This window comes from Phenylobacterium sp. RIFCSPHIGHO2_01_FULL_69_31 (genome assembly GCF_001824475.1).
Lineage (GTDB): Bacteria > Pseudomonadota > Alphaproteobacteria > Caulobacterales > Caulobacteraceae > Phenylobacterium.
The window spans coordinates 407,546-461,949 of the sequence record NZ_MHXN01000014.1 but is presented as its reverse complement, the minus strand read 5'-3'; the positions used below and the strand labels follow the sequence as shown (position 1 = coordinate 461,949).

45 protein-coding genes, 1 tRNA gene and 2 pseudogenes (1 of these 48 cut by a window edge) are annotated in these 54,404 nt (G+C 67.9%); 19 read left to right on the top strand and 29 right to left on the bottom strand.

Going from position 1 to position 54,404, the window contains the following annotated elements:
- Positions 1-773 precede the first annotated feature (773 nt).
- Together A2790_RS11480 and A2790_RS11475 are read right to left on the bottom strand one after the other, a co-directional pair.
- Complete coding sequence (locus A2790_RS11480) at positions 774-3,503, bottom strand: TonB-dependent receptor (protein WP_293391412.1); 2,730 nt, start codon at positions 3,501-3,503, stop codon at positions 774-776.
- Positions 3,504-3,625: 122 nt separating this feature from the next.
- On the bottom strand, positions 3,626-6,751 hold the full coding sequence (locus A2790_RS11475; protein ID WP_293391410.1) for a TonB-dependent receptor: 3,126 nt from the start codon (positions 6,749-6,751) through the stop codon (positions 3,626-3,628).
- 927 nt (positions 6,752-7,678) lie between these two features.
- Here A2790_RS11475 and A2790_RS11470 point away from each other — a divergent pair.
- The 4 genes from A2790_RS11470 to A2790_RS11455 all read left to right on the top strand — a co-directional run bounded on the left by A2790_RS11470 (position 7,679) and on the right by A2790_RS11455 (position 11,641).
- Positions 7,679-7,909, top strand: coding sequence for a hypothetical protein (locus A2790_RS11470; protein WP_293391408.1), 231 nt, complete (start codon positions 7,679-7,681; stop codon positions 7,907-7,909).
- Between the two features lie 535 nt (positions 7,910-8,444).
- Positions 8,445-8,957, top strand: coding sequence for a MarR family transcriptional regulator (locus A2790_RS11465; protein ID WP_293351784.1), 513 nt, complete (start codon positions 8,445-8,447; stop codon positions 8,955-8,957).
- 273 nt (positions 8,958-9,230) lie between these two features.
- Positions 9,231-10,463: a hypothetical protein gene (locus A2790_RS11460; RefSeq protein ID WP_293391406.1), complete on the top strand. Its 1,233-nt coding sequence runs from the start codon at positions 9,231-9,233 to the stop codon at positions 10,461-10,463.
- Between the two features lie 236 nt (positions 10,464-10,699).
- Entirely contained in the window at positions 10,700-11,641 is a 942-nt protein-coding gene (locus tag A2790_RS11455; RefSeq protein WP_293391404.1) for a tetratricopeptide repeat protein, read from the top strand.
- Here the strand turns inward: A2790_RS11455 and A2790_RS11450 are convergent.
- The 5 genes and pseudogenes from A2790_RS11450 to A2790_RS11435 all read right to left on the bottom strand — a co-directional run bounded on the left by A2790_RS11450 (position 11,553) and on the right by A2790_RS11435 (position 14,721).
- Positions 11,553-12,245 (bottom strand): hypothetical protein, encoded by a 693-nt coding sequence (locus tag A2790_RS11450; protein ID WP_293391402.1) that lies wholly within the window; start codon positions 12,243-12,245, stop codon positions 11,553-11,555. The genes A2790_RS11455 and A2790_RS11450 overlap by 89 nt on opposite strands.
- 17 nt (positions 12,246-12,262) lie before the next feature.
- Positions 12,263-12,742, bottom strand: a complete 480-nt coding sequence (locus tag A2790_RS11445; protein ID WP_293351776.1) for a MarR family transcriptional regulator — start codon at positions 12,740-12,742, stop codon at positions 12,263-12,265.
- Between the two features lie 461 nt (positions 12,743-13,203).
- Positions 13,204-13,446: pseudogene (locus A2790_RS24440) on the bottom strand (TetR family transcriptional regulator C-terminal domain-containing protein); the annotation flags it as partial.
- 24 nt (positions 13,447-13,470) lie between these two features.
- Complete coding sequence (locus tag A2790_RS11440; protein WP_293391400.1) at positions 13,471-13,800, bottom strand: helix-turn-helix domain-containing protein; 330 nt, start codon at positions 13,798-13,800, stop codon at positions 13,471-13,473.
- A 282-nt stretch (positions 13,801-14,082) separates the two neighbouring features.
- Positions 14,083-14,721, bottom strand: a complete 639-nt coding sequence (locus tag A2790_RS11435; RefSeq protein WP_293391398.1) for a TetR/AcrR family transcriptional regulator — start codon at positions 14,719-14,721, stop codon at positions 14,083-14,085.
- Positions 14,722-15,065: 344 nt separating this feature from the next.
- On the opposite strand from A2790_RS11435, the gene A2790_RS11430 reads away from it, so the two are divergent.
- Positions 15,066-15,980, top strand: a complete 915-nt coding sequence (locus A2790_RS11430; RefSeq protein WP_293391396.1) for a DHA2 family efflux MFS transporter permease subunit — start codon at positions 15,066-15,068, stop codon at positions 15,978-15,980.
- Here the strand turns inward: A2790_RS11430 and A2790_RS11425 are convergent.
- The 4 genes and pseudogenes from A2790_RS11425 to A2790_RS11410 form a co-directional block, all read right to left on the bottom strand.
- Positions 15,979-16,356 (bottom strand): annotated as a pseudogene (locus A2790_RS11425) (helix-turn-helix domain-containing protein); the annotation flags it as partial. The gene A2790_RS11430 and the pseudogene A2790_RS11425 sit on opposite strands and share 2 nt — an antisense overlap.
- 382 nt (positions 16,357-16,738) lie before the next feature.
- Complete coding sequence (locus A2790_RS11420; protein WP_293351768.1) at positions 16,739-17,008, bottom strand: response regulator; 270 nt, start codon at positions 17,006-17,008, stop codon at positions 16,739-16,741.
- Positions 16,995-19,442 carry a PAS domain-containing protein gene (locus A2790_RS11415; RefSeq protein WP_293391395.1) on the bottom strand — a complete coding sequence of 816 codons (2,448 nt, stop codon included), beginning with the start codon at positions 19,440-19,442 and terminating at the stop codon, positions 16,995-16,997. The genes A2790_RS11420 and A2790_RS11415 overlap by 14 nt, the downstream gene beginning before the upstream one ends.
- 1,193 nt (positions 19,443-20,635) lie before the next feature.
- The gene (locus A2790_RS11410; RefSeq protein ID WP_293391393.1) at positions 20,636-22,069 is read right to left on the bottom strand and encodes a site-specific integrase; all 1,434 of its coding nucleotides are present in this window, start codon (positions 22,067-22,069) and stop codon (positions 20,636-20,638) included.
- 266 nt (positions 22,070-22,335) lie between these two features.
- Here A2790_RS11410 and A2790_RS11405 point away from each other — a divergent pair, with 266 nt between their 5' ends.
- The 5 genes from A2790_RS11405 (at position 22,336) to bla (ending at position 27,227) form a co-directional block, all read left to right on the top strand.
- Complete coding sequence (locus A2790_RS11405; protein ID WP_293391391.1) at positions 22,336-22,749, top strand: four-helix bundle copper-binding protein; 414 nt, start codon at positions 22,336-22,338, stop codon at positions 22,747-22,749.
- Between the two features lie 124 nt (positions 22,750-22,873).
- Positions 22,874-23,716: an AraC family transcriptional regulator gene (locus A2790_RS11400; RefSeq protein WP_293391389.1), complete on the top strand. Its 843-nt coding sequence runs from the start codon at positions 22,874-22,876 to the stop codon at positions 23,714-23,716.
- A gap of 40 nt (positions 23,717-23,756) precedes the next feature.
- Positions 23,757-25,406 carry a M20/M25/M40 family metallo-hydrolase gene (locus A2790_RS11395; protein ID WP_293391387.1) on the top strand — a complete coding sequence of 550 codons (1,650 nt, stop codon included), beginning with the start codon at positions 23,757-23,759 and terminating at the stop codon, positions 25,404-25,406.
- A 23-nt stretch (positions 25,407-25,429) separates the two neighbouring features.
- Positions 25,430-26,260 (top strand): alpha/beta hydrolase-fold protein, encoded by an 831-nt coding sequence (locus tag A2790_RS11390; RefSeq protein WP_293391386.1) that lies wholly within the window; start codon positions 25,430-25,432, stop codon positions 26,258-26,260.
- A gap of 94 nt (positions 26,261-26,354) precedes the next feature.
- The gene (bla, locus tag A2790_RS11385; protein WP_293391384.1) at positions 26,355-27,227 is read left to right on the top strand and encodes a class A beta-lactamase; all 873 of its coding nucleotides are present in this window, start codon (positions 26,355-26,357) and stop codon (positions 27,225-27,227) included.
- Between the two features lie 7 nt (positions 27,228-27,234).
- On the opposite strand, the gene A2790_RS11380 is transcribed toward bla, so the two are convergent.
- From A2790_RS11380 to A2790_RS11370, 3 genes are all read right to left on the bottom strand, one after another.
- Positions 27,235-29,316 (bottom strand): CRTAC1 family protein, encoded by a 2,082-nt coding sequence (locus A2790_RS11380; protein WP_293391382.1) that lies wholly within the window; start codon positions 29,314-29,316, stop codon positions 27,235-27,237.
- Positions 29,313-30,359, bottom strand: coding sequence for a serine hydrolase domain-containing protein (locus A2790_RS11375; protein ID WP_293391380.1), 1,047 nt, complete (start codon positions 30,357-30,359; stop codon positions 29,313-29,315). The genes A2790_RS11380 and A2790_RS11375 overlap by 4 nt, the downstream gene beginning before the upstream one ends.
- A 239-nt stretch (positions 30,360-30,598) precedes the next feature.
- Positions 30,599-32,740 (bottom strand): ATP-binding protein, encoded by a 2,142-nt coding sequence (locus tag A2790_RS11370; protein WP_293391378.1) that lies wholly within the window; start codon positions 32,738-32,740, stop codon positions 30,599-30,601.
- Positions 32,741-32,894: 154 nt separating this feature from the next.
- On the opposite strand from A2790_RS11370, the gene A2790_RS11365 reads away from it, so the two are divergent.
- From A2790_RS11365 to A2790_RS11355, 3 genes are all read left to right on the top strand, one after another.
- On the top strand, positions 32,895-33,413 hold the full coding sequence (locus A2790_RS11365; protein ID WP_293391376.1) for a hypothetical protein: 519 nt from the start codon (positions 32,895-32,897) through the stop codon (positions 33,411-33,413).
- Positions 33,414-33,543: 130 nt separating this feature from the next.
- Positions 33,544-33,969, top strand: coding sequence for an Hsp20 family protein (locus A2790_RS11360; protein ID WP_293391374.1), 426 nt, complete (start codon positions 33,544-33,546; stop codon positions 33,967-33,969).
- 97 nt (positions 33,970-34,066) lie between these two features.
- Complete coding sequence (locus tag A2790_RS11355; protein WP_293391372.1) at positions 34,067-34,336, top strand: DUF1150 domain-containing protein; 270 nt, start codon at positions 34,067-34,069, stop codon at positions 34,334-34,336.
- Between the two features lie 62 nt (positions 34,337-34,398).
- Here the strand turns inward: A2790_RS11355 and ptsN are convergent, their stop codons facing one another.
- The 5 genes from ptsN to A2790_RS11330 all read right to left on the bottom strand — a co-directional run bounded on the left by ptsN (position 34,399) and on the right by A2790_RS11330 (position 38,598).
- Positions 34,399-34,866 carry a PTS IIA-like nitrogen regulatory protein PtsN gene (gene ptsN, locus A2790_RS11350; protein ID WP_293391370.1) on the bottom strand — a complete coding sequence of 156 codons (468 nt, stop codon included), beginning with the start codon at positions 34,864-34,866 and terminating at the stop codon, positions 34,399-34,401.
- Between the two features lie 70 nt (positions 34,867-34,936).
- On the bottom strand, positions 34,937-35,569 hold the full coding sequence (gene raiA / locus A2790_RS11345; RefSeq protein ID WP_293391368.1) for a ribosome-associated translation inhibitor RaiA: 633 nt from the start codon (positions 35,567-35,569) through the stop codon (positions 34,937-34,939).
- Positions 35,570-35,600: 31 nt separating this feature from the next.
- Positions 35,601-36,242 carry an exopolysaccharide biosynthesis protein gene (locus tag A2790_RS11340; protein ID WP_293391364.1) on the bottom strand — a complete coding sequence of 214 codons (642 nt, stop codon included), beginning with the start codon at positions 36,240-36,242 and terminating at the stop codon, positions 35,601-35,603.
- 59 nt (positions 36,243-36,301) lie between these two features.
- Positions 36,302-37,792, bottom strand: coding sequence for an RNA polymerase factor sigma-54 (gene rpoN / locus A2790_RS11335; protein ID WP_293391362.1), 1,491 nt, complete (start codon positions 37,790-37,792; stop codon positions 36,302-36,304).
- Between the two features lie 74 nt (positions 37,793-37,866).
- Positions 37,867-38,598, bottom strand: a complete 732-nt coding sequence (locus tag A2790_RS11330; protein ID WP_293391360.1) for a glutathione S-transferase family protein — start codon at positions 38,596-38,598, stop codon at positions 37,867-37,869.
- A 78-nt stretch (positions 38,599-38,676) separates the two neighbouring features.
- Here A2790_RS11330 and A2790_RS11325 point away from each other — a divergent pair, with 78 nt between their 5' ends.
- Positions 38,677-39,414: a YafY family protein gene (locus tag A2790_RS11325; protein ID WP_293391357.1), complete on the top strand. Its 738-nt coding sequence runs from the start codon at positions 38,677-38,679 to the stop codon at positions 39,412-39,414.
- Here A2790_RS11325 and A2790_RS11320 read toward each other — a convergent pair.
- Genes A2790_RS11320 through A2790_RS11310 form a run of 3 tightly spaced genes read right to left on the bottom strand, consistent with a single transcriptional unit; the run spans position 39,411 to position 39,864 of the window.
- Entirely contained in the window at positions 39,411-39,551 is a 141-nt protein-coding gene (locus A2790_RS11320) for a hypothetical protein (protein ID WP_293391355.1), read from the bottom strand. The genes A2790_RS11325 and A2790_RS11320 overlap by 4 nt on opposite strands.
- A complete protein-coding gene (locus tag A2790_RS11315) occupies positions 39,548-39,748 on the bottom strand; it encodes a hypothetical protein (protein ID WP_293391352.1) in 201 nt (66 codons plus the stop codon). The genes A2790_RS11320 and A2790_RS11315 overlap by 4 nt, the downstream gene beginning before the upstream one ends.
- The gene (locus A2790_RS11310; RefSeq protein WP_231733331.1) at positions 39,748-39,864 is read right to left on the bottom strand and encodes a hypothetical protein; all 117 of its coding nucleotides are present in this window, start codon (positions 39,862-39,864) and stop codon (positions 39,748-39,750) included. Before A2790_RS11310 ends, A2790_RS11315 begins: the two co-directional genes overlap by 1 nt.
- A gap of 299 nt (positions 39,865-40,163) precedes the next feature.
- Between A2790_RS11310 and A2790_RS11305 the strand changes: the two genes are divergently transcribed.
- Together A2790_RS11305 and A2790_RS11300 are read left to right on the top strand one after the other, a co-directional pair.
- Entirely contained in the window at positions 40,164-40,394 is a 231-nt protein-coding gene (locus A2790_RS11305; protein WP_293391347.1) for a hypothetical protein, read from the top strand.
- A gap of 102 nt (positions 40,395-40,496) precedes the next feature.
- Entirely contained in the window at positions 40,497-42,347 is a 1,851-nt protein-coding gene (locus tag A2790_RS11300; RefSeq protein WP_293391344.1) for a M3 family oligoendopeptidase, read from the top strand.
- 18 nt (positions 42,348-42,365) lie between these two features.
- Here A2790_RS11300 and lptB read toward each other — a convergent pair whose 3' ends face one another.
- The 5 genes from lptB to A2790_RS11275 all read right to left on the bottom strand — a co-directional run bounded on the left by lptB (position 42,366) and on the right by A2790_RS11275 (position 45,089).
- On the bottom strand, positions 42,366-43,091 hold the full coding sequence (lptB, locus tag A2790_RS11295) for an LPS export ABC transporter ATP-binding protein (protein ID WP_293391457.1): 726 nt from the start codon (positions 43,089-43,091) through the stop codon (positions 42,366-42,368).
- Positions 43,092-43,123: 32 nt separating this feature from the next.
- Positions 43,124-43,675, bottom strand: a complete 552-nt coding sequence (locus tag A2790_RS11290; protein WP_293391341.1) for an LptA/OstA family protein — start codon at positions 43,673-43,675, stop codon at positions 43,124-43,126.
- Between the two features lie 20 nt (positions 43,676-43,695).
- A complete protein-coding gene (gene lptC / locus A2790_RS11285) occupies positions 43,696-44,331 on the bottom strand; it encodes an LPS export ABC transporter periplasmic protein LptC (RefSeq protein WP_293391338.1) in 636 nt (211 codons plus the stop codon).
- A 9-nt stretch (positions 44,332-44,340) separates the two neighbouring features.
- Positions 44,341-44,958, bottom strand: coding sequence for a ribonuclease D (locus A2790_RS11280; RefSeq protein WP_293391335.1), 618 nt, complete (start codon positions 44,956-44,958; stop codon positions 44,341-44,343).
- A gap of 44 nt (positions 44,959-45,002) precedes the next feature.
- Positions 45,003-45,089: transfer RNA gene (locus A2790_RS11275), tRNA-Leu, on the bottom strand.
- A 141-nt stretch (positions 45,090-45,230) separates the two neighbouring features.
- On the opposite strand from A2790_RS11275, the gene A2790_RS11270 reads away from it, so the two are divergent.
- Positions 45,231-46,208 carry a complex I NDUFA9 subunit family protein gene (locus tag A2790_RS11270; protein ID WP_293391332.1) on the top strand — a complete coding sequence of 326 codons (978 nt, stop codon included), beginning with the start codon at positions 45,231-45,233 and terminating at the stop codon, positions 46,206-46,208.
- Between the two features lie 6 nt (positions 46,209-46,214).
- Here the strand turns inward: A2790_RS11270 and A2790_RS11265 are convergent, their stop codons facing one another.
- Positions 46,215-47,015, bottom strand: coding sequence for an undecaprenyl-diphosphate phosphatase (locus tag A2790_RS11265; protein ID WP_293391454.1), 801 nt, complete (start codon positions 47,013-47,015; stop codon positions 46,215-46,217).
- 217 nt (positions 47,016-47,232) lie between these two features.
- On the opposite strand from A2790_RS11265, the gene A2790_RS11260 reads away from it, so the two are divergent.
- Positions 47,233-48,681 carry an NAD(P)-dependent oxidoreductase gene (locus tag A2790_RS11260; protein ID WP_293391331.1) on the top strand — a complete coding sequence of 483 codons (1,449 nt, stop codon included), beginning with the start codon at positions 47,233-47,235 and terminating at the stop codon, positions 48,679-48,681.
- Between the two features lie 5 nt (positions 48,682-48,686).
- Complete coding sequence (gene gltB / locus A2790_RS11255; RefSeq protein WP_293391328.1) at positions 48,687-53,231, top strand: glutamate synthase large subunit; 4,545 nt, start codon at positions 48,687-48,689, stop codon at positions 53,229-53,231.
- A gap of 132 nt (positions 53,232-53,363) precedes the next feature.
- Here gltB and A2790_RS11250 read toward each other — a convergent pair whose 3' ends face one another.
- Positions 53,364-54,404, bottom strand: the 3' portion of a protein-coding gene (locus A2790_RS11250; RefSeq protein ID WP_293391325.1) for a citrate synthase. The gene runs 129 nt beyond the window's last position; 1,041 of the gene's 1,170 nt are visible here — the last part of the coding sequence; the start codon falls outside the window, past its right edge — the gene reads right to left on this strand; its stop codon occupies positions 53,364-53,366.

Genomic DNA, 54,404 nt, shown 5'->3' with positions numbered 1-54,404 from the left:
CCCGGGCGAGGCCCGTCACCGGATCGATCACGTCGATGGTGTCGCCGGCGAAGTCGACGAACACCTTCTCGCCGGCGGCATGGTGCTGACGCACTGTCTTCCGATTGAGGCCGTACCTGGCGGCTAGCTCTTTGAGCGGAGCCTTCGATCGCTGTATTGCCGCTCGGATGGCGTGAGTGGTGTGGCGCTGCCGTGGAGTACCTGGCCCATGGCTCCTCCCGGTGTGAGCACTCAGCAAACTGAGTCCCCCACACACCGGGGACCACACACCTAGGCCGCAGGAAGAAGCGGCCATGCGAGGCGGTCGCAAGGGCCACCATAGCCAGAGGCGCCAGCCGGTCCGCCCTATGCGCCGCGGCGCGCAAGGTGGCTTCCCAGTCGCTGCGCGCGCCCATTTCAAGCTGACATTCTGACATTTTTCGAGCTCGAGCAGGGTCAGGCCGGGCACCGGCCGTTGGCGCTCGATGGCCATATGCAGGAGCCCTAGGGCGATCTCCACATACCGAGTGGACCGCCTGAACCTGCCGACGATCTTGCGGGTGAAGAGGTCGAGCACTGCGGCCAGGTGCAGCCAGCCCATCGCCGGTGGGGATGAGGCGGGGTCGGCGAGCCAGACCTGCCTCGGAGCCTGGGCAAGCCGGCCCCTTCGGCAGCTGGCGTCGTTGGAGGCTCCGACGCAGGCGTGCCGTGGGTTCACACCAACTCTTGCGACCCAGGGCGCGCCGCCATGCGGCGGAGCGCCCCAAGATTCGCTGTGGTAAGATGAGCGTGTACTAAAACCGGTATTGTAGCTCAAGGCCGTAGAGACGAGGCGGGGTGAGCTCCAGGTTCTGGGCGCCCGTGGCGAAGCGATCCGACGGAACGGTGGGACTGTTGTTGCGGTTGGAGCCCTCAAGCGCAGCTTGGTAGCCTTCGGTGTCAAACACGTTCTTGACATAGGCGATCACGGTGTACTTGCCGCCCGTCGGCGCCCAGTAGGCGCGGAGATCCACCTGTTCCCAAGATGGGGCCTTATTATACTCTCTGGTGAACACGTTGGCGTAGGCTTCGGATCGGTACAGATAGGTCGCGCCCAGGGTGAGCGCGCCGGGATCCATCTCGAAAGTGTAGGACCCGTTTAGCGCTAGCTTGTGCTTCGGCGCCTGCGGCAGGCGGTTTCCGACCACGCTGACGGGGCCGGTGTTGATGTTATCGTTGGTATCCACGAGCGTTACGCTCTTCCGGATCTTCGTCGGGTTGTAACCGTAGTCCATCGTCAGACGCACTGGCCGGATCGGCTGCCAGATCGTACCGAACTCCAGGCCGCTGGACCGCGACTTGGCGATGTTCACGAACTGGCCGACGTTGGTCGGACCAACCCGCACGGTGACCGGCGCCTGCAGGTTCCGGTAATCCAGATAAAATAGTGCAGCGTTCACCTGCAGCGTGGAGCCCACGTTCTTCTTTAGGCCGACCTCATAAGCGTTGACGGTCTCTTCGTCCGCCTTGGGATCGGCCAGGAACCCTCCAGCCGAAAACCCGAACGCCTTGTAGCCGCGGCTATAGCGAGCATAGGCCATCGTATCGTCGTCGGGCTCCCACTGGAGTCCGAAGGTCCCCGTCCAGGCGTCCGAGGTATCGCCAAGCTTGCGGCTGGCGATGCCGTTGGCGCCGATCGTGTATTGGCGGCACACGCCCCCCGTGCAGACGGAAGGACTGGTGACCCCTTCGATCAGGCCGGCCGTGCTCTTTGGGGCGAGCGTGTCGGTCAGATCCATGGCGCCGTTGCCGAGACCGCCGAGGGGCGCGAGCGCGTTGCCGAGCCCCAGCGCCTGGCCGACTGCCGGCAGCGCGTTGAGATTGCCTAGGAGGCTGCCCCAGTTCGCCGCTGTGCCGGGACCGAAAGCGCCAAGACCGAGGGCCGGATATAGGCCTGGATAGCAGGCGTCCGAGTTGCAGACGATTCGCCGGAACTCCGTTCCGGACTTCTCGTCCTTGGTGTAGCGCAGGCCCGCGGTCACCTTCAGGGTCTCCGTCGCCTGCCAGTCCACCTGCCCGAACACGGCTTTGCTCTCGGTCGTCAGGTCGTAGTCGCCCAGCGACCAGAGGCCTTGCGGATTGGGCGCTGCGCCAAGGATCGGAGTGCGGAGGCTGGAGGGGCCGTTGAGGAAGAAGTCGGCGGTGGCGCCGGTCCCACTGTATTTCTCGTTGTAGTAGTACGCGCCCACAATCCATTGGAGGGGGCCGTCATCCGTCGACGAAATGTTGATCTCGTGGCTGTACCATTTTGGATATTCAAAATAGTGGAACGTATTGTCCGCATTTACGGTCAAAGGAGTGCAGTTGACCGCGGAGCGTCCGGCCGCAAACAGGGCGCCAACGGTTCCACAGATCGATCCTGGAGCAAGTGGTATCTGGAAGGACTGGACGTTTGTGGCGTCGGTGTCGCCGTACAGGTCGTACTTGTACTCTTGGATGCCGCCCACGTAGCGGATGTCGATGCTGGGCAGGTGGTAGACGAAGTTGGTCGTCAGCGAGTTGACGTCGCGCAGCCGGACGCGCTCAGCGTTGTTCGTATTGAACTCGTGTGAGTCCGCCAAAGCCGGATTGACCGTGATATTCGTGTTGCCGAACTGCCGTAGGCTGCCCGGCACAATCCCATTGACCCCCGTCTCCGGTGAATAGCCATGGGCGGAGTTGTAGACGATCGAGAAATTCGGATCGAGGCGCCCGGTCTCGTAGGGGGCGTTGCGATAGTCCGCCCGTGCGCCGGGGCCGCCCCGATTGTGCCACACCAGCGTCTTGTACGAGACCCACAACTCGGCGTTCTCGCCGAGGTCTGCTTCAAGCTGGAATTGGGCTTGGTACTCGTCCCGCTTGCTACCTTCCGACGGACCGCCGGCCAAGTTCTTGAAGTAGCCCTTCCGCTGGTCGAACTTATAGCCTGAGACGCGGAACCTCAGATTGTCCGTGATGGGACCGGAAACGGCGGCCTGGAAGTTGGTGACCCCGTAATTCTCTGCGATGGCACGAACCTCTGCATAGAAGTCCTTGGTCGGGCGCATCGAGATGATGTTGACCGTGCCGCCGATGGCGTTCCGGCCGTATAGCGTGCCTTGCGGACCGCGCAGGATTTCAACCCGGTCGACGTCCAAGGGGGGGCCGCCCGCCAGCACCGCCGAGGTTGTAAAGAGCCCATCAATGTAGATCGAAACGGCGCCGTCGACGGCGTGGATGTTGGTCAGGCGGCCGATGCCGCGCATGCTGGCCCGGTCGTTGCCGGACTGATAGGTGAAGCCTGGTGTGAAGTTGGTGAGATCCTGGACCGAGTTCACACCCACCAGGTCGCGCTGCTTGCTGGTGAACGCCGAAATGGCCACCGGCACGTCCTGGAGGCTCTGCTCCCGCTTTTCGGCGGTGACGACCAGCTCCTCAATGACATTGACGGGCTGAGCGTTGGCCGATCCGGTGACAGCCGTGAGGGCGAGAGCGCTCGTTATCAGGAGATTGTGTCTGGAAGTCATGTTGCCGGCCTCCCCAGCCGATCTGATGAATTTGTTGCGTTTCCCGGCATGAGCCGGTGCGGCGCCTCTGGTGGCCCGAGTCGACCGCGACCGGTCACGCCGCCATGATCATGGAGGCCTGGCTAGAACCGCTTCTTGAAGCCAACCTCGAACACCCGGCCGAGCGGATTGCCATTCGTGTAATCGTAGTTGTACTGGCTCGCCACGTAGGGTGGATCGGTGTCGAACACGTTCTGCACGCTGGCCGTGATCGTCGTGTCCCAGGGCGCCTCCCAGCGGGCGACGAGGTCGTGCTGCCAGAAGTCCTTTGACTTTCCGACGGGAACCAGGTCGCGACCAGAGGGCGCGCTGGGATTGGGGACGGTCACGAACAACGGCGCTCCGAAGGCCGGCGACGTGCCTTCTGCGTACCGGGTCTGCCAGCGGACGGACAGTGGCCCCCGATTGAAGGCAAGGAACCCATTGGCCCGTAATTGAGAGTAGGAGAAGAACTCATTCACCAACTCGCTGAGTCCGGCGCGGTCCTCGGCCGGGGAGATGGCGATGTCGGTCCCGAGCAGTGACGTGGCCCCTCGCTTGTACTCGATCAGATAGGTGGCCTCGCCGCCGACGGCCCAACGGCCTTCAAACCAGCCGTCCCAATCGTATTGGGCGCGGAACTCAAGACCCGATGTCTTGGTGTTTGGCCCGTTGATTGTGAAGCTGCGCAGACGCGCCACGTTGGCCGCGCCGCAGGCGCCCGCAAAGGTGAACCTGGCCTGGAGTTCGGCGAAGGCCGGGTTCCCGCAGTTCGCGTTAGAGCCGCCGGGGAACATGGTGGCATAGAGCCGACCGCCGCTCTCTTCGGTGATCTCGTCTTTGAACTTGAAGTTGAAATAGTCGAGTGTCGCCGTGAAGCCGCCGATCTCCAAGATGGCCCCCACATTGAAGGTGTCGGCCTTCTCGGGCTTTAGGTCGGGGTTCCCGCAGCTCTGGAAGGCGCGATAGGCGCTACCCAGGACACGCACGCCATTGTTGCAGCCGGTGCTGACGAGGCCGGGGGCCGGCGCGCGGAACGTCGTACTGGCGCTGCCGCGCAGAGCCAGGAAATCGGTCACCTGCCATTTTGCGGCGACCTTCGGATTGGTGGTTGATCCGATTCTGCCCTGGTAATCTTCGTGGCGGATCGCGAAGTTCAGGTTGAGGTTCTCGAGCACGGGAACTTGGACTTCCGCGAAGATCGCCTTGACGTTTGCGTCGTCGTCGCGGTCCACGGCGGAGCCGAAGAATTGCAGGGGGCCGCTTTCGTCGGCGCAGGCCGGCCGGTCGGGGCACGGCGTTTCAGCGGAATTGAAGAACTCGCCGTACTTGCGGATTTCCTGCGTGTAGCGGTACTGGGCTCCCAAGGCCCAGGCGACAGGGCCCCCCGCAAGTTCGATACCTGTCTCGCCGGAGAAGACCGTCTCGGCGACCAGGAGCTTGTTGGTTAGGACATTCGTGTAGTTGCCGTACAGCCAGGCAACGACCTGAGGATCGTTGGCGACAGCCGGATTGTAGAAGGGATTGGCGGCGCCGTTCACGGCGCTGGTTTGCACGCCGTTGGTGAAGGGATTGAAGTAGTGGCACCCCAGGGCCGCATTGCCGGCGCCGGTGGTGAAATTGTTGGTCTCCGCAGCCGTGCAGCCGCCAGGGTCGCTCGCCTGCGCGCCGAAGCCACGTAGGGCCAGCTGGATGCGCGACACCAGCAGGTCATTGGTGTTCGAGGTGTTCTTCTGCTCCATGTAGGTGAGCGCGGTGTCGAACTTGATGCCGGCAAAGAGCTCCCCCTTGAAGCCGCCCGAGATGCGGAAGGCGTCATTCACCACCTCCTGGTGGTCGGCCTTGTCCGCGTTGAGCGGGTGCCCTGCGAAGGCGATCGCCCGCCAGCCGAGCTGGACGATGTCGACGCCCCGGGCGCCGAGCGGCGCGCCAGGCTGGGCCCCCACCGAGCTATTGGCGGAGCCCCGGACGGCGGCGCACTGAGCGGCGGTGAGCGGCGCCCGGCAGTCGTTGAGAAGGGCCACGAGACCCGGGTGATTGGCCGGGATGTTGTAGGGAACGGCGAAGTTGGGACCATTGGGCGCGGTGGGGGAGAAGGAGGTTCCACCGATGGCGACAGGCGAGGGGTATTGGGCCGTCAGGTTGGCCGGTGAGAGTCGCTGCATCGGCGTATCGTTCTTGGTCCACGCCGCTTCGCCGTGGAAGGACAACTTTTCCGACAGGTCAAAGTTGACTTCGGCGTAGAGTTGATAGTGATCCTCGCGGTTAACCAAGTCGTTGAAGTTGGAGAACTGGAAGCGGCAGAGCGAACCAGCGGTCGCCGGACTCTGCGCGCTGACCGGCACAGCCACGGTCGCCGACGCACCTTGGCCGAGGGTGCCGCTAAGAGGGTTTGGATAGGTGACGTTGTTGGTGAGCGTGCCGCCCAGTTCCGCGCAGCCATTGTCGCGGAACAGGTTTGCGCCCCCCAGGAACAGGCCAGGGTTAGAGGCCCCAGTCCAGCCACCGGCGCCCGCATAGCCGCCGAAATCGAAGGATCGGAGGGCCCAGTCGCGGTCATGGATGTCGAGGCGGGACCGGTGCCGGTAGCCGGCGGTCAGCAGGACGTTGCCGTTGTCGAACTGCTTTCCCCAGGCGACGTTGCCCTGATAGTCGCCATTGGAGCCGTCGATGAGGGCATATTCTCCGTCCAACTCCAGTCCGTCCAGGTCCCGCCGGGTAAGGAAGTTGACCACGCCGCCGATCGCGTCCGAACCATAGGTCGCGGCGGCCCCATCCTTAAGGACCTCAATGCGGCCGACCGCTGCGGTCGGAATGAAGTTGAGGTTTGCTCCCCCACCCTGAAAGGCCGCGGCGGGACTGTCCGCCAACCGGCGACCGTTCATCAGGGTCAGCGTGCGGGCGGCGCCGAAACCCCGCAGGTTGATCGTGGCGGTTCCCGCGCCGCCGTTATAGCGATTGCTCTCGCCAAGCGACGATTGCGAGGAAGTGATCGTCTTGACAAGCTGCACGACGGAGGGACTGCCCTGCGCTTCGAGGTCCTTACTCGAAAGCACATCGACCGGCATGGCGGCGTCTTCCGGCGTCCCCGCAATGAAGGAGCCCGTGACGATGACCTCCTCGACCTCGGTGGGCCTGTCGGCGGTCTGTGCCGATGCGGTTCCTGCCAGGCCCAGTGCGAACACGACGGCCAGCATCGAGCTTCCGCAGAAATAGCGATGGTTCATCATCCTGTTTTCTCCCCTTTGTCCGACCCGCATCGTTATCGTGCGGAATCTAGGACGCCTTCATGCCGACGAGTTTCTGCATCGGCAGGAAATCTCGGTCATCTTGTCTGGGCCTGAGTTCGCCCCGAACCCGCTAGCACCCTTCCGCTCCCGAGGATGCGGCGGCGCATCGTCATCCATTTCATAACGTAACGCACAATAGTAGTTGTGCAAGCCCATGGTCGCTCAGGGCAGCGACGCAAGCGGCCCAGACGCTTGCAGAGGGATTTCGACCGGCCACCGCGCGAACCGCATCCTTCGGCGTTGGAGGCGAGGGTGTCCATGTGGGGCATCGGGGATGCAAATCCGGCAGGCCAAGCGCGGCCGTTGGCGACGCGGGGCCGGGTTTGGCCGGTCGGCCAGTTGAAGACGGCCTTTCCTCGCGCCTTCGACCGACCTCCCCGTGACAGTCCGCGAAATCAAGCGCGCTGGAAGCGGCCCTGCCCGCATCTCGGCTCAATTGTCAGCAGCGGCCCTGTTGATCTGCGCGTCCCGGCCGATCGTTCCTCGGCCGAGGTCCGTTCGGTCACCAGTCCTGCTGAGGGATAGGGCCGATCGCCCTCCAGGGCCGCCACGGCCTCAACCTCGTCGGCCGCCAATCCAACCAATCGGTCAGGCGGAGTTGCGGCAATGGCGCCGCCTCACGTGCGCCCCTGCACCTGCGGACGCCCAACGTCGGCGGGAGTCGCTGGAGTCTCACCAGACAATATTCGGATGATGGAATAATGTGGATAGGATACAAACTCGACCGTGGCGACCCATGTACCGACTGGGCGCCGTCAGACGGCGCACACTTGAATCGGAGGTCTCATGAGACTCGCTACAGCGCTCGCCACGGCCCTCATGCTGGCGACGCTCACAGGCGGAAGCGCGTCCGGGGCGGAACCCGTCGTGGCCAAACTTCGCGCTGCGATCGAGAAGAAGGTGAAGTTCGTTGCCGGCGGCACAATCTTCCAATGCGAAGGGACCCAGTGCGTGGCCGCCCTTCCCAACTCCCGCACGATCACGCTTGAGGCCTGTAAGCAGCTCTCGAGGCGATTCGGCGCCATCGAGAGCCTGGGGGACGCGCGACGCTCGCTTAGCGCGGAAAAGCTCGCGACCTGCAACGGAAGCCGGGCCTAGCGAGACAGTCATTGTAGGCATCGGCCCAATGGAATGGCGGGTGGTCTCGCATCCAAATATCCGCGCGGAGCCTGCCTTGCGCCTTTCGGACGGCTGCGCGAACGGCTGACGGCGCGGTGGCCAATTGGCGTTTGCGAGGCTGCGCGCCAATCTGAGCGCCGAACCCGAATGCTGAGGGCGTGTCGAACAGGCCAGGAGAATTGAGCTAGGCGGGTTCAAAGGCGCGCCGCGCACCATCTGCTGGCGCGCGGCGCGAGTGATGCTCTGGGAAGGAATTAGAGTCCAAAAGCACTTGTATGCTACAATAATAGTTGCTCAACGCAAGCCCCTCACGTGCTGCGGGGGACGATGTCCATTTTCCGGATGGCACCCCAAACGTGGCGTCAGCGACCGCCATGCGCCAACATTCAACCTGGATCACCTCTCGGGACTGGCCGGTGGTGCGGGGGAACCGCTCGATGGGCGCTCAGCTGCGGCTTCGAGACACTTGCGCGGCCGCACGGATATCTAGACTACTCTCGTCGTGGCACGAAAAATGACCAACACGCGATCCGCGGCGGAAGAGAACGAGGGACGCAAACCCACGGCCGGCCATGAAACCGCGTCGGTCGCCGCCGCCCGAATTGAGAACGTTGGTTTTCTTGTTGCCGATGTGACGCGATTGATGCGGAAAGGCTTTGACCGCCGCGTTAGGTCCCTGGGGCTGACGCGCCCACAGTGGCGCGTTCTCGTCTACGTCATGCAGAACGAGGGCCTCTCCCAGTCCATGCTGGCGCGGGCAATGGACATCGAGCGCGCTCCGGTTGGCCAGCTGTTGCGGGCGCTGGAGGCCCTGCGCCTCGTCCGGCGGGTGCGCTCTTCGGCCGACCAGCGAGAATGGCTCATCTACGGGGGCGAGGGTTCGCGAGACATGATGCCCCAACTCGTCGAGGCGGCCAGCTGGCTGCGGGGCGTCTATTTTCAGGGGCTGACACGAAGCGAGGAGCAGATGCTGCACCGGATTCTTGAACGGATGCGCTCGAACCTCAGCTACGAACTCGAACGCTGACTCCACGGCGCACGGCGTATCCGCTAGCAACTCGGCAAAGAGCGCCACGCGGTTGGCGGCGCCGGAGGCGCTCCTGGGGGCTTGTATCGATGCGGTAGTATTGTATGGTACAAACTGCCACGCACCTGCGAGATCGAAGTCCGATACTGGCCTTAAAAGCGCTGTGGGGAAGGGGTGAGGACGCTGCGCGTCCTCCTGCGCGCTTTCCCCGCGCCGACAGGCTTCGCACCTTTCGGGAGCCACCGCAGCGGGCGCGGAGCAGAGAGGGACCGGGTGCGACCGCCGTCGGCAGAAACCTCGCCTCGCGACCGCACGCTCGATCACGCGGCCCAGCGCTTCAACGCCCAGGGGGTGGAACTCTCGACCCTCGCGGAGTTCGCCGAGCAACTCAGCGGGGTGAGACCTGCCCTCTGCGGCCTGACGGAAGAGCGCAAGGACCTGCTGTTCCAGGTCTACCAGCGGTCCTTCCAGGTGCTGGCCTGGCACCTTCGCGGAGCCACGCGCCGGCAAGAGCACCCGTTGAAGGTCGTCCAGTCTCTCGTCGCGACGGTCCTGAACCCCGCTCGCCCGGAAATCGCAGGACCGAGCGAAATCTATCTCCTTTCGGCCGCCCGAGGCGTGAAGCTGCGGAGCCTTCACGACGCACTCGTCGAAGAACTGGCGGCCGTGCTCGCGGCGGGCGCTCGGGCGGGCCAGGTTCGCGATTGCGACTTCCCAGTCGCTGCGCAAGCCATCCTCGGGCTTATCCTATGGACGCCGGTCGCATCGCACAGGATGCCGCCCGCAAAGCTCTTCAATCGTCGTCGCGTCATCGAAGCGCTTCAAGACCTCCTTACCTATGGCCGGGCAGGAGACCGGTCGGTCGGGGTGGAGGCGCCGCGCCTAGACCTTGCGCCGCCGGCGTCACGCTTCGCGGCAAGCGTCGGCTTCCCTGGCCCTCAGGGCCTGAGCCGCGAGAGGGTGCTCGTGAACGCCTCGTACCTGCTCAACCGCTGCGGTGGATGGCTCGCTCCGCTGGAAGAGGTCTCGAAGCGCCTCGGCTGCGATTCACGCCCCCTCAGGGACCTCGCTGGCGACAAGGCGGGTCTGGTGCGAGCCTGCCAGGCTAGGACGATCGACGTCTTCTATCGGATACAGGAGGAGGCCTTCGCAAGTGGGCGTGCCACAGCCGCCGCCGCGCTCGCCTTCACTCAAGCTTTGGCGGAGGCCTACCTTCGCGAAGATGTCCAGCCTCTGCGTCCATTCGTGGGGCTTGAGGCGCTTTCACCCGACGACCTCCGGGCCCTGCGTATTCGGTGGCGCGTCTTGTGGGGGAACCTGCGTGGCCGCCAAGTAGACGCGGTGGCAAATCACCAACTCCGGGAACGCTACTATGATCTGGCGCCGCTCATCTGGACTGCGCTCTGCGGCTGGCTCGCCTCAGGGCTCCTGGATGGCGGCGGCCGCGCGGACGACCATTCGCGCGAGGTCGCGCAACTCATGCGCCTGGGGCTCGCTCCGGTCTGAAAACGGGATTCGGGGCCTCAAGCTCGCGCGCTGTGACGTTCCGGAACGAACGCTGGCGCAACGACGGCGCGCTTCCGCGGCAGGATCCTGAAGGCGCCGGGCCGGAGCCTTGAACGTCGGTGCGCGGACCGCGCCGGCGCGCCCACCGCACCGCTGTCGGCGCGTTCGGCCACATCTCCGATTCTGGCGGCGCTGAAGCCTTCGGCCAGCTCATTCTTGTTCTAGTGTGGAGATCGATGCCGAAGCGCCCACCGCCAAGCCCCCAGCGGCCGAACGTCGTCAATCCGGCGTTGGAACACGCCGTGATCTCGCTGCGAGCGCAACGCCCCGATGACGCCGAGCGACTCGCGTCTGTGGTGCTCAAGGCTGACCGGGGTAATGTGATGGCCGCGCAGATTCTGGCCGAAGCCTTTATGCTGCAGGACCGGGTCCAGGAGGCTATAGATCTGTTGCAGCGAACGGTGCGGCGCAGCCAAGAGCCGGGGACTGAAACCCTGCTGGCCATGGCGTTGAACGCCGCCGGTCGAGCCGACGAGGCGCTCGAGCAGTTGCGCCGGGCGACGATGGGGAGGCCCGTGTTCCCGTTGGCTTTTCTCAAACTGGGAGAGCAACTCGGCGAGATCGGCCGTTTCGACGAGGCCATCGCTGTGCTCGAAGGCGGGCTTGCGCTCGTGCCTGATGGGGTCGGGCTGCGTGTCGGACTTGGATTTATCCACCTTGGACGCAATGAACGCGACGTGGCGCGACGTCTGTTTCTGCAGGTGCTCGCGACGGCGCCTGAGCGGCACGACGCGACGGTCGGACTGGCCCGGGTGATGGTCTTGGATGGCGAATACGCCGCCGCCGATCTCCTTCGGCGCGCGCTTGCCCTGCGGCCTGAAGACGTGGCGACCCTGCTTGAGCTCGGAAAATGTCAGTTGGAAATGGGCGCGCGCAGCGCCGAGAAGCCACCTTGCGCGCCGCGGCGCATAGGGCGGATCGGCTGGCGCCGCTGGCTATCGTGGCGCTTGCGACCGCCTCGCATGGCCGCTTCTTCCTGCGGCCTAGCGCTGCGGCGGCATTCCTGGTGGCGCAGCAAATTGATCCCGTTCAGACCCGATAGTGGCGGCGGTAGACGCCCTTCTCGCGGCGGATCCGCTCGCTCAAATCGCGGTTCGCCATCGCCTCCTCCGCGATAAAGACTGCTGTCTCGGCGGTCCAGGCCTCCCGCTTGATCGGGATGCATTGCGCGACGGGCGTGCCCTTCGACAGCACGCCGTTGAAGGCCGCGTTGTGCCAGTGCGCCGGGAAGTGGATCCTGGTGTCGTGGTATCGGTCGCAGTCCACCACACCGGTCAGGGTGGTGAACGGCAAGTCGAATCTATTGGCCGGATGCGTGAAAAGCAGCGAATAGCCAGCGGGCACCTCTATCGTCCAGAGGTTGTGGAATTTGATGAGGAGCCGATCCTGGTCGAACAGCGGCGAGCCGATAACCTGGCTGGCGGGATGGAAGCCGATTGGCGAGCGCTCGAACGCCACGCCTCTGGCCGGCGGGAGGTCGTTGTCCCAGGTGAATTCGCCACTCTCGACCCTTACGTCACAAATCAGCGGGATCAGGAATCCGGCGGTCATGGCGTCTATGAACGGGGGGCACCGCTTGACTGTGTCGTCCTCAATGGAAACAGTCGGGTTGAGCGCCTGTCGCGGCATGGTCTTGAACCAGTCGGGCAGGCCGCGCGTCGCCGGGATGGGTAGGGGCAGCAGTCCGTCCAGTTCCTGCGGGCACCGGAACTTCAGCGTCATGGGATCGGGTTGGGACTTCACGTCTGAACGCAGTCTTCTGTGAGCTCCCCCGGCCGCGACTGGTCGCGGTCCAGGCGGAGGTTCAGGATTCTCAGAATGGTCAGGCAAGTCTCCAGGGCCTCGCCAGAAAGATCTCCGAGCAGATCGCGCTGGAGGGCTGCGACGATCGCGTCGATCCGTGCCATCAGCGGCTTCGACCTAGCGGTCAGCCGCACGCAATGGGCGCGCCGGTCGCCTGCCCGGGGATAGCGTTCGATGAGGCCCAGGCGTTCCAACTCCTCCAGATGACGCCCGATCGTGGGCCCGCCGACGGCCAGCTGGTCGGCGAGCTCCCGTTGGTGGACCCCGTCTTCGACCCTCGACAGGGTCAGCAACACCTGCCAGCGGGCGTTCGTGAGCCCGCTGGCCCGCAGATGATCATCTATCAGCCCGCGCCATCGCCGCCCAAGGAGTGTTGCCTCGACTCCAATCTCGGCCGCCCGAATGTAATGTGCCATACCGACATCTTACGACAGCGCTCTCGGACCGCCAACGAGCCGATTTCCCCTCGAAAAAGCGCGGCGTGGAGCTGCATCTGGCCTGGCTCGAAGCGAGATCGCCACGGCCGATGCGCGGCGCACGCACCACGTGGGGCGGACGGCGCTTCTGCGCCAGGTGCTCTATGGCCACGCTGAGCGGCGTCCGGCACAAACCCCGTAAGGCCCCACCCACGACCGCATGCGTCAGGCCGGCAAGCCGCGCTCGCCCTCGTCCCCTGCATGCGTGGGCTGATCCTCACCTTCAACGCCACGCTCCACGTCCGCCAGCGCTCGGCCAAGCCCCAGACCATGGATGCTTGACAATAATGTATGATACAATTATTGCTAGAATTCTCATCGGCAGTTTTTCTGTCATTTCGGGCGCGCCTTTTGGCGCGTCCGTTTTTCTTTTCCGGCTGACGGGCCCTCCATGGGGCCGGCTAGTCCGAAATGTTCTGCCCTAGCCCGTCTGCCGCAGAATATTCAGCCAATCGCGGCCGCGTGGCCAGGCGACTGCCATCCCGAAGCATGCCAATGGCGACCCCGTCCAGCATCGCCGCAAGCCCCCGAGCCACGAGCGCCGGGTCAGCGCAGGCTGCCACGTCGCCTTCAGACTGCGCGCGGCCTACGAGTTTGGTGAGCTGCTGGTGCCAGTCAGCGTAGTCAGAGCGGAGAATGCGGGCGACATCCGCATCGCTTGACCTAGCCTAGAAGCTGATCCAGACGCGCCAGTGCACCCGCATCTCGGGGGTTAGCGGCAGCGCATAGCGCATCGTTCTCTGAATCGCGACCAGCGCCGGCTGCGCCGCCTCGGCGCGTTTGATGCGTGCGCGGACTTGGCTCGCTAACAGTTCTGAAGCCGCCGCGAGGAGGTCGCTCTTGAACGGGAAGTGGTGCGTGATTGCGCCGGTGCTCGCGCCGGCCTCTGCTGCGATGGCGCGTACTTTTAGCCCGTCAAGGCCCTGACGCTGCATCACGCGCAGCGCGGCGGCGGCGATGGCATTCCGTCGCGCCCCCACATCGGCCGCACTTTGCACTTGGGGAAATCCTCGCTCAGGCTAGAGCACTCAGCCGTAAAGCCTATAATGTATATTACATTCGCGCGATGCTCTGTGACTCTGTGGCTCGGAGGCCTCGCATGGCATGTAGGGGAGGTCCAGACGTGAGGCTGCCCGACCAACGCCTATCGCTCACCCCCCGCTGTCCGTTGATGATCGCCACCTTGCACCACTGTCCGGACCTCAAGGTCGCCTCGGTGGCCGCCGAGGCAAGCGAAAGCTTCGAGCTGGTGCAAAGCCGATGGAGGGGTTGCGATCGCGCTAGTCCGGAGCGAACGCGCGCATGAAGCGATGCGCAGCCTCGCAGGCGGTGGCTTCGATTTCCTCGTGGGAGATGTCCGTGCCAGCGTTCAGTAGAAGGGCGGACTGGAGGCTCCCGATCACCATCCCCGCGTACATCTCTGCGGCCTGACTGGGATTGGGGATGCTGAGCCGTCCTGCCGAGGCCTCGACGACGAGGTAGTCGGCGAGACTGGTTCGACTCGTGCGGATCCCCGAATGATAGATCGCCCGCGCCAGTTCGGGCGACGTCGCGGCGCTGCCGATGGCGAAGCGCATGAAGCCGATGCTGCGGGCCGCGAGGAGCGCTTGCAGCAATGCGACGCCGTACGCAGCGAGGGTCCGCTCGGGATGCTGGGCGGCATCCAGTCCAGCCAAGGGGGCCGCGATCGAGGCGGCGCGCCGAGCGGCGAGGGCGCGCACCACGTCGTTCTTCGAACCATAGTGGTTATAGATGGTCTGTTTGGCGACACCCGCGCGGCGCGCAATGTCTTCCAGGGACGCCTCCACGCCACGCTCCACCAACAGTTCGATAGCGGCGTCCAGTATGGCTTCGTTCTTCGCCAGGTCGATCTGGCCTGTGCTTCTGGACATGTTCGACGCGTCGCCCCCCAAAAGCATCAATGACCAACCATGTGCACGTCATCAAGCTCGGCGGTGTCGCCTTCGCGGCGTTGCGTGGGCGACGACACTTGCCGAACGTAGGGTATGGTTGAATAGATGTGTCCACGAGTAGCCCGCGCCGGCTGGGACGCGGTGGGCCGTGCAGTGGGGCGGCCCCGGCCGTGTTGAGCTGGCGACGCTGATGTACACGCTCGATTCCACGATCGCGAACGTGGCGCTGCCGCACATGCAGGGCAGTCTCTCGGCCTCTCAGGACGAGATCACCTGGGTGCTGACCTCGTACATCCTGGCGACCGCGGTGGCGACGCCGCTGGCCGGCGCAGAAGATCGGCTGCAAGACCATGCTCCTGGGGTCGATCATCGGCTTCACCATCGCCTCCATGCTGTGCGGCCTCGCCCGGAACGTGCCCGAGATGGTCGCCTTCCGGGTCCTGCAGGGGCTGGCGAGCGCGGGGCTGATGCCGCTCTCGCAATCGGTCATGCTGGACATCTTCCCGATGACCATGATCCCGCGAGTGATGAGCATCTGGAGCGCCGCGGTGATCCTGGGCCCCATCGCCGGCCCCACGCTCGGCGGCTGGATCACCGAGGAGCTCGATTGGCGCTGGGTCTTCTATATCAACCTGCCGATCGGAATCCTGGCGACGCTGGGGGTGCTGCGGTTCATGGCCCACGACCCGGGAGGGCGGGCCAGGCCCTTCGACTTCGTCGGCTTCGGCGGGTTGATCGCCTTCATCGTGGGCCTCCAGGCGATGCTCGATCGCGGCCCCGGTCGGGACTGGTTCGACTCGAAGGAGATCTGGGTCGAGACCGCGATCGCGCTGGCGGGCCTATGGGTCTTCATCGTTCAGACGGCGACCGCCAAGCATCCCTTCTTCCACCGCGACCTCGCCAAGGACCGCAACTTCATCGGCACTACCCTGTTCGGGTTCTTCGTGGGCGTGCTTCTGTTCTCGACGACGGCGCTGCTGCCCTCGTTCATGCAGAATCTGATGGGCTACTCGGCCACGCAGGCCGGGGTCGCCAGCGTGACGCGCGGCCTGGGATCGCTGGTCTCGTTCCTGCTCGTGCCGATGGCCATGACGCGTCTGGGCCCCCGCATGTGCCTCTTCCTGGGCCTCGTCCTCTGCGTCTGCGGCCTGTGGATGATGGGCGGCTTCGCCCTCGAGATGACCTCCGGGCCGATCCTGGCCAGCGGGTTCGTCCAGGGCTTCGGAGTGGGCCTGCTGTTCTCGCCGCTCAGCACGCTGGCCTGACCGGCAGGCGCGCTTCCCAGCTGCGGTAGAGCTCGCAGAACCGGCTGTAGCGATAGCCGTCCGGATGCCCCTCGATGTACTCGTCCCACAGGATCTGCAGGGTGACGTGCTTGCGCCTCAGCTCCCGGTTTAGCGCCGCCCAGTCCGGCTCGGCGCGCCGGCGGTGGCCTTGCTTGGTCCCGGCCTCGCCGCAGAGCCGCGCCTCCAGTTCGGCGTCGGCCAGGTCCAGCGGCAACGGCCACGTCAGCCCGGACGTCTCAAAGCGGCGGAACATCTCCCGCAGCGTCGAGGGCGCCACCCCGGTCCGCCTCGCCACCTCGCGGGTCGCCAGGCCGGCGTCCCGGCTCAATCTCAGCATCTCGCGCACGCGGCGCATGGCGATCCTCTCCGTCGGCATCGGCCCCTCCCAAAAGGAGGAACCCTAGAGCCAACGAAGACCCTCACGGCCCGCGCCCTGGGCGGCATCATCTCGGAATGCCGCGCGGGGATTAATCGGAACGGTGGGCGGCATCAGATCGGAATGGTGGGCGGCATCATTTCGGAATGACGGGCGCGATCAGCCCGGAATCCGCAATGTAGAGCCGCAGCATATCGGCTGGATGGTATCCAGGACGGCCCGTAGCTGCGCGCGGCCGAAACCCAGCTCAGCTAGGTTCAAGCTGGGGACGAACGCATCGACGACGCGGGCCAATGCATTACTAGCAACATAGTCGTCGATGCAGGGGGGAAGCAGGTTGATCTGGTCCCGAGCAGATCCCTCAACAAAGCTCAAGGGTCGCGATCGACCGGATCGAACCGGTAATCTTCATGTGCTTCAGGACGCCAAAGCCGTCGAGCCCGGGCATGTTGATGTCCAAGACCATGGCGACAGGCCTGACTTCCCGAATCCGTTCGACGGCGGCCAATCCATCGCGGGCGCTGTAGGTTGTGCACCCGGCCAGTGAGAGCCGGGTCGTCACGATATCAGGCACCATGGGGTCGTCATCCACCACCAGGATGCGCGGCCGGTCTCGTTCAAAGTGCAACACGAGCCGCCTCCTCGAAGTCCCCAACGATTGCCGCATGGATAGCTGCGACGGCGTCGGCCGGAATCATGGGCTTGGCGACTAGCCCATCGAAGCCGTCGACGACATGTGTCGAGAATTCCTCCGCTTCCGCCGTAAACGCCAGGACCGGAACGGACTGGTTGGGGCCTTCGCCAGCCCTCAGGCATGCTAGGACTTCCGGCCCGTCCATTTCTGGCATTCGCATATCCAACAATATGACGTCGACTGGCATCTCGGACGCGATGGCGAGGCCATCGCGGCTCGACGCCGCCTCGCTTATCTCGGCCCCGAAAGGCGAAAGGATCGCGCGGGCGAGTTCGCGGTTGATGGGATTGTCGTCGATGACAAGCACGCGAATTCCGTCGAGCACATCGCGTCCAGCTGCTTCTGTGGTTTCGAAATCGTCAGCGACTTCCGCGGCGACGGCCGCAATCCGGAGATGGAAAGTCGAACCTCGGCCCAGCCCGCTCGCCACGTCGATGTCCCCGCCCATAGCTTCGGCGAGGCCACGGCTGATCGCCAGTCCCAAACCTGTTCCACCATGGCGGCGCGTCGACGACCCGTCGACCTGCGAGAATCTCTGGAAGAGCTTGTGGGTCTGTTCCTGGGTCATGCCCGGGCCGGTGTCCTCAACCCAAACATCGAACTGGCCGTTGGCAGCGTCATAGCTGGCCGTCAGGCGCACGTGCCCCCGGTCGGTGAACTTCACTGCATTGCCAATCAGATTGAGCAGGATCTGGCGCGTCTTGTCAGGATCGACCAGCAACGCGCCCGGCAGTTCGCCAACGGTTGCGAAATCGAGTTCGATGCCCTTTGCATCGGCCTGCGGCGCAAACATCAGCAACGTCTCGCGAAGCAAATTGGAGGGCTGCGTTGGCTTCGGCGAAATGACGACCTGCCCGGCCTCAAGTTTCGAGAAATCAAGAATGTCGTTGACGATCGCCAGCAAGGCCTGACCGGCATTACCAAGGCGCGAAACGTAAGTACGCGCCTCAAGGTGTAGCTCCGGTCGTTCCGAAAGCAGGGTCGTGTAGCCCAGGATCGCGGTCAGCGGAGTGCGGATCTCATGGCTCATGTTGGCCATGAAGTCGGTCTTCACCTGAGCGGCCGCCTCGGCCGTATCACGGGCCGCCTCAAGGGCGCGTGCGGTTTCGCGCTGGACGGTCACGTCCCTCAGGACGTTGACGATCTCGAGGACCTGGCCGTCCGCGCCCCTGATCAGGGTCGGGTTGCCCTGAACACATATCCAGCTTCCGTCCTTGTGGCGGATGCGGTGTTCACGGGTGCTTCCCGGCGGGGCCGGGAGACCCGCGAACCGCGCGGCACGCACCGCTTCAACATTCGCCAGATCATCAGGATGGACGAGCTCGAGAGCAAAGGTTCCGACGAGATCTTCCGGCTCATATCCGTAGAGGCGGCAACTCGGGGAAACCCAGGTGATGCCCCGGCCAGGCTCAACGCGAATGATCAGGTCCGCCGACTGATCCATCAGGAACTTGAGGCGCGCCTCATTGGCGCGAAGGTTTTCATCCGCGAGCTTAAGGTCGGTAACGTCGACGAAGGTGCCGACCAGCGAACGCACGGCGCCCGTTTCGTCGCGATCGCAGGTCCCGCGCGCCGACACATGCCGGGTTTCGCCATCCGGCCGGATGATCCGTGCATTCAGCGAGTAGGGTTCGCCCTGGGACACGGCGCGTTCGACGAGGCTGGCCAGGGTCGCGGCGTCGTCAGGATGATATAGTGCCAGGACTCCAGCAAGGTCAGGCGGCGGCAGCGCGGGGTCATACCCATGGATGCGGTAAACGGCGGGAGACCAGAACGTCACGCCGGTCGTTGCATCCCAGGACCAATGACCGACTCCCGCCATCTCTTCGGCTTGCGCCAAGAGAGCGCGATCCTTGGCCCGATCTCGCTCCAGCGATATGAAGTTGGAGATGTCACGCCGCATGATCATCGCGTCGGTGACCGCGTTAGCCATCGCCGCCAGTTGGGCGCGCTGGACTTCGTCAAAGGACGCGCGTGGATGCTGGTCGATGATGCACAGCGTACCCAGCCTGTGCCCCAACGACGTCATCAGCGGCGCGCCGGCGTAGAATCGGATCCCAAGCTCGCCGGTGACCAGGGGATTGCCGGCGAAACGGGAATCTTGCGTGGCGTCGAGCACTACCATGACGCCCGGCTGCCGAATGGCGTGATCACAGAAGGCCACGTCCCGAGAGGTCTCGCGGACATCCAGGCCCACGCAGGACTTGAACCATTGCCGGTCGGTGTCGACCAAGGAGACCAGGGCGATCGGCGTCTGAAACGTCAGCGCCGCAAGCCGGGTCATACTGTCGAACATGGCTTCCGGCGGGGTGTCGAGGACGTCCAAGCCGTGCAGGGCCGCGAGGCGCTCGGTTTCGTATCTCGAAGTCACCCGTCGCCCCTAAGCCTGCTTCTGGCCTTCGAGATGACGGGTGAATAGGGAAGGCACGGTTAACATTGCGCTGTCGAACGCCGCCAGCACTGCGACATTCGGGCTCACTTACGCTCAGAGCCCGTGCTCCTGGCAGCCTGTCGTCGAGCACCCTGGAGGCCTAGCTGATGATGCCGCGAGCCGGGTCTTCTCGTGCTGACTACGGCGTGGTGATCGTACCCGACGACCTTCCGGAGTTTTTGCACAGCCTGCCCCGCAACGCCCCCATCGGGTTCGGACAGCGCCCGTCGGTCGCGCGCAGCCCGCCGCTCAAACAGCGGCTCTTGCGGTGCGCCGGCGTGGCCGCCCCTTTGGGGCCGGCGGCGGTTTGGCGGCGCGCCCCGCCGTCATCGCCTGACGGTGCGCGGACTCTCTCCAGGATCAGATGGGGTTCCCGCGTCAAGTCTTGCTTCGCGCGCAAGACGTGACGCTTTCAAGCGCCCGATTGGATAGCTACGGTTTGCGTCGATGTAGCTTGGCTGTGTCCGAAGCTTGGAGGTTCCGCGCCTCTGCCTGCAAGTTCATGCAATACGTCGCGCTCGGACTCGACGGTCGTCAGTTGGGCCCGCCCGGCAGGTCGATGTCCGTCACCAGCGCGCGGAAAGACGCGCTGGACTGCTCGAGCTCACGAATAGCGTCGACGCCCGATTGGACGGGCTCAACCCGGAACCCGCGTCTTCCAGGGCCACGACGCCGAGTTTGAGGACTGCGGGATCATCCTCGACATAGAGAACCAACCGGGCGTTCGGATCGGTCAAGGGGCCCCCTGAGCCATCGTCGGATAGGTTCAACGGGGCGCCCGTCGCGCCGGTTTCGCCCGCGCACGAACGCGACTGCCCGCCAAGTCCCGCAGGTTAGCCGGCCCAGCGTCTGGATCAGCACGCCCCCGGTCCGGCGTTGCTGGACGCGCAGGACTGGCTGGACGTGTCGGCGGGACTGAGTGGCGGCGAGGCCGCCGCGCTGCTCGCCGAATCCGGGTTCCCCCTACCCAAAGTGTTGTCGGCGCCATGCGCGGCGCTCGCGAGGGCCTGCTCGGACGCGTTCGGCCGCCCACCTCTGCTCGAGGCATAGACGCTCGGACGACCCAACAGGTGCGAATGGGCCGGTTGTGTCCCATGATCACGGTCCACCGTGGGGTCGTGAAGTCCGCCCGTCTATCCGCCCATTGCGGCCGCCACGCGGGACGCGGTGCGGTTCGCGACCTGTTTGATCGGATCGTCGCTCAGGTGGGCGTAGATTTCGGTCGTGCGCGACTGCTTGTGGCCGAGCACCTTGCCGACCATGAAGAGCGACGCGCCGTCGGCGATGGCAAAGCTTGCGAAGCTGTGCCGCAGGTCGTGCAGGCGGACATTGGTCAGCGGCGCGACATCATCGGGGTGATCGCCGGCCTCCTGCGCCCGCTTGCGCGAGACCTGGTTCGCCCGGACGCGGACCATTTCCCAGTGATGGCCGAGACCGACATAGCAGCCGTCGCCTTTCACGGCGGGCAGCACGAAGGGCGAGCGACGCTTCGGCTCCGGACGTTCGCCGGAATTGTGCCCGCGCATGTCCGGCTCGGCGCGGTTCGCCTCCCATCTTCGCTTCAGGATCGAGACGGCGGCGTCTGCGAGCGGAACGACCTTCGCGCCGGTCTTCGAGTCCGGCAGCCGCAGGCAGCTCTTGGTCCAGTCGACCCAGGCCCATTCGAGGGTGAGGATCTCGCTCTTCCGGCAGCCCGTCAGCATCAGTAGCCGCACGGCGTCCGCCATCACCGCCATGTGCGGCTGTTCGCGTTCGATGTCCGCGATCGCCTCGCTGAAGCAGGCGACCTCTCTCTCGGAGAGATATCGCTCGCGGCGCGTCGTCTTGAACCCTTTGACGCCGCGCGCCGGATTGTGGGTCACCCGGCCGGTCTCGATACCCCATTGGTAGCACGCAGCCAGTACGACGACGGCCATGGAGGCGATGCGCTTGCCGCCCTTCACGTTGGAGCGGCGCCGGTGACCAGTCTTCTCCGACCTGGCGGTCTTCCCCTTCGAGATGTCGAGCTGCATCATCGCCACGTCGTTCTTGGTGACCTCGCGGGCGAGGATCCGGCCGATCAGCGGCTTGACGTGGTTCTTGAAGATCCCGCGATCGGTGTCCCAGCTGCTCGCCTTCTTCTCGGGCTTCAGCGCGGGACCGTCCTCCAGGTAGGCGTCGGCGAGTTCGGAGACGCTGATCGCCCCGCGTTCCTCGGCCTTGGCGTCCTGTGGGTCGACGCCGCTGCGCAAGCCGTGCAGCAGATCGCCGGCGCGGTCGCGGGCTTCCTTCACGCCATAGTCCGCCCGCAGCGGACCCATGGTGTGCTTCCGTTTCTTGCCGCCCCGCCGGTAGACCAGGATGAAGCTTTTTGAGCCGGTGGGCCGGACCCGCACGCCCAGGCCGGTCACCTCGGTGTCCCAAACGACGTACTCCGCGGCCTGCGGAGCCAGTGCGGCGACCAGCTTTTCAGTCAGTTTCGGCATCGCAGGAGGCCCTTTTCTGGGTACCGCATGGGTACCAACAGGCAAAATTGGCACCCAGGTTTCACCCGCTCCCAGTTTTGCCCAAGTCCTCCATTTCTTCAACTCCTACAATGCATTAGAAACGAAATGACATCGCCTGAAACAGGCCGAAAATGGCCTCCGGGGCCCATGGCATTCAAGAGGTCAGCGGTTCGACTCCGCTTAGCTCCACCATAAACCCCTCGCCGCAACACGGCGGGGGGTTTTCCTTATTCGGTCGTCTTCGCCGCCGCCCGGAATCGTGAAGGGCGGCGCCGGCGATCGCCTGGAACACCTGTCATCCCAGCCTGTTTCCCCCTGACCCCCACAACCTGTCAGAGGAGGCGAACATGCACGCCCAACAGATCATCGCGACGCATCCCCATGTCCGCGGCAGCACGAACGACGCCCTGATCCGGTGCATCGAGGAATGCTACGACTGCTCGCAGACCTGCACCTCGTGCGCAGACGCCTGTCTGGGCGAGGAGATGGTCCAGCAGATGACGCAGTGCGTCCGCACATGCCTCGACTGCGCAGACGTCTGCCTCACCACCGGCCAGATCAGCACGCGCCGCACCGGCTCCAACGAGCGGCTGATCGCCAGCATGCTGGAGACCTGCGAGGAAGCCTGCCGCCTCTGCGCGGAGGAATGCGAGCAACACGCGAGCCAGATGGAACACTGCCGCATCTGCGCCGAAGCCTGCCGCCGGTGCGAACGCGCCTGCCAGGAGGCGCGCCGGACGTTCGGCCAGACGATGCAGTAGGTCGGCGGGAGTCTGGGCCGGCGCCCTGAGCACGATCCGATGACGGCAAGCCTCGGGACCGCCGCAGACAGTTGACTGCGGCAAGTAATTCGCGGTGCTCTTCGGTCGGAGTTCAGTGCCGCTTATGACCCGTTTCGCCGCCGTCGACGATGCTCGCCTTCACTGCCGCGCGAGCCGCGAATGGGGAGGGATCTCTGCAAACCGCATCCACGCCACGGCGGGCCGGCACGCCGCCGACCCCCGGCCCGACCATCGCCTGGTGTTTTACGAGACCGGTGGCGTGGCGGCGGAATGCGGCTGCGAAGGCGTTCGCCGCGTCCACACGCTGACGCCAGGAGCCTTCGACCTCGTTCCCGCCGGGGCCTCGGGCTATTGGGAGGATTCAGCGCCGGTGCAGTTCGTTTCGGTTCGCCTTGACCCACGCCTGCTGACCGACACCGCCGAGGCGCTGGCGATCCGCGGCTCCATCGACCTGGCCCCCCGGATCGGCGCCCGCGACGCCGTGATCGAGCCCATCGTCCGGGCGCTGGCCAGCGAGATCGAGGCGCCGCAGCCGGCCGCCCGGATCTATGCCGACAGCCTGGGGGCCGCCCTGGCGTCGCGCCTGCTGCAGAGCTTCATGGCCGCGGGCGCGCCCCGTCGCCGCGGCCTCTCGAAGCCGCAGCAGCGGCGGATCGCGGACTTCGTGGAGGCCAACCTGGCCGACGATCTGCCGCTGGAGCGGATCGCTGCCGAAGCGAGCCTGAGCGTCCCGCACCTGACCGCCCTCTTCCGACGCACCATGGGCCAGTCCGTCCACCGCTATGTGATGGAACGGCGGGTGCAGCGCGCCCGGGCCTTGCTCCAGGATCGCCGGCTCAGCACCTCGGAGGTCGCTTACGCCTGCGGCTTTTCCCACCAGAGCCATCTCGCGCGCTGGACGCGGCGGGTCCTCGGGGCGACGCCGTCGCAGATCCGCGAGCCGTAACGCGCCGGCCCAGCATCCCTTCCCCGACAGGTATCAGGACATGCCCCACCCCACGGCCCTCACGCGTTCGCTCGTGCTCACGGCGGTATGCGCCCTCGCCGCCGCCTGCGCCCATTCGCCCCCGGCGCCCAAGCTCGAGGCGCGGGCGATCGAGGCGCATACGCGGTTCCTGGCCGACGATCTGCTGGAGGGCCGCGATACCGGCGCCCGCGGCTTCGACATCGCCGCGGCCTATGTCGCGGCCCAGTACGCCGCGGCCGGACTGCAGCCCGGCGTGGGCGACAGCTATTTCCAGCCGCTGAAGGTGCGGCGGCGCACGCTGGAGAGCACGCAGATCAGCTATTCGGCGGGCGGCGACAGCATCGCCCTCGTCAACGGCGTCGACGTGGCCCTGGACGCCAGCCCCTATGCCACCCGCGAGACGATGGACCTGGACCTCGTCTTCGTCGGATGGGGGATCGACGCGCCGCAGCTCGGCCTCGACGACTATGCGGGGCTGGATGTCCGCGGCAAGGGCGTGGTCCTGATGGAGGGCGCCCCGGCCACCCTCGCCCCCGCCCTGCGCGCGCACTACAGCTGGATCCAGCAGAAGGAGCGGATGGCCGCCGCCCGAGGCGCGGCGGCCGTGCTGACCCTCAAGGCGCCGGCCCGCGAGAAATACTCGCCCTGGGAGCGGACCCGCATCTACCGACCGCTGCCGGCGGTGGGCTGGATCGGCGAGCGGCGGCCCGGCGAGGTGCTGCCGCCGGCGGCGACGATGACGCTCGGCCCCGCCTTCGCCCGCCAGCTCTTCTCGAAGGTCGGCCAGGACATCGAGGCGATCTATCGGGCCGCGGACACGGCGCCGCCGCGCGGCTTTCCGCTGGACGGCCGCATCCGCATCGCCCGCGCCTCGCGCCACGAGGACGCGACCTCGCCGAACGTGATCGGCGTCCTGCCCGGCGCGGACCCGAAGCTGAAGGACGAGTACGTCGTAGTGGCGGCGCACCTCGACCATGTGGGGATCGGCCCGGAGGTCGCCGGCGACCGGATCTACAACGGCGCGATCGACAACGCCGGCGGGGTCGCCGTGATGCTGGACGTCGCGCGCGCCATGGCCGCCGGACCGCCGCCGCAACGGACCGTGCTGTTCATCGCCACCACGGGCGAGGAGAAGGGGCTGCTCGGCTCGGACTATTACGTCACCTATCCCACCGTGCCGCTGGAGAAGATCGCCGCCGCGATCAGCGTCGACGGCCTCATGACCTTCCACGACTTCGGCGGGATCGTCGCCCTGGGCGCCGACCATTCGACCCTGGGCCAGATCTCGGCCGCCGCGGCCAAGGCCATCGGCGCCGTGCATGTGCCCGACCCGATCCCCGACCGGGGCAACCTGGCGCTCAGCGACCAGTATCCGTTCCTGCGGCACGGCGTGCCGGTGCTGTTTCCCAACCCCGCCCGCGGCCTTCCCCGCGCGGGTCCGGACGGCATCGCCGAGTGGGACGGCTACGAGAACACCGCCTATCACCAGCCGTCGGACGACATGAAGCTGCCGATCCGCTGGGATCAGGCCGAGCGCTGGGCGCGCTATATCCATGGCGTGATCGCAGGGGCCGCCAACGCATCACAGCGGCCGGCCTGGTACGCGGGCGATCCCCTGGCCCAGGCCTTCGCGCCCCACGCCGCGCGCGCCCGGCCACCCGCGCCGTGAGGGAAGGCCCTGGGCGGCGCGCGGTGGCGCTGGGCCTGGGCCTCGCGCTCGCAGGCGCCGGGGCGCAGGCCGCGGCCCCGCCGGCCGTCGCCGCAGAGCTGGCAGGCCGCACCGTGCGGGTGGCCATGCCCGGCGGCCGCCGCAACGCGCCGCGCCTCATCCTGCTTCCAGGCCTGGGGCCGCCACAGACGCCGCAGGCGCTGGCCGCCGCCCTGCCGCCCCTTCCAGGCGCCCTCAGCATCTACGCGCCCCTGCCGTTCGCCCCCGGGTCGCCGGGCGGCGGGATCGACGTGCTCGTGAGGCGGCAGCAGGAGGACTACGCCGGGTCGCTGCTTGTTCCGCTGCTCTCCGCCGCCGCGCCCAGCCTCGAGGCCCTGTCCGACGCGGCGGCCGAGGCCTATGCCCCCGCCCCGGACGGCGCCGTTCATCTGTTCGGGTTTTCGATGGGCGGCGCGGCGGCGCTCGCGGCGCTCAGCCGCAGCCGGTTGCGGCTGGGCTCGGTGGTCGCCCTGAACGCGCCCCTCTCCGTCCGCGCGGCGGTGGCGGCCTACGAGCGCAAGCTCAAGACAACCTATGTCCCCCGCGACGCCGGCGTCTTCGGCGCCTACGATCTGGCCGCCGAGGCCGACGAGATCCGCCGCCGACAGCCGGGCGTGAAGATCCGGCTGGTGCACAACACGGACGACGATCAGTTCACGACCGAGGACGCAAAGCGGGCCTGCGCCGCCCTCCGCGCAGCCGGCCTCGACGCCGCGCTGACCCTCGCGCCCCAGGGCGGGCACAACGCCCTGGCGACCCACGCCGACACGCAACGGCGGGTGCGGGCGATCCTCGCGCAGCATCTGCACGCATGATGCTTTGGGACTTCGCGGAATCTCCGCATCGGCTGGACGGACGTCGGCGGCGATCGCGTCTATCCCTCCGGCCCATCCTCACAGGAGCCACGCCATGCTGACCCGCCGCACCGCCCTGGCCGCCGCCCTCGCTGTCGGCGCGACCGCTGCCGAAGCCGCCGCGGACGACCCGCGCGCCGCCGACGCCGCCCTGGCCGATCTTGAACAGCGCCATGGCGGGCGTTTGGGCGTGGTGATCTGGCGGCCCGCCGACGGCCTGCGCATCGCCCGGCGCGCCGACGAACGGTTCGCCATGTGCAGCACCTTCAAGACCCTGGCCGCCGCCGCGGTGCTGGCCCGCGTGGACCGGGGGCGCGAGGACCTGGAGCGCCGCGTCGTGTTCGGCAAGGACCAGGTGGTCACCTACTCGCCGGTCACCGGGCCGCGGGTCGGGGGAGACGGCATGACGCTGGCCGAGATCTGTGCGGCCGCCATCCGCTTCAGCGACAACACCGCCGGCAACCTGCTGCTGGACAGCCTGGGCGGGCCGGCGGGGCTCACCCGGTTCGCCCGCGGGCTGGGCGACGAGATCACCCGCCTCGACCGATACGAGACGCTCCTGAACGAGGCCACGCCGGGCGACCCGCGCGACACCACCTCGCCCGACGCCATGGCCCGCAACCTGCGCAAGCTTCTGCTCGGCCCCACCCTCTCGTCCGAGTCCCGGCGGCGGCTCAGCCAGTGGATGGCCAGCAACACCACCGGCGACGCCCGCATCCGGCGCGGCATCCCCACGGGGTGGGTCGTCATGGACAAGACCGGCGCGGGCGAGAACGGCGCGAACAACGACGTTGCGGTGATCCTGCCGCCGTCAGGACGGCCTGCGATCGTCACCGTCTACTACGCGGAGTCCCAGGCGACCGGCGCGCAGCGCAACGCCGTGATCGCCGACGTCGCGCGCGTGGCCGCCAGGGCCCTCGCTAGCTGAGGGCCCGCTATGAACCCGGCGAACTCTGGGCCCGGGCGACGCCCGACTTGAGGTCCAGGATGTAGACGGCGTCGGCGGCCAGGTTCTTGAAGACCTTCACCTCGCCGGTCCCCAGCCGGACCCGCACGTCGCCGCGCCGCGCCTTGCCCAGGCCGAAGTGCGCCGCCAGTTCGCCGCCCGACTTGTAGGACTGCGCGGTATGCAGCTGCCGGCTGCCCAGCAGCTTGTCGCCCCGCGACAGCTCCACCTGCGCCCCGATCAGCGCCGCGTGGTCCACGCCTTCGAACCGCAGCCGCAGCCAGTGGTTCGCCTTCCCGCCATGCGCGCCGGTGTTCCAATAGACGCTGTTCAGCCGCCGGTCGGCTGGCAGCGGCGGGACCATGGGCAGGTTGGGCGGATAGCTGTTGAAGGGGCTGTTGAGCAGCACCACGTCCAGCAGCCCGTCGTCGTTCAGGTCGCCCGTCTCCATGGCGATGGAGTTGCGGTCGATCCCGGAGATTTGGGTCGCCACCGGCTTGAAGCCGCCGCGGCCGTCGCCGAGGAACAGCACGTTGCGCAAGAGGCCCCACATGCCGTCGGCCTCGCGCCGGTCGGCGACCAGGATGTCCACGTCGCCGTCGTTGTCGAAGTCCTCCATCAGGGCGTCGGCGTGATAGAACTGATAGTCGCCGATGGTCATCTTGCTGCAAATCGAGACCTGCAGCTGGTTGAATTTGCAGGCCATCTGGTCGAACTGGGTCTTCTCGGGCAAGTCCGTCCCCCAGAACGCCGCCCATTGGCGGTAGGTCCAGTTCAGGGCGGAGAGGCCCGACGCCGGCAGCCCCTCCTGGAACTTGAAGTCGCCGAGGTTGCGCCAGAACCGCGCCGCGGTGGGGTCGGTCTTCACCGTCCAGGACGCATCGGTGGGGCCCGTGCCCAGGACGTCCAGCCGCCCGTCGTTGTCCACGTCGGCCGTGAACATGTAGGGCAGGCTCATGGCCGCCTTTTCGGTGCGATAGAGCTGCTTGGCGGGCTCGAAGATGGCCCGGCCTTCCTCGGCCAGGCCATTGTCCACCGCCTTTTCGAAGCCGAAGACGCCGGTCTCCTTCAAGGTGTTCTTCCACACCCAGACGCCGGTCCGGTACTCGCCGCTCGCGCACAGGTCCGTGGCGCGCGAGCCGTTCATGTCCACGTGGTAGGACTGGACCACATCCAGGTCGCCATCGCCGTCCAGGTCGCGGAACAGGATGTCCGGCCCGGCGCGGTCCTTGCGCGCATTGCACACGAACTCACCGGGGAAGTCCGGCGCCAGGCCCTTGGTCGACATGTCCTCGAACCGGCCGTCCTCGAACCGGCCGGACGCGGCGGGGCGGTAGAGGAACAGGCCGTGGCGCGGAATGCCGTAGCGGCGGGTGTTGCCGATGTTGTCCGCGCCGACGGCGAAATCGAGCCAGCCGTCACCGTCCAGATCGCCGATGGCGGTGGCGCGGTTGTACCCCTGGTCGTTGGCGATCCCCATCCGGGCGCCGACTTCGCGGAAGCGGTCGAAGGCGCCGTCGCTGACCAGCAGGCTGTTGCCGATCGACGGGGCGTCGTACGGACCGCGGCTGCGGGTGAGCAGGATGTCCAGCCGCCCGTCCTTGTTGAAATCCGCCATGTTGGCGATCTGGGTCTGGGTTCCCAGCTGGGCGGCGGTGAACCCCGCGCCCTGGATGTCGACCGGATGCTCGTCGAACCGGAAGCAGCCGCGGTTCAGCAGCAGGCGCAGCTTGCCCTCCGGCTTGGTCACGCTCCCGCCCGACTGGATCAGCAGCACGTCGGTCCGCCCATCCTGGTCGATATCGGCGAGCACGCCGCTGTTGGTGGAAAGCTGGACGTCGGTGATCCCCGGAACCTCGATGCTCTCGAACATCTGGCCGCGGCCCGCCGCGTCGGACGCCGCATCGCCCGCCGGCATAGTCCGCAGAGTCGGCGTGCAGCCTGCCGCCGCAAGGGCCGGCTGGGCGGTCAGGGCCGCGAGGCCCAGGCCGACGAACACCGCCAGCATTCGCCTGCCGCAGGCCGGCGTCGGATCGTTGGGGTCACAGGCGTTCACGTTGTCATTCCTCATGCGAACAGGTCGATCAGGCCGTCACGCAGCCGGGTCTCGGCGTCGACGATGCGCCGCCTCTGGTCCTGGACCAGAAGCACGCCGTGCAGGCGCGTGGTCCTGTCGATCCAGGGATTGGCGCCGAAGTAGCCCGGGCTGGACTCCAGGGTGCAGCGCAGGCCCTCCGGCCGCTCGCACCAGTGCGCGATCATGTATTCCGCCGGCTGGGCGCCGAGGCCTTCCGGCCCGACCTTGGGCAGCCCGCGGGTCATGATGGTTCCCATGGCGGCCACGGCCCGGGCGCTGAGGATGCGGCGACCGCGATGGAGCCCGTCCTGCGCGATCATGGTGAGGAAGGCGGCATAGTCCGGAAGCGTGGTCCAGGCGCCCGCCTGCAGCACCGGGTTGGCGACCGGTGCGCGAGGGTCCGGCGCCGCGCGCAGCCGGCCCCAGGCGGTCGAGGTCATGCCCAGGGGACCGGCGATCCGGGCCTGGAACAGCTCGTGCCAGGTGCGGCCGCTCACCCGCTCGGCCGCGGCGCCCACGAACTGGAAATTCGCCCCCCCATAGTCGAACTGCGCGCCGGGCGGGGCGGCCAGCGGAGTCCGCGCCGCGCGCAGGGCCGACTCCAGCAGCGGGATCCCGGCCGGCTGCTGGAGTTCGAGCGCCTCGCGCAGGCCCACAAGGCCAGCGGTGTAGGACATCAGGGCGTCCACGCGCAGGGCCCGGTGGGACGCCGGCAGCTCCGGCAGATAGGTTCCGATGGGCGCCTCAAGCGCCAGCAGGCCGTCGTCCACCAGGGTCATCACCAACGCCCCGAACATCCACTTGGAGGACGAGGCGATGGGGACGAGCGTCTGCGGCGTGTAGCGCCCCGCGTAGCGCTGATGCAGCACCTTCTCGCCGCGCATCACGATGGTCGAGGCGTCCGCCAGGCCCGTCTCGGCGCAAAATCGGTCGAAGAGGGCGTCGGCGGCGGCCCGCCGCTCGCCCACCGCCGCATCCGCGCGGCCCGCGCTCATGCTGGCCGCGAGGCCGGCCACAAGGAAGGCGCGCCGACGCATCCCCGCCGCTGACGGGCCCGAAAGAAGCCGGCCGGCCGCGAAGCCGGCCGGAGTCGGGGAGGTCGTCATCGACTCAGCGCGAATTCCGCCCCGGCCACCCGGGGCTGGCTGCAGCCTGGTTTCATGGCGAGAGGGACTCCGCGGTTGAGGCCCGGCCTTATGCCCCGCTGGCCCCGCGGCCCCATGAACCCCAGGCTACGGTTTGTATCGAAGTGTATCCGGAGCGGCGCCGGCGCCGCTCAGCCCTGCCCCAGGACCGCCGGCGTGGGCGGGGGCGCCAGGGCGTCGCGGACGCCTCGGATAAGCGCCTCCGCGGTGACCGGCTTGGAGATGTGGAGATCGGCGCCGGCCGACTGGGCGGCATGGCGGTGCTCGGGCACGGCGTTCGCGCTCAGCATGATGATCGGCGTGCGGCGGCGCTCGGGGCGCTGGCGCTCCTCGTCCCGGATCGCCCGCACCGCCGCCAACCCGTCCATCACAGGCATCTGCATGTCCATGAGCACCAGGTCGAAGAGGTCCTCCCGCAGCGCCGCGACCGCATCGGCGCCGTTTTCCACGATGCTCAGGCCGACGCCCAGCGGCGCGAGGATGAGCTGCACGACCTTCTGGTTGGTGGGGTGGTCCTCGGCCAGCAGGATCCGTACGTGCGCGTCCTGCAGCGCCTCCAGCCTCTGGCCGGGAATTCGGCCCTCGGAGCGTCGGATCTCGGCGTCATAGGCGGACAGGGACCGCGCCCGGTGGAGCGGAAGGCTGACGCGGAACACGCTGCCGCGGCCGGGCTCCGACGTCGCCGCGATATCGCCGCCCATCAACTCGGCCAGGGACCGGCAGATGGCCAGGCCCAGGCCCGTGCCGCCGTATTGCCGGGTGATGGTCGCATCGGCCTGGCTGAACCGCTGGAAAAGTCGCTGCTGGGCCGCCGCGTCCATGCCCAGGCCGGTGTCGGCCACCTCAATCGTCGCCAGCGAGGGTTGCCCCCCGGCCGCGGCATCCGCCAGCGCGATGCTCAGGCCGATCTCGCCGGCCTGGGTGAACTTCACCGCATTGGACAGGAGGTTGCCGAGGATCTGCTTGATGCGGGTGCTGTCGCCGACGAACTCGCCCCGCGCCGCTTCGTCGTAGGTCACGCGGAACGCCAGGCCCTTCTCCTGCGCGCGCAGGTGGGTCAGGTCCACGACGCTGGCGAGTTCGGCGCGCAGGTCGAAGACGCGGTTCTCGATCTCGAGCCGGCCCGCCTCGATCTTGGAGATGTCGAGGATGTCCGACACCAGGCGCTCCAGCGTCATTCCCGAGTTGCGGATCAGGTCCAGCATCTCCCGCTGCTCGCCCGACAGCGGGGTGCGCGCCAGGGCGTCGACCACGCCGATCACGCCGTTCAGGGGCGTGCGGATCTCGTGGCTCATGTTGGCGAGGAAATCGCTCTTCGCGCGGTTCGCCGCCTCGGCGGCCCGCGTCGCCGCGCTGAGATCGGCTTCGAAGGCAAGACGCTCGGTCACGTCCCGCGCGGCGCCGAAGGTCAGGTCGCCCACCCGGCGGGCGCGCCACTCCAGGTGCCGGTAGCTGCCGTCGCGGTGGCGGTAGCGGTTGACGAAGCCGAGGACTTCCTCGCGCCGCATGCGCTCCATCTCGCCGAGCGTCGCGACCCGGTCGTCGGGATGGATGAAGTCCAGCATCGAGGCCCCGACCAGGGCGGCGACTGGATGACCGAGCGTGGTTTCCCACGCCTTGTTGACGCGGACGAACCGGAACGCGCTGTCCCGAATGCAGAGCATGTCGAGGGAGACCTCGAAGAAGGTGGTCAGCTCGCGCGCCGTAACCTTCTCCACCTCCAGCGCTTGGCGCGCGCGGGCCTCGCTCCGGGCCAGATTCTCCAGCGCACGCTGGCGGTCGATGGCGATCGCCGTCAGCTCCGCGGCGGCCTCGATGAAGGCGATGTCCTCGCCGTCGGGAACGGCAGGCTCGCGATGGTAGATCCCGAAGGTGCCGAGCACGCCCCCGTCGGCCCCCACGATGGGCTGGGACCAGCAGGCCCTCAGCCCCGCGGACGCAGCCAGGTCCTTGAAGTCCGTCCAGAGCGGATCGGCCTGGATGTCCTCCACGATCACGCGCTCGGCGAGGAAGGCGGCCGACCCGCACGACCCCACCCTCGGCCCGATCCCCAGGCCCTCGATCGCGGCGTTGTAGGTGGCCGGGAGGCTGGGGCCGGCCCCCAGCACGAGCCGCTGGCCGGTGTCATCCAGCAGCAGGATGCTGCAGAGGATGTCCGCCGCCTCGGCCTCCACCGACAGCACGATCGCCTCCAGCACGGCCGGCAGCGGATTGCCGGCGGCCATGAGGGTCATGGTCCTGCGGAACGCCGTGTGGGCGGATGTGAGGCTCATGGACGGTGCGGCTCCGGCGACACCGCGGTGGCTTAGACCCGCAAGGCCTGCCGATCTGCTAATCCGCCGATGCGGTGCGATGTCGCGGCCCTCCGCTTCTCGCGCGGCGGGCGCTGTGGCAATCAGGGGGCAGATCCTGTGAGGACCGCCGCCTTTGAAACCCGTCCTGCCGATCGCCGCCCTGGCCCTGTTTTCCGTAGCAGCCTGCGACAAGCCCAAGCCCCGCCAGGCGGCTGCGCCGCTGGCGGTGGCGCCTGCCGCCGCGCCGGCGACCCCCACGGCGCCCCCGGCCTCGACGGGCCTTACCCAGCGCGAGGAGATGGCGGGCTTCTCGCTGGACGCGATCAACGCGGCGCAGGACCCGGTGAACGTGCCGGCCACGATCCGCGCAGGGGTTCCCGTCGTGGTCTCGGGTTTCGGCTTCGACCCCGTGGCCAAGACGCCCGGCAAGGCCGTCGACGTCGTGATCGACGGGGTGGCCTACCCCACCGAATACGGCCATGGACGCGCGGACGTGGCCGCCTACTTCAAGGCCGAGGCCCTGGACCCCACCGGCTTCAGGGCCGCCTTGCCGGCGGTGAAGCCGGGGCCGCACACCGCCATCGTCCGCGTCGTCTCCGCCGACGGCCAGTCCTACTTCGACGGCGCCACGATCAGCTTCTACGCCAGGTGACGCCCGCGGCCGCCCGCGTGCGGCGATATTGATCGGACCGGCCTCGATCCCCACATAGGTGAGGTCCGGGCGAGCCGTGCCGATATCGGGCGGTCCGACCGGAGAGTCGCTTCCAGCGAGGACTCCGAGGATGAACCGTAGCCTGATCTTCGACAGCCCGTTCCTGCTGGGCTTCGAACACACGCGAAGCCTGATCGAGCGGGCGGCCAAGGCGGCCGCCGAGAGCTATCCCCCCTATAACGTGGAGGATCGCGGCGACGGCGCGCTTCGTATCACGCTCGCCGTGGCGGGCTTCTCGCCCGACCAGTTGAGCGTGAGCGTCGAGGATCGCCAGCTCGTGGTGGCCGGCAAGCGCGAAGGCCAGGCGCCGGGCAAGTCCGAGGATGCCTATCTCCATCGCGGCATCGCCGCCCGGGGCTTCGTGCGGAGCTTCGTTCTCGCCGATGGCATGGTGGTGGAAGGCGCGACCCTGGAGCACGGCCTGCTCCACATCGATCTGGCGCGGCCAGAGCCGGAAAAACGGGTGCAATCGATCCCGATTCGCACCGCCGGCTGAGCTTCGCGAAGTCTACCCAGATGGACCGCCGGATGAGCTGGGGTCCTGTGAAAAGAAAGGTGCGCTGAACCCGCGGCCTTTCGGAGCGTTGAGTTTCATGGAGGTGGTCATGATGACACCTGTTCTTTCGATGGAAGCGTTTGCGGCGTTGGGCGCCCCCAATCTCGTCTACGTCCGCCCGATCAAGGCGGCGGAGATCATCGCCAACACGCCCGCGGCGCAGATCCAGAGCTTCGAGCTGGATCCGGACCAGACCCTGTACGCCGTGCACCGCGCCGACGGCGAGCGCCTGGCCGTGCTGACGGACAGGGACTCCGCGATGGCGGCCGCCCTGGCTCACGAGCTGGCGCCGGTGTCGGTCCACTAGACCGCCTGCTACTCTGCGAGATTACGGAAAGGCCGGCCTCACCGCCGGCCTTTTTTGTGCGCTCAGGCCGCCGGCCTTGCCGACATGTCCTGGACCAGGAGCGCATGGATGGCGTCGGCGCTGCGGGCCTTGCGCAGCTGTTCGCGCAGGTCGGCCTGGCGCAGCAGACGCGACACGCGGGCCAGGGCGCGAAGGTGTTCGGCGCCGGCGTTCTTCGGGGCGAACAGGGCGAACAGAAGGTCGACCGGCTGGTCGTCCACGGACTCGAATTCCACCGGCTGCTCCAGGCGGACGAAAACCCCGCGCATCCGTTGCAGCCCTTCCAGGCGGGCGTGCGGCACGCCCACGCCGTGGCCGACGCCGGTCGAGCCTGCGGCCTCCCGCTCGCTCAGCGCCTCGAGGACCTCGGCGGGCTCGAGGCCGAAGTTGCGGGCCGCGATCTCGGCGATCACCGCCAGGGCCTTCTTCTTGTTGGCCGCGCTCACGCGCGTGGAGATCGCGCCGCGATCCAGCAGTTCGCCGATGTTCATGGTCTTGAAGAACTAACCCCAATCCGCGCGGAACGGCCCCGGGAAGGCCGCCCGCGTGGTCGCCAAGCAATTAGTGGGCCGAAGCCCCGTCCCCCCCGGTCCCGTTGCGGCCTTTCGTCCGCTCCGGGTCGATCCAGCCGATGTTCCCGTCGGGGCGGCGATATACCACCGAAAGTCCGCCATGCGCGGCGTTTCGGAACACGATTGTTTGAGCTTCGGTCAGGTCCAATTCCATGACCGCCATAGAAACCGTCATCGACCGCACCGGGCGCTCGGTCTCGGCGATGATCATCGGTTCGGCGAACGCCTGCCCGTCGGCCTCGGGCTGTTCCTCGTCCTCCTCATCGAGGTCGGGCGAGGCGATCACGAAGTAGGCGGCGCTTTCGGCCTGCTTGGCCACCGCCTGCCCGTGATGGTCCTTGAGCCGGTTCTTGTAGCGGCGGATGCGCTTGGACATCTTCTCCAGCGCCTGGTCGAAGGCCAGGTGGGCGTCACCGCCCACACCGTGCGTCGTCAGCTGCTGGCCAGAGGCCAGGGTGACGGCGCAATCGACCTTGAAGGCCGTGCCCTCGCGACTGACGACCACGTCGGCGCCGCCGCCCCGGTCGAAATATTTCGCGATGGAGTTTGAGAGTTCGTCGGTGACTCGCGATCGCAGAGCCTCCCCGACATCGACATGCTTGCCGGTGACTTGGACTTGCATGTGAGATCAACGCGCCTCCCGCCGGAAGGTGTCAAGTCGGGTAGATCACGGCCCAGGCGTGGAGGAACATCCTGACGATAATGTGAGCCGCCAGGGCCAGCACCGACGCGCTGGTGATGGCCAGGGCGTAGCCTAGGAGCGCGATCACGCCGTCCCGCTGGATGAGGGCGAAGGACAGCGCCGAGACCGCCATGGCCGGCAAGATGTTACCGCCGGGGATGGGCAGGATCAGCACGAACGCCAGGGCGGTGCAGACGACGCCCAGCACCCGCTCCCCGACGGCGCCGAACAGGAAGACAAGCCGTGGCTTCGACACCGCCTCGGCCTTGCGAAGCGTGGGGATCACGCGCGGCAGGCCCTTGCGCAGGTCGGCGGTGGACAGGGTCCGCTCCCGGACCTTCTGGGGCAGCCAGGGGGCGCCCGCGCCGATCACCAGCTGCGGCGCGAGCAGCAGCAGCGGCAGGCCGAAGATGGTCGTCGCCCCCGGCGGCAGGGGCAGCATGCAGGCCAAGCCGAAGACGAACAGCAGCGCGCCGATCGCCCGGCCGCCGAACTTCTCCATCAGCTCTTCGACGGAGATCCGCGGCTCGTCGTGCTCGGCGATATCCTGCAGCACCGCAGAAAGCGGCTGCTCCTTGAAGGGCAGTTCGGCCGGGTGGGTCGCTTCGGACATCGCTCAGTCCATCTGGCGCTTCACAGGCGCCACGCCAAGTGGACCAAAGCGAAATCGGCTCAGGCCGGTTCCTTAAGCATCCTGCGGCGGTCGACCGATGACGGAATGCGCATCGCTTCCCGATATTTGGCGACGGTGCGGCGCGCGATGTCGACGCCGGCCGCCTTGAGGATCTCCACGATCCGGTCGTCCGAGTGGACGTCCGATTCGCGCGCCTCGGTCTCGATCAGCTGCTTGATCTTGTGGCGCACGCTCTCGGCCGAGTGGGCCTCGCCGCCTTCCGACGAGGCGATGGCCGAGGTGAAGAAGAATTTCATCTCGAACAGGCCGCGGGGGGTGGCGATGTACTTGCTGGAGGTGACCCGGCTGACCGTGGATTCGTGCATGCCGATGGCCTCGGCGACCGTCTTGAGGTTCAGCGGCCGCAGATGCTCCACGCCATAGGCCAGGAAGGCGTCCTGCTGGCGCACGATTTCCGAACTGACCTTCAGGATGGTGCGGGCGCGTTGGTCCAGGCTCTTCATCAGCCAGTTGGCCTGGGCCAGGCAGTCCGAGACGAAGGTCTTTTCCTGATCGGTCTTCGACTGGCCCGAGACGCGGGCGTGATAGCGCTGGTCGACCAGCAGGCGCGGCAGGGTGTCGGTGTTCAACTCCACGAGCCACAGGCCCCCGGGGCCCTCGCGCACGAACACATCCGGCGCCACCGGGGTCGCCGCCTCGCCGCCCGGGAACGCCGCACCGGGCCGGGGCGTCAGGCCGCGCACCTCGGCGATCATGTCGCGCAGGTCCTCGTCGTCGACCCCGCAGATCTTCTTCAGGGCGCCGAGGTCGCGCTTGGCCAGCAGCGGCAGGTTGTCGAGCAGGGCGCCGATGGCCGGGTCGTAGCGGTTCTGATCCTTAAGCTGGATCATCAGGCATTCGCGCACGTCGCGCGCGCCGACGCCCACGGGGTCGAACCCCTGGACCACCGACAGCACCTTCTCCACTAGGGCGGGCGCGCAGCCCAGCCGCTCGGCCAGGTCCTGGGTGTCGGCGCGCAGGTAGCCCGCCTCGTCGATCGCATCGATCAGGATGCCGGCGATCACGGTCTCGGCCGGCGACAGGCCCGAGGCCGAGAGCTGCTCGTGCAGGTGTTCGGAAAGGGTCTTCTCGCGGCTCAGGGCGCCTTCGAAACCCTCGCCGTCGTGGTCGAAGCTGCCGCCGGACCCCGCGCGCGACCAGTCGATGGCGCCGCCGGCGTCGGCCACCTCCGGCGCGTCGCCGGTAGCGCGCTCGCCGGGCGAGGCCTCGTCGTGCGCAGCATCCAGGTCGGCCCGCGCCTCGGCGTCGGCCGCGTGTTCGGCTGGCGCGGCGGCCTCGTCGCTGGGGCCGTCCGGCGCTTCGTTCTCGCTCTCGTCGCGCTGGAGGAGCGGGTTGCGCTCCAGCTCGGTTTCGACGAACGCCTCGAGCTCAAGATTCGACATCTGCAGCAGCTTGATCGCCTGCTGCAGCTGGGGCGTGATGACCAGCCCCTGCCCCTGCCGAATCTCAAGTCGTGCGCTGAGCGCCAACGAACCGCCTCCTGGCCTGTTTCTTGCTTCACAAGCTAGGGCGCGTTCCCAACTGACTGGTTAACGCCGGCGGATTAAGCCGCCATGGGCGCGTGGACGCTCGACTCCAGGTCCCATTCGAACTCGGGATAAAACCGCGCCATCAGTCGGTCCACATAGGCCACGAGGTTGCCGAAACCCTCGGCCCGGCGGCGGATCTCGCCGTTGAAGAACGGGGTCAGCGTGCCGGCCAGCATGGCGAAGACCGTGGCGTCCGCGCCACACGGCTGGCGCCCGAACAGGAACGGCTTGTCGGCGAGGATGGCGGAGACCGCGGCCAGCGACCGGACCGCCAGCGCCACGACCTCCAGGTCGGTGTGCCGCCCGATGCCGACCGCCCGCACGTTGCGCCGCACCTCGTCCAGCACCGCTTCGCGCACGCCCTCGGGGGCGCCCTCGAAGAAGTTCGCCGGGCCCTTGGCGAAGTTTTCCGGGTCCAGCCAACGCTCGACGCACAGGGTCCAGCCGAAGTGGTTCTCCATCATCCGCTCGATCGCCCACGCCTGGGCCCGTTGCGCGGGGTCCAGGCCCTCGTCGAAGTCGACGCCGTAGGTGCGTTCCACATAGCCGCGGATGAAGGTGGAATCGGCGATGCGAGCGCCCTTCGCGTCGATGAAGGGCACCTGGCCCTTGGGCGACTCGTCCGGACGCGCCAGCACCTTCACGTACGGCAGCCCCGCCATCTTGAGCTGCACCTCGGTCTTGGTGACATAGGGGCTGATTTCCGGAAGCCCGAAACCCTCGCCGCAGCCGTAGAGCGTGATCATCTGCCGTCTCCCTCATTGACAGCCACACCCTGACAGCGGCTTGCTGACAGCATCCTGTCAGCAGAACGGCGAGTGAACATGCGTCGGGCGGACCGCCTGTTCCAGATCATCCAGATCCTGCGGCGTGGAACGCGGCCGATCACCGCCGACGCGATCGCCGAGGAGCTGGAGACCTCCAAGCGCACCGTCTATCGCGACATCGCCGACCTGATCGGCCAGCGGGCGCCGATCCGCGGCGAGGCGGGCGTGGGCTACATCCTGGAGGACGGGTTCGACCTGCCGCCGCTGATGCTGACGCCTGAGGAGGTGGAGGCTGCGGTCTTGGGCGCTCAGATGGTGGCCGTCCGTGGAGACCCCGCGCTGCGGCGCGCGGCCGAGGACCTGATCGCCAAGATCGGCGCCGTGATCCCGGAGAACCTGCGCCCGCTGGTGGTGGAGCCGGCGACCCGCGCCGCGCCAAGCTGGAACACCCAGCCGGACAAGATCGACATGGCGGGCGTGCGCCAGTGCATCCGCGGGGGGCGGAAGATCGTCCTGACCTATCGCGACGAGCGGGAGCGAGAGACCGAACGCACCGTCTGGCCGTTTGCCGTCGGGTATTACGAGACCAGCCGGCTGATCATGGCCTGGTGCGAGATGCGGCGCGATTTCCGCAGTTTCCGGACCGACCGCGTCTCGGCCGCCCGGTTCACGGAAGATCGCTATCCCGACCGCCCGGCATCTCTCCGGGCCCGCTGGCGCCGCCACCAGCAGGAACAGTGGCAGGCGATGCAGGCTCACAAGGCCAAGGCGGCCGCGGCCGATATGGAAGGCTAACGCGTGCTGCGGCGGTCGGTCAGCATCGGCCGGGCGCCTGCGGACGTGGCCGGGCTGCCCGTGGAGCGCGGATCGGAGAGCCCGCCGCGAGCCGCCGGCACGTACGGCGGTCCGCCGAGTTTCACGGGTCGGGTCATCGTCTTTCCTCCAGCCTGAGCTTGTCGACGCAGGCGCGCAGCAGGACCGCACGGTCCATGGGCAGATTGGGTTCGCTCAGCTCTCGGAGGGCGCCTTCGAGCGGCCAGCCGATGTGCCGCACGCCCAGCCGCCAGATTTCGGCCCGAACCTCGGCGTCGGCGACGCCGGGCCGGAAGATCATGGAGAGCAGGTTCATCAGCGCGCGCCCGGCGGTGGGGTCGTTCGGAACAGGGGCGTCGCCGCCGCCGGCTTGGCCTTTTCCTGCTTCGGCTTGCGCGTTTCCTTGTTGGATCGCTTCTGACCCTTGGCCATGTCTCTGCTCCTACGGGCGTCGCAAGATTCGGGAGACCGAAAGATCCATCCCATCCAAATTTATCTGGCCCCACATGATGTAACATGGCGCCTGTACTTCAGGTAATGCTTTTGGACGGATTAGTAAGTTCCCGTGACGATAACGTCATCGACGCCGGGGATTTGGCGATCTTTTTCGGTATTATATTGTCGCAGAAGCAAGAGATGCATATTGCGAACGCCGGGGCGCGCGCACGACTTTCATCGGATCCGGCGAACGTAGCCGTCCTCGCCAAACCGCGGCTGGAGCAAGCGACGCGATGGTAGACCTCACCGACGTGGAGCTGCGGACCCTGCAACTTCTCGCCCAGAAGAAGGCCGGCGAGGCCGTCGCCTTCGTCAACATCGCGGCGGCGCGAACGCTGAGCGACCGCGGCCTGGCCGTGCGCAGCCACGAGGGGTGGGACATCACGTCCCTTGGAACCTCCGAACTCGCCCGGCGCGCCGACCCGCCGAGCGAGACGCCGCCGCCGCGCGATCTCCTCCGGTAGGCCGGGCGCGGGCCGCCGCGGCGCTCCGTGAACGTTCGGTAAGTTGGCGCGGGCCCCGGCGGCGCCTAGCGTGGCGTCACACGTTCCGGGGGAGTTACCGACATGACCGACCTCAGCCGCCGCGCGGCCTTGATCCTGGCCGGCGCGGCCGCCGCGGCGCCGGGCCTGGCCCTCGCCGCCGATCCCGCGCTGCCGACCACCTGGGATCTCACCCGCCTTTATCCCAGCGACGCCGCCTGGGAGGCGGAGCGCCAGGCCGTCGAGGCCGAACTACCACGCCTGCTGGCGTTCAAGGGCCGGCTCGGCGAGAGCGCCGCGACCTTCCGGGCGGCGTCGGAGGCCATTTCGGCGGTGGTGAAGCGGCAGCTCCGCCTCTTCGTTTACGCCACCCTCAAGGCCGACGAAGACCTGGGCGTCGCCGCCAACCAGGAGCGGCGCCAGACCGCCAACGCCCTCAACGCCAAGGTGGGCGAGGCCACGGCCTGGGTCAGTCCGGAAGTCTTGGCCATGGGCGCCGCGAAGGTGGGAGCCTTCCTGAAGTCCGACCCTGCGCTCGCCAAGTTCCGGTTCGGCTATGAGAGCACCCTGCGCCAGGCGCCCCACACCCTGGACGATGCCGGCGAGGCGCTGCTGGCGGCCGCGTCCAACCCGCTGAACGGGCCCCAGGCGATCCGCTCGCAGCTCGTCCTGACCGACATCCCCTGGCCCGAGGTCGAGGTATCGGGCCGGAAGCTGCGCCTGGACCTGCAGGGCTATAGCCAGGCGCGCGCCGCGCCGGACCGGGCCGAGCGCAAGAAGGTGTTCGACACCTTCTTCGGGACCTTCAAGCGCTATGAGTCCAGCCTGGGCGCGGCCCTCGGCGCCAAGATCGACGGCGATGTCTTCAACGCCCGGGCGCGCAAATATCCGACCGCGCTCGCGGCCGCCGTGGACGGCCCGAACATCCCCGAGTCGGTCTACCGGACCCTGGTGGCCGAGGCGAACCGCGGCCTGCCGATCCTGCATCGCTATTTCGATGTCCGCCGCCGGATGCTGGGCCTGCCCGACATGGCCTACTACGACCTCTATCCGCCGGTGACGAAGCTGGACGCCAAGTTCGACCTGGCCGCCTCGCGGCGCATCTCGCTCGAGGCCATGAAGCCGCTGGGCCCGGAATACGCCGAGGCGTTCGCTCGGGCGACGGCCGCGCCCTGGGTTCATGTCTATCCGCAGAAGGGCAAGGCCGCCGGCGCCTACGTCTTCGGCGCCGCCTATGACGTCCATCCCTACATGCTGCTGAACCACACGGACGACTACGAGAGCCTGTCGACCTACGCCCACGAGTGGGGCCACGCCATGCACACCCTGCTGGCGCAGAAGGCCCAGCCGTTCGAACTCGCCGGCTATCCCACCTTCACCGCCGAGGTCGCCTCGACGGTGAACGAGCAGCTCCTGGTCGCCCATATGCTGAAGGGCGCCAAGACCCGGGACGAGAGGCTGTTCTACCTGGATCGCGTCTGCGAGATGATGCGCGCCACCTTCTACCGCCAGACCATGTTCGCGGAGTTCGAGCTGGCGGCGCACGAGGCGGCGGAACGCGGCGAACCGCTGTCCGGCAAGCGGCTCAGCGCCATCTACCTCGACCTCCTGAAGCGCTACCACGGGCCGAAGGTGGCGGTGGAGGACACCTATGGGATCGAGTGGGCCTATCCCTCCCACTTCTTCAACTACAACTACTACGTCTATCAGTACGCGACGTCGGTGACCGCCGCGTCGGCCTTCGCCGAGCGGATCCTCACCGGCAAGGCGGCGGAGCGCGACGCCTACCTGGCGGTGCTCAAGGCCGGCGGCTCGGACTATCCGGTGGACGTTCTGAAGCGGGCCGGCGTCGACATGACCAGCCCCGAGCCCTACCGCACCCTCTTGGGCAAGTTCTCGCGCACCCTCGACGAGATGGAGACGCTGCTGGGCTAGTCGGTCGGCGGGGCGGCCCTAGGTAAACCGGTCGCCCAGGTAGACCCGGCGCACTTCCGGGTCGTCCACGATCTCGTCCGGGCTGCCCTCGAACAGCACCTCGCCCGCGTGGATGATCGACGCGCGGTCGATGATGTCGAGCGTTTCCCGGACGTTGTGGTCCGTAATCAGGATGCCGATGCCGCGCTGCTTCAGATAGGTGATCACCTGGCGGATGTCGGCGATGGCCAGGGGGTCGATGCCGGCGAACGGCTCGTCCAGCAGCATGAAGGACGGGTCGGAGGCCAGCGCCCGCGCGATTTCCACCCGCCGGCGCTCACCGCCCGACAGGGAGACGGCGGGCGCATTCCGCAGGTGCTCGATGTGCAGCTCCTCGAGGAGCTGGGTCACGGTCTCCCGGGCCTTCTTCTGGTCGCGCTGGCGCAGTTCGACCACGGCCATGACGTTTTCCCAGACGCTCATGCCGCGGAAGATCGACGTCTCCTGCGGCAGGTAGCCCACGCCCATCCGGGCGCGCTGGTACATCGGCTGGGCGGTGATGTTCTCGCCGTCCAGATAGATCGCGCCGTAGTCGGCCGGGATCAGGCCGGTGATCATGTAGAAGGTCGTCGTCTTGCCGGCGCCGTTGGGGCCCAGCAGGCCCGCGACCTCGCCGCGGCAGAGGCGCAGCGACACGCCCTTCACCACGGCCCGGCCGCGGAACGACTTGCCGATATTGTCGACGACAAGCCCCTCGGTCGGGATCGCGCCCTTGGCCTGGACCCGTTGCGGCGCGTTCACTTGGCGGCGCTCTGCTGCTTCTTCGACGGATAGAACACGCCGCGCGGGCGGGACTTGGCGTTGGTCCCGGTGGCGTTGCCGACCATGCGGCCTTCGCCGGTGTTGGTGTTGAACACCATGCGGCTGCCCCGCAGCACGTTCTGGCCCTGCACTGCGACCACGTCGCCGGTCAGGGTGACCGTCTCGGCCGAGGCATCGTAGGTCCCGGCGTCGCCGCGGACCCGCTGGTCCTTGCTGGTCACGTAATAGACCGAGCCCTCAGCCTCGATGCGGATCAGGTCGCCGCAGGCGCCCGTGCCGGTGGCCGACGAGGCGCCGGGCGTGGTTTCGAAGAAGGCGCGGATCACGTCGGCGCGCAGGCGGGCCTGGCCCTGAAGCGCCTCGGCCTTGCCCTTCCACACCGAGACGCAGGCCTTGTTCTGCACCTCGAGTTCGTCGGCGGTGATGTCCATGGGGCCGTCGGCGCCCGGGCCGAGGCTCTGGGCATGCGCCGCGCCGGCGGCCAGCAAGGCCGCGGCCAGGACGGAGCTTTTGACGAGAGACTTCATGACTGCCCTTGCGCTCGCCGCTACTTCTTCTTGGTTTCCAGGCGGGTGCGGACGCCGCCCTTGAAGACCATGCGCTCGCCCTTGCCGTATACGCCATAGGACTCTGCGCGGATTTCTCCAAGGCCACCAGCGCCCTGAATGGGGCCTGAACCGACGACCTCGCCGGTCTTGGTGTCGAAGAGTGAGGCGGCGGTCTCGAAGGCGTTCTTAGAGTCGGCCATGCGCACGCCGTTCGAAAGCTCGAGCTTGCCGTTCTGCTCGTGGAAGATGCCGTCGGCGCCGTTGATCCGCATCTCGTCCGGACCGCCTTCGTCCAGGACCAGGGCCGGCTTCTTCAGGATCACGCGCTGGTAGTCGAGCCGGTCGCGGATCGCCGAATCGGCGGTGAGCACGAACGACCGGCCCTTGTCGTCGCGGCCGATGAAGCGCGGGTTCATGAGGCGGATCGGTTCGTCGCCGGCCGGGGTGGATCGCGGCTGGGCGTTGAAGGTCGACCAGGCGACGCTGCCGATCAGGCCCAGGAAGATGAAGGCGATGAGGGCCGGCAGCAGGATCCGCAGCGTGCGGACCAGGCGCGAACGCCGCCGCCACCGCTCGAAGTCGGCGCGCCGCGGTTCGGCGAAGGGCTCGGACAGGGGGGCGCCGGCGGCGGTCATCGCGCTTATCTAGGTATGCGCGAAGATATCGGCATCCTCCCAGCCGGCCACGTCCAGCAGGGCGCGGTGCGGGAGGAATTCGAAACAGGCGCGGGCCAGGTGGTCGCGCCGCTCGCGAACCAGCATCTCGTCGAGGCGGGCGCGCAGGGCGTGCAGGTGCAGGACGTCGGAGGCCGCATAGGCGACCTGGTCATCCGACAGCTTGTCGGCGCCCCAGTCCGAGCTCTGCTGGGCCTTGGAGATGTCGACGCCGATCAGTTCCTTCGTCACGTCCTTGAGGCCGTGGCGGTCGGTGTAGGTGCGGGCGATCTTCGAGGCGATCTTGGTGCAGTAGACGGGGGCGGTCACGACCCCCAGATGCAGCCAGAACATGGCGATATCGAAGCGGCCGAAGTGGAAGATCTTCGTCACCGCCGGGTCGGTCAGCAGCCGCTTGAGGTTCGGCGCGTCGTAGGTCGCCCGGTCCAGCTTGACCACGTGGGCGTCGCCATTGCCGTCGGAAAGCTGCACCACGCAGAGGGGATCGCGGCCCAGCCGCAGGCCCATGGTCTCGGAATCGACCGCCACCGCCGACGCGTTCGCCAGCGCATCGGCCGGCAGGTCGCCATCATGCACGAATGTGGTCACGCGATTCCAAACTCCGACGTCGAACCCCCGGTTTATCTTAGGGGTGGTGCCCAGGAAAGGACTCGAACCTTCACGGCCGTTAAGCCACTGGCACCTGAAGCCAGCGCGTCTACCAATTCCGCCACCTGGGCCCCGTCCGTCGGATCGGGAGGCGGCTACATATGGCGCCGCCCCAGGCAGGTCAACGGGCCAATCTCGCGGCGCATTGCGAGGCGTCGCCGCATCGCCTAAACCGCACCCGTCTTCAGAGCCACAGGAGCGGCCGCGCCGCCATGCAGAACCTCGTCACCGTCTTTGGCGGCTCCGGCTTCGTCGGGACCCAGGCCGTGCGTTACCTGGCCAAGGCCGGCTGGCGGGTGCGGGTCGCCGTGCGCAACCCGAACCTGGCCTACAAGATGCGGCTGCTGGGCGACGTGGGTCAGATCGATGTGGTGCAGGCCAACCTGCGCAACGGCCCGTCGATCGAGCGCGCGCTGGAAGGCGCGACGGCCTCGCTGAACCTCGTCGGCGTCGGCTACGAGGCCGGCCGCCAGGGCTTCCAGGCGGTCCACGTCATGGGCGCCCGCAATGTGGCCGAGGCCGCGCGCGCCATGGGCCTGAGCCGCATCGTGCAGATGTCGGCCCTGGGCGCCGATGCGGAGTCGCCGTCCAAATACCTGCGCACCAAGGCTGAGGGCGAGGCGGCGGTCCGCGAGATCTATCCTGACGCCGTCGTGGCGCGGCCCTCGATCGTGTTCGGCACGGGCGACGGCTTCTTCAACAAGTTTGCGGGCATGGCGCAGATCAGCCCGGTGCTGCCGCTGATCGGCGGCGGCCAGACCCGCTTCCAGCCGGTTTTCGTCGGCGACCTGGGCCAGGCCCTGGCGCACATGGTCGTCACCGACGCCGCGGCGGGCCAGACGTATGAGCTCGGCGGGCCCTCGGTCTTCACGTTCAAGGAGCTGATGGAGCGGATTCTGGCCGAGACGGGCCAGCGCCGCCTCCTGCTGCCGATCCCGTTCCCCGTCGCCGCCCTGCTGGGCAAGGTGGGCGATGTGATGTCGGCGGTCGTTCCGCCGCCGGTCACCTCGGACCAGGTCGACGCGCTGCGGTCCGACAATGTGGTCAGCGGCCGCTATCCCGGCCTTGCCGAACTGGGCCTGTCACCGACCAGCCTGGAAGCCATCCTGCCCACCTACCTCTACGCCTACCGCAAGGGCGGGCAGTACGCCGACCAGGACGCCCGCGAGATGGAAGCCGGCCGCGCCTGAGCCGGCTCAGGTCAGCGTCAGCAGGGCCAGGCCGACCCCGCCGATGGCGATCCGCAGCCAGCCGAAGGGCGCCAGGCCGCGGCTGGTGACCACCGCCAGCATGGTGCGGATCACCACGAGGGCGACCACGAACGCCACCACGAAGCCGATGGCGATCAGCGGCATGGTGTCGGCCGTCAGCTGATCGCGGCTTTCCCAGGCGTCCAGCACGAAGGCGCCCAGCATGGTCGGGATCGCCAGGAAGAAGGTGAACTCGGCGGCAGCTCGCTTCTCGACGCCGAAGAGCATCCCGCCGACGATCGTCGCGCCCGACCGCGACACCCCGGGCACCATGGCCAGGACCTGGAACAGGCCGATGATCAGCGCCTTGACCAGCGGAAGCTTGAAGGCGTCATGGGCCACCGGCTGCGGCGCCATGCGGTCGACGAAGAGCAGAACGATCCCGCCTACGATCAGCGAGACACACTGGACCACCGGGCTGTCGAACAGCACCGCCTTGATGAAGTCGTGGAACAGCAGGCCGAGCACGATCGAAGGGATGAAGGCGACGATGACGCTCAGGGCGAACTTCCGCGCCTCGGGGTCGGTGGGCAAGCTGATCACCTGTTTCCAGAGCTTGCCGAAGTAGAGGGCGACCACGGCCAGGATGGCGCCCAGCTGGATCATCACCGCGAAGGTGTCCCAGAAGCCGCTGGGCAGGCCCATGGCCTGTTTGGCGAGGAGCATCATGCCCGTGGAGGAAACCGGGATGAACTCCGTCAGGCCCTCGATGACCCCGAGGATGACGGCATAGACCCAGTCCGGCAGCACGGCGGCACTCCATTGAAATGAACAGGGATGGGGTGCGGCGACTATGGTGAACATCTAGTTCATCTCAAAATTGGACTAATATCGCGCTGAGCGAAGGACGAATGGTCACAGCGGCGTCATCCGCCGTGCCTAATTGTCCGAAAATTGGACCACAGGCTTTTCGCGCAAGATTTTGCCCTCTAGATGGCCGCTGGACGGGAGAGGGCGCAGTTTCATGGCCGAGCGCATGCTGAAGTTCACGGTGACGCCGCGGGCGACGCCCGAAAAGCGGGCGGCCGAGGCGCGCGCCGGCGATTTCCACGAGATCTACCGCGACTTCATCGACGCCAAGGCGGCGGAGCAGGCCTCGCGCTGCTCGCAGTGCGGCGTGCCGTTCTGTCAGACCCACTGCCCGCTGCACAACAACATCCCCGACTGGCTGCGGATGACCGCCGAGGGCCGGCTGGAAGAGGCCTATGCCCTCAGCCAGGCGACCAATTCGATGCCGGAGATCTGCGGCCGCATCTGCCCGCAGGACCGCTTGTGCGAGGGCAACTGCGTCATCGAGCAGTCGGGCCACGGCACGGTCACCATCGGCTCGGTCGAGCGCTACCTGTCGGACAAGGCCTGGGAGATGGGCTGGGTGCGGCCGCTCGTGGCGGGCCCCGAGCGCGGCCAGTCGGTGGGGATCGTCGGCGCGGGCCCCGCGGGCCTGGCGGCGGCCGAGCGCCTGCGCGAGCTGGGCTATGCGGTCACCGTCTACGACCGCCACGACCGGCCGGGCGGCCTGCTGGTCTACGGCATCCCCGGCTTCAAGCTGGAGAAGGACGTGGTCGAACGCCGCACGCGCCGGCTGGCCGAGGGCGGCGTCGACTATGTGCTGGGCTTCGAAGTCGGACGGGACGCGAGCCTGGAGCAGCTGCGCGAGCGGCACGACAGCGTGCTGATCGCCACGGGGGTGTATGCGGCGCGCGACATGACCGTTCCGGGCTCCGGGTCGGCGGGCGTGGTGGCTGCGCTCGACTACCTGATCGCCTCCAACCGTAAAGGCATGGGCGACGCGGTCCCCGCGTTCGACAGCGGCGAACTGAACGCCACGGGCAAGGCCGTGGTGGTGGTCGGCGGCGGCGACACGGCGATGGATTGCGTGCGCACGGCGATCCGCCAGGGCGCGACCTCGGTCACCTGCCTCTATCGCCGGGACCGCGCCAACATGCCGGGCTCCGACCGCGAGGTGGCGAACGCCGAGGAGGAGGGCGTCGTCTTCGAATGGCTGGCCGCGCCGAAGGCCGTCAGCGGCGACGCCCTGAAGGCCGCGGGCCTGGTGGCCGCGCGCATGCGCCTGGGGCCGCCCGACGCCTCGGGCCGGCAAGCGCCGGAAGAGGTCGAGGGCGGCGATTTCGACCTGCGCGCCGACCTGGTGATCAAGGCCCTTGGCTTCGATCCCGAGGACCTGCCGACGGCCTTCGACGTCCCCGACCTGGCCACGACGCGCTGGGGCACGGTGAAGACCGACATGCGCAGCATGATGACCTCGATCCCCGGCGTCTTCGCCGCGGGCGACATCGTGCGCGGCGCCAGCCTGGTGGTCTGGGCGATCCGCGACGGACGCGACGCCGCCGAGGCCATCCACCGCTACCTGACGGCGCACGCCCGCGCCGACGCCCTCTTGCCCGCCGAGTGACGCCGATGACCGACGACATCCTCGCCCGCTACGAACGCGACCGGCAGCTGCTGCTGGAGGCCAACGGCGGCTACGACATCACCGCCCAGCATGACGCCTGCGGCGTGGGGCTGGTCTGCGCCATCGACGGCAAGCCGCGCCGCGAGGTGGTGGAGCTGGCCATCCGGGCGCTGAAGGCCGTCTGGCACCGGGGCGCGGTGGACGCCGACGGCAAGACCGGCGACGGCGCGGGGGTGCTGGTCTCGGTCCCGCAGGACTTCTTCGCCGCCCACGTCGAGCGCATCGGCCACGTGGTGCGGCCGGGCCCCATCGCCGTGGGCCAGGTGTTCCTGCCGCGCGTGGACCTGGGCGCCCAGGAGGCGGCCCGGACCATCGTGGAGTCCGAGGTGCTGCGCTTCGGCTTCTACATCTACGGCTGGCGGCAGGTGCCCACCGACACCTCGGTGATCGGCGAGAAGGCCAACGCCACCCGGCCCGAGATCGAGCAGATCATGCTCTCGCCCCCCAAGGGCATGGACGGCGAGGCGCTGGAGCGGGCGCTGTTCCTCTGCCGCAAGCGGATCGAGAAGCGGGTCGCCCAGGCAAACATCCAGCACTTCTACATCTGCTCCCTGTCGGCCCGGGCCCTGATCTACAAGGGCATGTTCCTGGCCGAGAGCATCGACGCCTTCTATCCCGACCTGACCGACCCGCGGTTCCAGGCGGCGGTGGCGATCTTCCACCAGCGCTATTCCACCAACACCTTCCCGGAATGGCGGCTGGCCCAGCCGTTCCGGATGCTGGCCCACAACGGCGAGATCAACACGCTGAAGGGCAACGTCAACTGGATGAAGAGCCACGAGATCCGCATGGCGGCCTCGGCGTTCGGCGACTACCAGGACGACATCAAGCCGGTGATCCAGCCCGGCGTCTCGGACTCCGCGGCCCTGGACAACACCTTCGAGGTGCTGGTCCGCGCGGGCCGCGACGCGCCCATGGCCAAGGCGCTGCTGATCCCGGAGGCGTGGAACACCCGCTCGGCCGAGCAGATGAAGCCGGCCCACCGGGCGCTCTACTCCTACTGCAACGCCGTCATGGAGCCGTGGGACGGCCCGGCGGCGATCTGCGCCAGCGACGGCCGCTGGGTGGTGGCCGGCAAGGACCGCAACGGCCTGCGCCCCCTGCGCGTGGCCCAGACGTCGGACGGCCTGCTGATCGTGGGCTCCGAGGCCGGCATGTGCCGGGTCGAGGAGAGCCGCATCGTGCGCAAGGCGCACATCGAGCCCGGCCGAATGCTCGCGATCGACCTGGTGGAGGGCCGGCTCTACGACGAAGAGGGCATCCTCGACCGGCTGGCCGCCCAGCACCCCTATGACCGCTGGCTCGGCAACATGGTGGATCTGGAGGAGAAGATCGGCCCCGGGCCGGAACCGCGCCTCTATGGCCGTGAGGAACTGGTGCGCCGCCAGGCCGCGGCCGGCATCACGCTCGAGGACCTGGAGCTGATTCTGGCCCCCATGGTGGAGGACGCGAAGGAAGCCGTCGGTTCGATGGGCGATGACACGCCGCTGGCGGTGCTGTCCGACGGCTACCGTCCCTTAAGCCACTTCTTCCGCCAGAACTTCAGCCAGGTGACCAACCCGCCCATCGACTCCCTGCGCGAGACGGCGGTGATGAGCCTGAAGACCCGGTTCAAGAACCTGGGCAACATCCTGGCCGAGAACGAGACCCAGGCCGACGTCTTCGTGATGGAAAGCCCGGTGCTGACCAACGGGATGTACAACCGGGTGGTCGAGGAGATCGGCGAGAAGAACGTCGCGCTGGTCGACTGCACCATGCCGATCCCGGCGGCCGACGCGCGGCCGGGCGATGCGCTGCGGGCCAACCTGGACCGCATCCGCGCCGAGGCCGAGGAGGCCGCGCTACGCGGCTGTTCCACCATCGTGCTCAGCGACATGGCGACGGGCGCCGACCGCGTGGCCCTGCCGATGATCCTGGCCACCGGCGGGGTGCATGCCTGGCTGGTGGGCAAGGGCCTGCGCTCGTACGTGTCGATCATCGTCCGCTCGGCCGAGTGCCTGGACACCCATGCCTATGCCGTCCTGGTGGGCGTGGGCGCGACAGCCGTGAACGCCTACCTGGCCCAGGAAAGCTATGTGGACCGGCTGGAGCGCGGCCTGACGGGCGAGCTGACGCTGCGCGACCTGTGCCTGAACCACAAGAAGGCGATCGAGGGCGGCCTGCTCAAGATCATCTCGAAGATGGGGATCTCGGTGATCTCCTCGTACCGCGGCGGCTACAACTTCGAAGCCGTCGGCCTGTCGCGCAGCCTGGTGGCCGAGTTCTTCCCCGGCATGCCCTCGCGCATCTCAGGCATCGGCCTGGCGGGCCTGGAGGCCAAGGCGGTCGAACTGCACCGCAAGGCCTGGGATCCGGCGGCGGTCAGCCTGCCCGTGGGCGGCTTCTACAAGGCGCGGCGCTCGGGCGAGGCCCACGCCTTCGAGGCGCGGATGATCCACACCCTCCAGCGCGCCTGCGATACCGGCGACTACCAGATCTACAAGCGCTTCGCGGACGGCATGCGCACCCTGCCGGCCATCCAACTCCGGGACCTACTGGACATCCGCCCCGACGCCAAGCCGGCGCCGCTGGAGGACGTCGAGAGCGTCAACGAGATCCGCAAGCGCTTCCTGACGCCGGGCATGAGCCTGGGGGCCCTGGGGCCCGAGGCGCATGGGGTGCTGAACATCGCCATGAACCGGATCGGCGCGAAGAGCGTCTCGGGCGAAGGGGGCGAGGATCGCAGCCGGTATCGCCCGCTGCCCAACGGCGACAATCCCAACTCGGCGGTGAAGCAGATCGCCTCGGGCCGGTTCGGCGTGACCGCCGAGTACCTGAACCAGTGCCGCGAGATCGAGATCAAGGTCAGCCAGGGCGCCAAGCCGGGCGAAGGCGGACAGCTGCCCGGGTTCAAGGTGACGGAGCTGATCGCCAAGCTGCGCCACGCGACGCCGGGGGTGATGCTGATCAGCCCGCCGCCGCACCACGACATCTATTCGATCGAGGACCTGGCGCAGCTCATCTACGACCTGAAGCAGATCAATCCCGACGCCCGGGTGACGGTGAAGCTGGTGTCGATGACCGGCATCGGCGCCATCGCCGCCGGCGTGGCCAAGGCCAAGGCGGACGTGATCCTGATCTCGGGCAACGTCGGGGGCACCGGCGCCTCGCCCCAGACCTCGATCAAGTACGCGGGCGGACCGTGGGAGATGGGCCTGTCCGAGGCCCACCAGGTGCTGACGCTGAACAACCTGCGCCACTTCGTGCGGCTGCGGGCGGACGGCGGCATCCGCACGGGCCGCGACGTGGTGATCGCGGCCATGCTGGGCGCCGAGGAGTTCGGGATCGGCACGGCCAGCCTGATCGCCATGGGCTGCATCATGGTGCGCCAGTGCCACTCCAACACCTGTCCGGTGGGGGTCTGCACCCAGGACGAGGCCTTGCGCGCCAAGTTCACCGGCACGCCCGAGAAGGTGATCAACCTCTTCACCTTCATCGCCGAGGAGGTGCGCGAGATCCTGGCCCGGATCGGCGCCCGCTCGCTGCAGGACGTGGTCGGCCGCACCGACCTGCTCATGCAGGTGAGCCGCGGCGGCGAGCACCTGGACGACCTGGACCTCAACCCGTTGCTGGTGAGGGCCGACCCCGGCGCCAACAAGCCTTATTGCACTGTGGCCGGGCGCAACGAGGTGCCCGACACGCTGGACGCCCAGATCGTCCGCGACGCCGCCCCGTTGCTGGAGCGCGGCGAGAAGATGCAGCTCACCTACACGGTGCAGAACACGGCCCGCGCCATCGGGACGCGGACGTCCTCGCACATGGTGCGCAAGTTCGGCCTGGACGGCCTGCAACCCGGCCACCTGACGGTGCAGCTCAAAGGCTCGGCGGGGCAGAGTCTGGGCGCCTTCGCGGTGCAGGGCCTGCGGCTGGAGGTGACCGGCGAGGCCAACGACTACGTGGGCAAGGGGCTTTCGGGCGCCACCATCGTGATCCGGCCCGCCCCGCAACTGGCCCAGCCGCACCGCAACGCCATCATCGGCAACACGGTGCTGTACGGGGCGACTTCGGGGCGGCTGTTCGCGGCGGGCTTGGCGGGTGAGCGGTTCGGCGTGCGGAACTCGGGGGCCACCGCGGTCATCGAGGGCTGCGGGGCGAACGGGCTGGAGTACATGACCGGCGGGACGGCGGTGATCCTGGGGCCGGTGGGCTTCAACTTCGCGGCCGGCATGACCGGCGGCATGGCGTTCGTCTACGACCCGAAGGACACCTTCCACCGGGTGCTGAACGCGGAGAGCGTGGTCACCTGCCGGCCCGGCAGCGCCCACTGGCAGGGCGTGCTGACGGCGCTGGTGGAGGAGCACCACCGCGAGACGGGCTCGGCCCTGGCCGGCGACCTACTGCGCAACTGGGACGTGGCCGTCGGGCGGTTCTGGCAGGTGTGCCCGAAGGAGATGGTCGGGCGGCTCGATCACGCGCTGGAGGCCGAAGAGCGGGTGCACGAGCGGGCTTGAGTGGGTCCCTCCCTTAATGGGGAGGGACAGACCGCGAGGCGGTCAGGGTGGGGAAGTCGGAGCCCTGGCTCTGACCTCCGCGCCTGATCCATACCGCCCCACCCTGCGCGCTGCGCGCGCTGTCCCTCCCCATTAAGGGAGGGACGGTTCAGGCTCCGGCCCCACGTACCTGGCCCTCGGCCGGATCAGCGAATCGGTCTGGCCCTGTTCGATGGCGTGGGCGATCCAGCCGGCGCAGCGGGCGACGCTGAAGAGGGCGAAGGGGGCGTCCGGGGGAAGCCGGAGCGCCTGGCTGGCGGCGATCAGGGTGAAGTCGACGTTGGGATCGAGGCCGGTGACCGCCTTCACCGCCGTCTGCAGTTTCGCGAGTTCGGGCGGCGGGGCGAAGCGGTCCAGCAGTGCGGCGGCCCGGGGATCGCCGTCGGGATAGAGGTTGTGGCCGAAGCCCGGCAAGGCGCGGTCGTCGGTGAGGCGGCCGGCGATGGCCTCGCGCGGGCCCATCTGGGCCGCTTCGGCGGCGAACTTGAGCACCGCGGCGGTGGCGCCGCCGTGGCGCGGGCCGGACAGGGTGGCGAGCCCGGCCAAGGCGGCCGCCGCCAGGGAGGCCCCCGTGGAGGCCGCGACCCGGGCGGCGAAGGCCGAGGCGTTGAGCTCGTGGTCGGCCACCAGCACCAGGATGCGGCGGATCAGGTCGGCGCCGGGACCGCCCGGCCCCTGCCCCCAGGCCAGGGCCAGTCTGTTGTGGATGGCGCCGCCGCCCACCTCGCCGGCGATGGCGTCGGTCAGGACGTCCAGCAGGGTCGCCGCCTCCACGGCCAGGGCCAGGGGCGCTCGGCCTCGCGCAGGCGGATCGACCGCGGCCCGCAGCGCCAGGGCCAGGTAGCCCCGTGTCCGCATGTCGGGCCCGGCGGGCGGTGGGGGCCGGTCGGTGCGCTTGAGCGCCGCGCCGTGGCCGCCGCGCAGGAGGCGGGCCACCGACTCCAGCGTCTCGGTGTCGGCAAGGCGGATGGCGTCGCGCCCCCGATAGTAGAGCCGCCCGCCGCTGACGGTGGTGATGGCGGAGGCCAGGACCGGCTCGCCCCAGGAGATGGCGCCGGCCGCCACGTCGGAGATCTTGCGGCTGCGGGACTTGCGCTCGGCCAGGGCGGCGATGTCGGCGGCGCGGTAGAGGCT

Excerpts from the sequence above, each read along its gene's own strand:
- A2790_RS11480 (WP_293391412.1), bottom strand. The coding sequence starts at position 3,503 with ATGACTTCCAGACACAATCTCCTGATAACGAGCGCTCTCGCCCTCACG.
- A2790_RS11475 (WP_293391410.1), bottom strand. The coding sequence starts at position 6,751 with ATGATGAACCATCGCTATTTCTGCGGAAGCTCGATGCTGGCCGTCGTG.
- A2790_RS11465 (WP_293351784.1), top strand. The coding sequence starts at position 8,445 with ATGACCAACACGCGATCCGCGGCGGAAGAGAACGAGGGACGCAAACCC.
- A2790_RS11455 (WP_293391404.1), top strand. The coding sequence starts at position 10,700 with ATGCCGAAGCGCCCACCGCCAAGCCCCCAGCGGCCGAACGTCGTCAAT.
- A2790_RS11450 (WP_293391402.1), bottom strand. The coding sequence starts at position 12,245 with ATGACGCTGAAGTTCCGGTGCCCGCAGGAACTGGACGGACTGCTGCCC.
- A2790_RS11445 (WP_293351776.1), bottom strand. The coding sequence starts at position 12,742 with ATGGCACATTACATTCGGGCGGCCGAGATTGGAGTCGAGGCAACACTC.
- A2790_RS11435 (WP_293391398.1), bottom strand. The coding sequence starts at position 14,721 with ATGCTTTTGGGGGGCGACGCGTCGAACATGTCCAGAAGCACAGGCCAG.
- A2790_RS11430 (WP_293391396.1), top strand. The coding sequence starts at position 15,066 with ATGCTCCTGGGGTCGATCATCGGCTTCACCATCGCCTCCATGCTGTGC.
- A2790_RS11405 (WP_293391391.1), top strand. The coding sequence starts at position 22,336 with ATGCACGCCCAACAGATCATCGCGACGCATCCCCATGTCCGCGGCAGC.
- A2790_RS11400 (WP_293391389.1), top strand. The coding sequence starts at position 22,874 with ATGACCCGTTTCGCCGCCGTCGACGATGCTCGCCTTCACTGCCGCGCG.
- A2790_RS11395 (WP_293391387.1), top strand. The coding sequence starts at position 23,757 with ATGCCCCACCCCACGGCCCTCACGCGTTCGCTCGTGCTCACGGCGGTA.
- bla (WP_293391384.1), top strand. The coding sequence starts at position 26,355 with ATGCTGACCCGCCGCACCGCCCTGGCCGCCGCCCTCGCTGTCGGCGCG.
- A2790_RS11380 (WP_293391382.1), bottom strand. The coding sequence starts at position 29,316 with ATGAGGAATGACAACGTGAACGCCTGTGACCCCAACGATCCGACGCCG.
- A2790_RS11375 (WP_293391380.1), bottom strand. The coding sequence starts at position 30,359 with ATGCGTCGGCGCGCCTTCCTTGTGGCCGGCCTCGCGGCCAGCATGAGC.
- A2790_RS11370 (WP_293391378.1), bottom strand. The coding sequence starts at position 32,740 with ATGAGCCTCACATCCGCCCACACGGCGTTCCGCAGGACCATGACCCTC.
- A2790_RS11360 (WP_293391374.1), top strand. The coding sequence starts at position 33,544 with ATGAACCGTAGCCTGATCTTCGACAGCCCGTTCCTGCTGGGCTTCGAA.
- A2790_RS11355 (WP_293391372.1), top strand. The coding sequence starts at position 34,067 with ATGGAGGTGGTCATGATGACACCTGTTCTTTCGATGGAAGCGTTTGCG.
- ptsN (WP_293391370.1), bottom strand. The coding sequence starts at position 34,866 with ATGAACATCGGCGAACTGCTGGATCGCGGCGCGATCTCCACGCGCGTG.
- raiA (WP_293391368.1), bottom strand. The coding sequence starts at position 35,569 with ATGCAAGTCCAAGTCACCGGCAAGCATGTCGATGTCGGGGAGGCTCTG.
- A2790_RS11340 (WP_293391364.1), bottom strand. The coding sequence starts at position 36,242 with ATGTCCGAAGCGACCCACCCGGCCGAACTGCCCTTCAAGGAGCAGCCG.
- A2790_RS11330 (WP_293391360.1), bottom strand. The coding sequence starts at position 38,598 with ATGATCACGCTCTACGGCTGCGGCGAGGGTTTCGGGCTTCCGGAAATC.
- A2790_RS11325 (WP_293391357.1), top strand. The coding sequence starts at position 38,677 with ATGCGTCGGGCGGACCGCCTGTTCCAGATCATCCAGATCCTGCGGCGT.
- A2790_RS11320 (WP_293391355.1), bottom strand. The coding sequence starts at position 39,551 with ATGACCCGACCCGTGAAACTCGGCGGACCGCCGTACGTGCCGGCGGCT.
- A2790_RS11315 (WP_293391352.1), bottom strand. The coding sequence starts at position 39,748 with ATGAACCTGCTCTCCATGATCTTCCGGCCCGGCGTCGCCGACGCCGAG.
- A2790_RS11310 (WP_231733331.1), bottom strand. The coding sequence starts at position 39,864 with ATGGCCAAGGGTCAGAAGCGATCCAACAAGGAAACGCGCAAGCCGAAG.
- A2790_RS11305 (WP_293391347.1), top strand. The coding sequence starts at position 40,164 with ATGGTAGACCTCACCGACGTGGAGCTGCGGACCCTGCAACTTCTCGCC.
- A2790_RS11300 (WP_293391344.1), top strand. The coding sequence starts at position 40,497 with ATGACCGACCTCAGCCGCCGCGCGGCCTTGATCCTGGCCGGCGCGGCC.
- A2790_RS11290 (WP_293391341.1), bottom strand. The coding sequence starts at position 43,675 with ATGAAGTCTCTCGTCAAAAGCTCCGTCCTGGCCGCGGCCTTGCTGGCC.
- lptC (WP_293391338.1), bottom strand. The coding sequence starts at position 44,331 with ATGACCGCCGCCGGCGCCCCCCTGTCCGAGCCCTTCGCCGAACCGCGG.
- A2790_RS11270 (WP_293391332.1), top strand. The coding sequence starts at position 45,231 with ATGCAGAACCTCGTCACCGTCTTTGGCGGCTCCGGCTTCGTCGGGACC.
- A2790_RS11260 (WP_293391331.1), top strand. The coding sequence starts at position 47,233 with ATGGCCGAGCGCATGCTGAAGTTCACGGTGACGCCGCGGGCGACGCCC.
- gltB (WP_293391328.1), top strand. The coding sequence starts at position 48,687 with ATGACCGACGACATCCTCGCCCGCTACGAACGCGACCGGCAGCTGCTG.